The organism is Streptomyces sp. NPDC002669 (assembly GCF_042889165.1).
Lineage (GTDB): Bacteria > Actinomycetota > Actinomycetes > Streptomycetales > Streptomycetaceae > Streptomyces.
The window spans coordinates 57,524-114,536 of record NZ_JBIAQQ010000004.1 but is presented as its reverse complement, the minus strand read 5'-3'; the positions used below and the strand labels follow the sequence as shown (position 1 = coordinate 114,536).

The 57,013-nt window shown below is 70.9% G+C and carries 48 protein-coding genes, 1 tRNA gene and 1 riboswitch (1 of these 50 only partly in view); of the genes, 21 read left to right on the top strand and 28 right to left on the bottom strand.

The window, feature by feature from the left end:
- Nucleotides 1–258 precede the first annotated feature (258 nt).
- Nucleotides 259–1,437, top strand: a complete 1,179-nt coding sequence (locus ACFYW1_RS07410) for an FAD-binding oxidoreductase (protein ID WP_388988446.1) — start codon at nucleotides 259–261, stop codon at nucleotides 1,435–1,437.
- 100 nt (nucleotides 1,438–1,537) lie between these two features.
- Here ACFYW1_RS07410 and ACFYW1_RS07405 read toward each other — a convergent pair whose 3' ends face one another.
- From ACFYW1_RS07405 to ACFYW1_RS07390, 4 genes are all read right to left on the bottom strand, one after another.
- Nucleotides 1,538–2,017: an NUDIX domain-containing protein gene (locus ACFYW1_RS07405; RefSeq protein ID WP_283852813.1), complete on the bottom strand. Its 480-nt coding sequence runs from the start codon at nucleotides 2,015–2,017 to the stop codon at nucleotides 1,538–1,540.
- A 63-nt stretch (nucleotides 2,018–2,080) separates the two neighbouring features.
- Entirely contained in the window at nucleotides 2,081–2,977 is an 897-nt protein-coding gene (locus ACFYW1_RS07400; RefSeq protein ID WP_388988443.1) for a LysR family transcriptional regulator, read from the bottom strand.
- 201 nt (nucleotides 2,978–3,178) lie between these two features.
- Nucleotides 3,179–4,309, bottom strand: a complete 1,131-nt coding sequence (locus ACFYW1_RS07395) for a cystathionine gamma-lyase (protein ID WP_388988440.1) — start codon at nucleotides 4,307–4,309, stop codon at nucleotides 3,179–3,181.
- Nucleotides 4,310–4,392: 83 nt separating this feature from the next.
- On the bottom strand, nucleotides 4,393–4,770 hold the full coding sequence (locus tag ACFYW1_RS07390) for a phage holin family protein (protein ID WP_388988437.1): 378 nt from the start codon (nucleotides 4,768–4,770) through the stop codon (nucleotides 4,393–4,395).
- Between the two features lie 68 nt (nucleotides 4,771–4,838).
- Between ACFYW1_RS07390 and ACFYW1_RS07385 the strand changes: the two genes are divergently transcribed.
- The 4 genes from ACFYW1_RS07385 (at nucleotide 4,839) to ACFYW1_RS07370 (ending at nucleotide 7,106) form a co-directional block, all read left to right on the top strand.
- Nucleotides 4,839–5,156 carry a cupin domain-containing protein gene (locus tag ACFYW1_RS07385; protein WP_148836987.1) on the top strand — a complete coding sequence of 106 codons (318 nt, stop codon included), beginning with the start codon at nucleotides 4,839–4,841 and terminating at the stop codon, nucleotides 5,154–5,156.
- 188 nt (nucleotides 5,157–5,344) lie between these two features.
- Nucleotides 5,345–5,554 carry a DUF5326 family protein gene (locus ACFYW1_RS07380; protein WP_388988433.1) on the top strand — a complete coding sequence of 70 codons (210 nt, stop codon included), beginning with the start codon at nucleotides 5,345–5,347 and terminating at the stop codon, nucleotides 5,552–5,554.
- 242 nt (nucleotides 5,555–5,796) lie between these two features.
- The gene (locus ACFYW1_RS07375) at nucleotides 5,797–6,567 is read left to right on the top strand and encodes an IclR family transcriptional regulator (RefSeq protein WP_388988430.1); all 771 of its coding nucleotides are present in this window, start codon (nucleotides 5,797–5,799) and stop codon (nucleotides 6,565–6,567) included.
- A 101-nt stretch (nucleotides 6,568–6,668) separates the two neighbouring features.
- Complete coding sequence (locus ACFYW1_RS07370; RefSeq protein ID WP_148836990.1) at nucleotides 6,669–7,106, top strand: SsgA family sporulation/cell division regulator; 438 nt, start codon at nucleotides 6,669–6,671, stop codon at nucleotides 7,104–7,106.
- A gap of 80 nt (nucleotides 7,107–7,186) precedes the next feature.
- On the opposite strand, the gene ACFYW1_RS07365 is transcribed toward ACFYW1_RS07370, so the two are convergent.
- The gene (locus ACFYW1_RS07365) at nucleotides 7,187–8,509 is read right to left on the bottom strand and encodes a YibE/F family protein (protein WP_388988426.1); all 1,323 of its coding nucleotides are present in this window, start codon (nucleotides 8,507–8,509) and stop codon (nucleotides 7,187–7,189) included.
- Between the two features lie 69 nt (nucleotides 8,510–8,578).
- A riboswitch (TPP riboswitch) is annotated at nucleotides 8,579–8,712 on the top strand.
- Here ACFYW1_RS07365 and thiC point away from each other — a divergent pair.
- On the top strand, nucleotides 8,705–10,480 hold the full coding sequence (gene thiC, locus ACFYW1_RS07360) for a phosphomethylpyrimidine synthase ThiC (RefSeq protein WP_388988423.1): 1,776 nt from the start codon (nucleotides 8,705–8,707) through the stop codon (nucleotides 10,478–10,480). (Overlaps the previous riboswitch by 8 nt.)
- A gap of 110 nt (nucleotides 10,481–10,590) precedes the next feature.
- Nucleotides 10,591–11,109 (top strand): ferredoxin, encoded by a 519-nt coding sequence (locus tag ACFYW1_RS07355; protein WP_388988420.1) that lies wholly within the window; start codon nucleotides 10,591–10,593, stop codon nucleotides 11,107–11,109.
- 138 nt (nucleotides 11,110–11,247) lie between these two features.
- Here ACFYW1_RS07355 and ACFYW1_RS07350 read toward each other — a convergent pair whose 3' ends face one another.
- The 3 genes from ACFYW1_RS07350 to ACFYW1_RS07340 all read right to left on the bottom strand — a co-directional run bounded on the left by ACFYW1_RS07350 (nucleotide 11,248) and on the right by ACFYW1_RS07340 (nucleotide 14,601).
- Nucleotides 11,248–12,072, bottom strand: coding sequence for a hypothetical protein (locus tag ACFYW1_RS07350; protein ID WP_388988417.1), 825 nt, complete (start codon nucleotides 12,070–12,072; stop codon nucleotides 11,248–11,250).
- 184 nt (nucleotides 12,073–12,256) lie between these two features.
- Entirely contained in the window at nucleotides 12,257–13,312 is a 1,056-nt protein-coding gene (locus tag ACFYW1_RS07345; protein ID WP_388988414.1) for a metallophosphoesterase, read from the bottom strand.
- Between the two features lie 173 nt (nucleotides 13,313–13,485).
- Complete coding sequence (locus ACFYW1_RS07340) at nucleotides 13,486–14,601, bottom strand: LacI family DNA-binding transcriptional regulator (RefSeq protein ID WP_388988411.1); 1,116 nt, start codon at nucleotides 14,599–14,601, stop codon at nucleotides 13,486–13,488.
- A 370-nt stretch (nucleotides 14,602–14,971) separates the two neighbouring features.
- Here ACFYW1_RS07340 and hisC point away from each other — a divergent pair, with 370 nt between their 5' ends.
- From hisC to ACFYW1_RS07315, 5 genes are all read left to right on the top strand, one after another.
- Nucleotides 14,972–16,051, top strand: a complete 1,080-nt coding sequence (hisC, locus tag ACFYW1_RS07335; RefSeq protein ID WP_388988407.1) for a histidinol-phosphate transaminase — start codon at nucleotides 14,972–14,974, stop codon at nucleotides 16,049–16,051.
- Between the two features lie 327 nt (nucleotides 16,052–16,378).
- Nucleotides 16,379–17,887, top strand: coding sequence for a cytochrome ubiquinol oxidase subunit I (locus ACFYW1_RS07330; RefSeq protein ID WP_388988404.1), 1,509 nt, complete (start codon nucleotides 16,379–16,381; stop codon nucleotides 17,885–17,887).
- Nucleotides 17,888–17,905: 18 nt separating this feature from the next.
- Entirely contained in the window at nucleotides 17,906–18,907 is a 1,002-nt protein-coding gene (gene cydB, locus ACFYW1_RS07325) for a cytochrome d ubiquinol oxidase subunit II (RefSeq protein WP_388988401.1), read from the top strand.
- 106 nt (nucleotides 18,908–19,013) lie between these two features.
- On the top strand, nucleotides 19,014–22,574 hold the full coding sequence (cydD, locus tag ACFYW1_RS07320; protein WP_388988398.1) for a thiol reductant ABC exporter subunit CydD: 3,561 nt from the start codon (nucleotides 19,014–19,016) through the stop codon (nucleotides 22,572–22,574).
- Between the two features lie 148 nt (nucleotides 22,575–22,722).
- The gene (locus tag ACFYW1_RS07315; RefSeq protein WP_388988395.1) at nucleotides 22,723–24,429 is read left to right on the top strand and encodes a GAF domain-containing sensor histidine kinase; all 1,707 of its coding nucleotides are present in this window, start codon (nucleotides 22,723–22,725) and stop codon (nucleotides 24,427–24,429) included.
- 85 nt (nucleotides 24,430–24,514) lie between these two features.
- Here ACFYW1_RS07315 and ACFYW1_RS07310 read toward each other — a convergent pair whose 3' ends face one another.
- The 6 genes from ACFYW1_RS07310 to ACFYW1_RS07285 form a co-directional block, all read right to left on the bottom strand.
- Nucleotides 24,515–25,381, bottom strand: coding sequence for a Cof-type HAD-IIB family hydrolase (locus tag ACFYW1_RS07310; RefSeq protein ID WP_388988390.1), 867 nt, complete (start codon nucleotides 25,379–25,381; stop codon nucleotides 24,515–24,517).
- Between the two features lie 279 nt (nucleotides 25,382–25,660).
- Entirely contained in the window at nucleotides 25,661–26,560 is a 900-nt protein-coding gene (locus ACFYW1_RS07305; RefSeq protein ID WP_388988387.1) for an LLM class flavin-dependent oxidoreductase, read from the bottom strand.
- 60 nt (nucleotides 26,561–26,620) lie between these two features.
- Complete coding sequence (locus tag ACFYW1_RS07300; RefSeq protein WP_388988384.1) at nucleotides 26,621–27,163, bottom strand: RNA 2'-phosphotransferase; 543 nt, start codon at nucleotides 27,161–27,163, stop codon at nucleotides 26,621–26,623.
- A gap of 148 nt (nucleotides 27,164–27,311) precedes the next feature.
- Complete coding sequence (locus ACFYW1_RS07295) at nucleotides 27,312–28,262, bottom strand: MerR family transcriptional regulator (protein ID WP_388988381.1); 951 nt, start codon at nucleotides 28,260–28,262, stop codon at nucleotides 27,312–27,314.
- Between the two features lie 26 nt (nucleotides 28,263–28,288).
- A complete protein-coding gene (locus ACFYW1_RS07290; protein ID WP_388988378.1) occupies nucleotides 28,289–30,070 on the bottom strand; it encodes an SDR family oxidoreductase in 1,782 nt (593 codons plus the stop codon).
- Complete coding sequence (locus ACFYW1_RS07285; RefSeq protein ID WP_384216676.1) at nucleotides 30,067–30,918, bottom strand: M24 family metallopeptidase; 852 nt, start codon at nucleotides 30,916–30,918, stop codon at nucleotides 30,067–30,069. Before ACFYW1_RS07285 ends, ACFYW1_RS07290 begins: the two co-directional genes overlap by 4 nt.
- A 198-nt stretch (nucleotides 30,919–31,116) precedes the next feature.
- Between ACFYW1_RS07285 and ACFYW1_RS07280 the strand changes: the two genes are divergently transcribed.
- From ACFYW1_RS07280 to ACFYW1_RS07255, 6 genes are all read left to right on the top strand, one after another.
- A complete protein-coding gene (locus tag ACFYW1_RS07280) occupies nucleotides 31,117–32,184 on the top strand; it encodes an ABC transporter ATP-binding protein (protein ID WP_388988374.1) in 1,068 nt (355 codons plus the stop codon).
- Entirely contained in the window at nucleotides 32,184–33,092 is a 909-nt protein-coding gene (locus tag ACFYW1_RS07275; protein WP_388988371.1) for an ABC transporter permease, read from the top strand. Before ACFYW1_RS07280 ends, ACFYW1_RS07275 begins: the two co-directional genes overlap by 1 nt.
- Nucleotides 33,089–34,000 (top strand): ABC transporter ATP-binding protein, encoded by a 912-nt coding sequence (locus tag ACFYW1_RS07270; RefSeq protein ID WP_388988368.1) that lies wholly within the window; start codon nucleotides 33,089–33,091, stop codon nucleotides 33,998–34,000. The genes ACFYW1_RS07275 and ACFYW1_RS07270 overlap by 4 nt, the downstream gene beginning before the upstream one ends.
- A gap of 30 nt (nucleotides 34,001–34,030) precedes the next feature.
- Nucleotides 34,031–34,750, top strand: coding sequence for an ABC transporter permease (locus tag ACFYW1_RS07265; protein WP_388988365.1), 720 nt, complete (start codon nucleotides 34,031–34,033; stop codon nucleotides 34,748–34,750).
- Nucleotides 34,751–35,132: 382 nt separating this feature from the next.
- A complete protein-coding gene (locus tag ACFYW1_RS07260; protein WP_388989296.1) occupies nucleotides 35,133–35,831 on the top strand; it encodes a hypothetical protein in 699 nt (232 codons plus the stop codon).
- A gap of 300 nt (nucleotides 35,832–36,131) precedes the next feature.
- Nucleotides 36,132–36,218, top strand: a tRNA-Ser gene (locus ACFYW1_RS07255).
- Nucleotides 36,219–36,315: 97 nt separating this feature from the next.
- Here the strand turns inward: ACFYW1_RS07255 and ACFYW1_RS07250 are convergent.
- The 9 genes from ACFYW1_RS07250 to ACFYW1_RS07210 form a co-directional block, all read right to left on the bottom strand.
- A complete protein-coding gene (locus tag ACFYW1_RS07250) occupies nucleotides 36,316–37,137 on the bottom strand; it encodes an HAD family hydrolase (protein WP_388988362.1) in 822 nt (273 codons plus the stop codon).
- Nucleotides 37,134–38,423, bottom strand: coding sequence for a serine--tRNA ligase (gene serS, locus ACFYW1_RS07245; RefSeq protein WP_388988359.1), 1,290 nt, complete (start codon nucleotides 38,421–38,423; stop codon nucleotides 37,134–37,136). The genes ACFYW1_RS07250 and serS overlap by 4 nt, the downstream gene beginning before the upstream one ends.
- A gap of 605 nt (nucleotides 38,424–39,028) precedes the next feature.
- The gene (gene pheA / locus ACFYW1_RS07240) at nucleotides 39,029–39,964 is read right to left on the bottom strand and encodes a prephenate dehydratase (protein WP_388988356.1); all 936 of its coding nucleotides are present in this window, start codon (nucleotides 39,962–39,964) and stop codon (nucleotides 39,029–39,031) included.
- A gap of 26 nt (nucleotides 39,965–39,990) precedes the next feature.
- Complete coding sequence (efeB, locus tag ACFYW1_RS07235) at nucleotides 39,991–41,250, bottom strand: iron uptake transporter deferrochelatase/peroxidase subunit (protein WP_388988353.1); 1,260 nt, start codon at nucleotides 41,248–41,250, stop codon at nucleotides 39,991–39,993.
- 234 nt (nucleotides 41,251–41,484) lie between these two features.
- On the bottom strand, nucleotides 41,485–43,452 hold the full coding sequence (locus tag ACFYW1_RS07230; protein ID WP_388988350.1) for a copper resistance CopC/CopD family protein: 1,968 nt from the start codon (nucleotides 43,450–43,452) through the stop codon (nucleotides 41,485–41,487).
- Nucleotides 43,453–43,466: 14 nt separating this feature from the next.
- Nucleotides 43,467–43,916: a copper chaperone PCu(A)C gene (locus tag ACFYW1_RS07225; RefSeq protein WP_388988347.1), complete on the bottom strand. Its 450-nt coding sequence runs from the start codon at nucleotides 43,914–43,916 to the stop codon at nucleotides 43,467–43,469.
- The gene (locus ACFYW1_RS07220; protein ID WP_388988344.1) at nucleotides 43,913–44,566 is read right to left on the bottom strand and encodes an SCO family protein; all 654 of its coding nucleotides are present in this window, start codon (nucleotides 44,564–44,566) and stop codon (nucleotides 43,913–43,915) included. Before ACFYW1_RS07220 ends, ACFYW1_RS07225 begins: the two co-directional genes overlap by 4 nt.
- 221 nt (nucleotides 44,567–44,787) lie before the next feature.
- A complete protein-coding gene (locus ACFYW1_RS07215; protein ID WP_388988341.1) occupies nucleotides 44,788–45,522 on the bottom strand; it encodes a YcnI family protein in 735 nt (244 codons plus the stop codon).
- Nucleotides 45,523–45,693: 171 nt separating this feature from the next.
- On the bottom strand, nucleotides 45,694–46,497 hold the full coding sequence (locus tag ACFYW1_RS07210; RefSeq protein WP_388988338.1) for a hypothetical protein: 804 nt from the start codon (nucleotides 46,495–46,497) through the stop codon (nucleotides 45,694–45,696).
- A 313-nt stretch (nucleotides 46,498–46,810) separates the two neighbouring features.
- On the opposite strand from ACFYW1_RS07210, the gene ACFYW1_RS07205 reads away from it, so the two are divergent.
- Nucleotides 46,811–47,413, top strand: coding sequence for an ATP-binding protein (locus tag ACFYW1_RS07205; protein WP_388988335.1), 603 nt, complete (start codon nucleotides 46,811–46,813; stop codon nucleotides 47,411–47,413).
- 50 nt (nucleotides 47,414–47,463) lie between these two features.
- On the opposite strand, the gene ACFYW1_RS07200 is transcribed toward ACFYW1_RS07205, so the two are convergent.
- Nucleotides 47,464–48,927 (bottom strand): aminopeptidase P family protein, encoded by a 1,464-nt coding sequence (locus ACFYW1_RS07200; RefSeq protein WP_388988332.1) that lies wholly within the window; start codon nucleotides 48,925–48,927, stop codon nucleotides 47,464–47,466.
- A 181-nt stretch (nucleotides 48,928–49,108) separates the two neighbouring features.
- Complete coding sequence (locus tag ACFYW1_RS07195) at nucleotides 49,109–50,479, bottom strand: PP2C family protein-serine/threonine phosphatase (RefSeq protein ID WP_388988328.1); 1,371 nt, start codon at nucleotides 50,477–50,479, stop codon at nucleotides 49,109–49,111.
- A gap of 622 nt (nucleotides 50,480–51,101) precedes the next feature.
- Here ACFYW1_RS07195 and ACFYW1_RS07190 point away from each other — a divergent pair.
- Nucleotides 51,102–51,887 (top strand): bifunctional DNA primase/polymerase, encoded by a 786-nt coding sequence (locus ACFYW1_RS07190; protein WP_388988325.1) that lies wholly within the window; start codon nucleotides 51,102–51,104, stop codon nucleotides 51,885–51,887.
- A 1,138-nt stretch (nucleotides 51,888–53,025) separates the two neighbouring features.
- On the opposite strand, the gene ACFYW1_RS07185 is transcribed toward ACFYW1_RS07190, so the two are convergent.
- From ACFYW1_RS07185 to ACFYW1_RS07175, 3 genes are all read right to left on the bottom strand, one after another.
- Complete coding sequence (locus tag ACFYW1_RS07185; protein WP_388988322.1) at nucleotides 53,026–53,991, bottom strand: DUF5926 family protein; 966 nt, start codon at nucleotides 53,989–53,991, stop codon at nucleotides 53,026–53,028.
- A gap of 145 nt (nucleotides 53,992–54,136) precedes the next feature.
- Nucleotides 54,137–54,745 carry an ATP-binding protein gene (locus ACFYW1_RS07180; RefSeq protein ID WP_388989293.1) on the bottom strand — a complete coding sequence of 203 codons (609 nt, stop codon included), beginning with the start codon at nucleotides 54,743–54,745 and terminating at the stop codon, nucleotides 54,137–54,139.
- A 230-nt stretch (nucleotides 54,746–54,975) separates the two neighbouring features.
- Complete coding sequence (locus tag ACFYW1_RS07175; RefSeq protein ID WP_388988319.1) at nucleotides 54,976–55,803, bottom strand: glycerophosphodiester phosphodiesterase; 828 nt, start codon at nucleotides 55,801–55,803, stop codon at nucleotides 54,976–54,978.
- A gap of 269 nt (nucleotides 55,804–56,072) precedes the next feature.
- Here ACFYW1_RS07175 and ACFYW1_RS07170 point away from each other — a divergent pair, with 269 nt between their 5' ends.
- On the top strand, nucleotides 56,073–57,013 hold the 5' portion of the coding sequence (locus ACFYW1_RS07170) for a S1C family serine protease (RefSeq protein ID WP_388988315.1). It continues 577 nt past the right edge of the window; 941 of the gene's 1,518 nt are visible here — the first part of the coding sequence; its start codon is at nucleotides 56,073–56,075; the stop codon falls past the right edge of the window.

Sequence of the window (57,013 nt, the reverse complement as noted above, 5' to 3'; positions counted from 1 at the left end):
CCGGAACCGGAACGACCCGAGTGCGCGTGATGGATTCCGCAGGTCGGTCCCGGGGCAGAGAGCCGGACGAAGGCCGTTTCGATCAACCGGACTTCCTGCTGTTCCGTCCGGCCCGTATTCGGGGCGGGCATGCTGGACCGAGGGATGTGGCAGCGCTCACCGGGCGACTGCCGATGGGTCCCGACCGCATCCATGAACAGGGCTGCGGACCGTGTGGGTACGTAAGGCGACCATAAGACGTTTGAGGCGAGGCACAGGATGGATGCTCCGGCCACCGGGTGGACCGAGGACGCGACACACAGATCTGCCGACGCGACTCTGATCCACCGCACTCTGACCGAGATCTCACCCGTGGCCGACCAGGTGACCTCGTACTTCTACGCCTTGCTCTTCGTCCGGCGCCCGGAGCTGCGCGAGCTGTTCCCGGTCGCGATGGACACCCAGCGCGACCGTCTCCTGCGCGCGATCCTCACTGCGGCCGATCGGCTGGACGATCCCGTGGCCCTGGCCGACTACCTCGGTGAACTGGGCCGGGGACACCGCAAGTACGGCACGCTGTCCGGGCACTATCCAGCGGTGGGGGAGGCGTTGCTGGGTGCCCTGAGCCGGTACGCGACCGTCACGTGGGACGGGGAGGCGGAAGCGGCGTGGGTGCGTGCCTACACCACGATGTCGCAGATCATGATCGACGCGGCTGCCGAGGACGAGCAGTGGGCCCCCGCCTGGTGGCACGCGGAGATCGTCTCCCACGAGCTGAGAACCCGCGACATAGCGGTGCTCACGCTCCGCCCCGACCACGCCTACCCCTTTCTCGCCGGTCAGTACACGGCCATGGAGACCCCGTGGTGGCCCCGGACCTGGCGGCACTACTCCTTCGCCTCGGCGCCCCGCCCCGACGGCCTGCTCACCTTTCACGTCAAGGCGGTCCCGGCCGGCTGGGTCTCCAACGCCCTGGTGCACCGGGCCCGGCCGGGGGACATCGTGCGCCTCGGTCCGCCCACCGGCAGGATGACGGTGGACCACTCCACCCACAACGGTCTGCTCTGCCTGGGCGGGGGCACGGGCATAGCCCCCATCAAGGCACTGGTGGAGGAGGTCGCCGAGCGGGGCGACCGGCGTCCGGTGGAGGTGTTCTACGGGGCGCACAGCGATCACGACCTGTACGAGATCGACACCCTGATCGAGCTGGAGCGGACCTACCCCTGGCTGGCGGTGCGGCCGGTGGTCGCCTCCGGCCCGGGGGAGGACGGAGTCCTGCAGGGGCTGCTGCCCGAGGCCGTGCGCACGTGCGGCCCGTGGCACGAGTACGACGCCTACCTCTCCGGCCCGCCCGGCATGATCCGCAGCAGCGTGGACGTGCTGAGAGGGGTCGGCATACCGGCCGAGCGCATCCGCCACGACTACCTGGAGGAGCTGACGGGCACCGGCCACAGCTGATCCGGGCGGCCGCCCCGGGCCCGACCGGCCCCGCGCCACCGCCTTCGCGCCGGAGAACGAGGACAAGGACAGAACGAGAACGGGCCGGGGCCGTCGCCGGTCAGCCCAGGTCGGGTGCGTGCATCGCCCGTACGCCCTCGATGTTGCCGTCCAGGTAGTGCCGCAGCGACAGCGGCACGAGGTGGACGGCGGCGATCCCCATGCGGCTGAACGGCACCCGCACGACGTCGTATTCCCCGCAGGGGTCGTCGATCTCGGGGCCGTGGCGCCGGGACAGGTCCATCGACTCCAGACGGCAGACGAAGAAGTGCTGGACCTTCACGCCCTTCACCCCGCCGCCCTCGATGTGCTCCACGGTGTCGACGAAGCAGGGGACCACATCGGTGATCTTGGCGCCGAGTTCCTCGTCCACCTCGCGGTGCAGGGCGTCGACGACGGTGGCGTCCTCGGGCTCGACCCCGCCGCCCGGCGTGAGCCAGTACGGATCCACTCCGGGTTTGGTGCGTTTGATGAGGATCAGGTCGTTGCCGTCGAGCAGGATGGCGCGTGCGGTGCGCTTGACCACAGGACGTTCGGTCATGGCAAGAGCGTGGCCCGCTGAACCGATTCTGAAACACTCGTCCGGTCCCGGGCGGGTGTGCGCTCACCAGTCGGCGGCGGCACGCAGCAGCCACTCGTGCGCCCGCGCGATGTGCGGCAGCGCGAGGGTGCCGGTGCGCACCGCCAGGAAATAGGTGCGCAGCGGGGGCACGGGAGGATCCAGGAGGGCCACGAGCTCCCCCTGCTCCAACGCCCTCTCGCACAGGTAGCGCGGCAGCACGGCGAGGCCGGCGCCCGCCGCCGTGCATTCCAGGACGGCCCGCAGATCCGGCACGATGACGGTCCCGGAGACGGCGGGCGGGCTCTCGAAGACGGCGGTCCAGTAGCGGGAGACGAGCGGCAGGCTCTCGTGGACCTCCACGATCGGCAGCTGGGCCAGTACCACCGGTCCCTTGTGCCGCAGGGATCCCGGCCCGAGGCGCCCGGCCCAGCGCGGCGCGGCGACCAGCACGTGCTCCTCGTCGCAGAGCGGGGTCGCGGTGAGCAGTCCGCCGCGCGGCCGGGCCGTCGCGATGGCCAGGTCGTGGTGCCCGGCCGCGAGGCCCGCCAGCGTCTCCTCGGCGCAGGCGAAGAAGGAACTGCGCAGCGCCAGTCCCTGGGCGACGAGCGGGGTGAGCGCGGGCAGGGCGCGTACCGAGGTGAACTCGGGCGGCCCGGCCAGATGCAGGGTCCGTACGCCCGACTCCTCGTCGAGCTCCGCCTCGGTGATCTCGATCAGCGCGTCCAGATGCGGTGCCGCCCGGTGCGCGAGTTCGTCGCCGATGGTCGTCGGGGTCACCCCGCGGGCCCTGCGAAGGAAGAGCGGGCGGCCCAGCTGCCTTTCCAGCGTGCGGATCTGTGAGGTGACCGCGGGCTGGGAGAGGCCGAGCAGGGCGGCCGCCCTGGTGAAGGAACCGGCCCGGTGCACCGTGACGAACGTGCGCAACAGGGCCAGGTCCATGTCCGGTCTCTCCCACCTTCGCGATGCTTCGGACCCGTACAACTATAAATATGTCGATAGGTCGCTGTCGCCACGGTGATTGGACACTGACGGAGAGTCAACTAGCCTGGCTTGGGCGGTTCTTCGCAGGAAGAAGCAGGAGGAACCGGAGGCGGTCCGAGCCACGAGGGGGGAGGCTCGGACCGCCGTACCACCGGTCGATCAGCTGTCGGCCGCGGCCACGTCCAGGGCCCGTTCCACGTCGGCCACCAGGTCGTCCGGGTTCTCGGCGCCGACCGAGAAGCGGATGAAGCCTTCCGGTACGGCGTCGCCTCCCCACCGTCCCCGGCGCTCGGCGGTGGAACGCACGCCCCCGAAGCTCGTCGCGTCGTCGACCAGCCGAAGCGCGGACAGAAAACGCTCGGCCCGCTCGCGGTCGGACAGGACGAACGACACCACCGGGCCGAAGCGCCGCATCTGCAGGACGGCCTGCGGGTACGAGGGGTCGGAGGGCAGCCCCGGGTACCGCAGCCCGGTGACCTCGGGCCGCCGGGACAGCGCCTCGGCCAGGGTCAGCGCGGTGGCGCACTGCCGGTCGATCCGCAGCTCCAGCGTGGCCAGCGAACGGTGCGCGAGCCATGCCTCCATCGGCCCCGGGATCGCGCCGACGACCTTGCGCCAGCGCCGCACCCCCGCCATCAGCTCCGGATCGCGGCAGGTCACATGGCCGAGCAGGATGTCCCCGTGCCCGGTCAGGCCCTTGGTGTCGCTGGCCACCGAGAAGTCGGCCCCCAGCTCCAGCGGCCGCTGGCCGAGCGGGGTGGCGAGCGTGTTGTCGACGGCCACCAGGGCGCCGGCCGCGTGCGCCGCCTCGACGAGCCGGCGCACGTCGCAGACGTCGAGCCCCGGATTGGACGGGGTCTCGATCCACAGCAGCTTCGCCCCTTCGAGGACCGTCAGCTGCTTGTCGCCGCCGGTCGGCGCGGTCCGCACCTCGACGCCGTACGCCTCCAGCTGCTCCCGTACCAGGGGCAGGGCCTGGTAGCCGTCGTCGGGCAGCACGATCACGTCGCCGGTGCGCGCCCGGGACAGCAGCACGGCCGAGATGGCCGCCATCCCGGAGGCGAAGACCGCGGTCTCGACGTCCTCCCCCGGGGCCTCCAGCTCGCTGATCGCACGTTCCAGCCGGGTCCAGGTCGGGTTGGTGTCCCGGCCGTAGGTATAGGGGCCGGTCGGCTCACCGGAGAGGTGGAAGTGCGCGGCGAAGACCGGGCCGGGCAGGGTGGGCTCGAACTGTTCCGGTTCGGGCAGGCCGGCCCGTACCGCCCGGGTTCCGTCGCCCAAGGTGCTCATGGTTCATCCTCGCTGCTCTCCGGTGTACCACCGGCTCCGTGCGCACCGTTCCGGTTGCTGCCGGAGCGGTGCGCGGATGTCGTTCAGTCGTTGTCGGGCAGGATCGCGTTCAGCGCCCACGAGACGATCGAGATGATCAGTCCGCCGAGCACGGCGGTCCAGAGGCCCTCGACGTGGAAACTCAGGTCGAACAGGCCGGCCAGCCATGAGGTCAGCAGCAGCATGACCGCGTTGACCAGCAGGGTGATCAGGCCGAGCGTGAGGATGAAGAGCGGCAGCGTCAGCAGTTGTACGACCGGCTTGACCACGAAGTTCACCAGGCCGAAGAGCAGGGCGACCAGGATCAGCGTGAGCGCCTTGCGGCCGGTGCTGCCGCCGGTCAGCGTGATGTCCTGGATCAGCCAGACGGCCACGGCCAGGGCACCCGCGTTGGCGATCGTCTTGACTAGGAAATTCTTCATGTGTCTGATCGTGGCAGACATGATCGGTGGTGGACACCGGCAGTGCAGAGGCAAGGGACGGACTGGCCATGAAGGCATTCAGACTGGACGAACTGGAGGCGGAGCGGGCCGCCAACGACGGCGCGTACCTGCAGTTCGTGAAGGAACGGAACATGTCCGTCGGCCTCTACGCGCTGAACGCCGGTGAGCTCGACCCGCAGCAGCCGCACAACCAGGACGAGGTCTACCTCGTGGTCAGCGGGCGTGCGGCGATCACGGTCGGCATGGAGACCACACAGGTGGGCAGGGGCAGTGTGGTCTACGTGCCCGCCGGGGTCGCCCACAAGTTCCACCACATCACCGAGGACCTGCGGGTGATGGTGGTCTTCTCCCCGCCGGAGAGCTGACTCCCGCCGGGCCGGGAACCGCTCACTGCCGTCCGGGGAGCAGGGGTTCGGTCTCAGGGATCCCTAAGGGGTCGATCAGGGGACTTCAAGGGCCGCGGAACCCCCGCCGGCCCCTTCCGCGCCTCTAGCATCGAAGGCAGGAACTCACAGAGGCACAGAGACACAGAGACGAGGTAAGGACGATGGCCGTGCGGGAGATATTCGCGGGGATGCCCTGGTGGGTGAAGTGGATCGCGGTGCCGGTCCTCGCGATCGTGGTGTTCGGCGGTCTGATCGCCAACGTGGTCGGATTCATGATCGGACTGCTCTTCAAGGTCCTGGTATTCGTGATCCTGGTCGGCGGGCTCATTTTCGTCGTACGCAAGTTCATGTCATCCTCCTCGCGTGGTGACTGGTAGGAAGATCGGAAGCAGGCCGGGAATTAGCCCGGCTGAGCTAAGCGTCAGAACGAAACAACGCTCCGTGCGGACCCGGCCGATACAGTGACAATTCGCTGCCACCATCTGGGAATCAACCAACCGTCACCGAGCTGACCAGTGGTTTGTACGGCTTCCACTCTCCGGACCCAGTCATGCGGCAGTCGGTGGGGGCGGCCCCCACAGGCGGGCTGACCGCCCGTCACCATGCCTGGGGGTGACCGTTGACCACGGCATCGAGCACTGCTGCCCCGACGTTGATCGGTTCGGTTCAGCGAGCGCTGAGACTGCTGGAGGCCGTGGGGGCCCACCGGGACGGGGCGCCCGCGAAACAGCTGGCCAGGGAGACGGGTCTGCCCCTCCCCACCGCCTACCACCTGTTGCGCACGCTGACGCACGAGGGCTATCTGCGCCGGGAGAAGGGCGTGTTCCTCTTCGGGGCCGCTGCCGAACGCCTGGCCTGCGAAGGGGCTTTGCGGCACCGCCGCAGCAGAATGGCCGATTCGCTGAGCCGGTGGCGCGACGTCATCGGTGCACCGGTGTATTGCGCCGTCTACCGCGAGGGCGAGATCGAACTCATCGCGGTCGCCGACGCACCTGCCACCCCCGCCGTCACGGAATGGGCCTCCTTCCGGGAGACCGGGCACGCCCACGCGATCGGCCAGTGTCTGCTGAGCCAACTCGGCGAGAAGGCCCGCGAGGACCACCTCGATCGTCACCCTGTGCGTCCGCTGACCCGCTATTCGGTGCGGGATCGGGCGGCACTCCTGGAGCGATTGCGGTCGCTGGAACGGATGGAACCTGTCATCGAACGACAGGAGTACGCGCTGGGCACGGTCTGCGCCGCCATCCCGATCGCGGCCGGATTCACCGCTGCTGCGATGGCCATTTCGGTACCCCTGGAACAGGAGAGCCGGTTGCTCCCCGCAGTCGAACAACTACGTGGCGAAGTGTCCAACCTCTTGCGTTCGTTCGTGTTCTCTATCAGTATCTGAAAAATCACTCCTTGTGATCTGCTATCGCGTGCACCACGATGGCGTCAATAGGGCCATGGGGGATCATTCCTGGCCAGATTCATCTACTGCGGGGTTGAACGATGCGCGAGTCGGTTCAAGCTGAGGTCATGATGAGCTTCCTCGTCTCCGAGGAACTCTCTTTCCGGATCCCGGTGGAGCTCCGGTACGAGGTCTGCGATCCGTATGCGATCCGCATGACCTTCCATCTGCCCGGCGATGCCCCCGTCACCTGGGCATTCGGTCGTGAGTTGTTGCTCGACGGCCTCAACAGTCCCAGTGGGGACGGTGATGTGCACATCGGGCCGACGGAGCCCGAGGGGCTGTCCGATGTGCACATTCGCCTTCAGGTCGGCGAGGACCGGGCCCTCTTCCGGGCCGGTACCGCGCCGCTCGTGGCTTTTCTCGACCGGACCGACAAGCTCGTGCCGCTGGGGCAGGAGTGCACGCTCGGTGACTTCGACGGCAACCTGGAGGAGGCCCTGGGCCGGATTCTCGCCGAGGAACAGAACGCGGGCTGAAGGAACCGGTGCCGCCGACCGGATCGCCGGTCGAACACGACACCTGCCGAACGGGTGAATTGCTCACCCGGCGGAGACGTTCAGGCCCTCGTCCTGCGACGACGGCCCTTCCCGGCCCGTACGGGTGCCGAAGCTCCGGCTTCCGCGCCGAGTCCTGTGCGGTCCGCGGAGACGACCAGAGCAGCGAGCACCGTCGTCACCGGCACCGAGGCGACCAGTCCGATCGAGCCCACCAGGGTTCGTACGATCTCCTCCGCCACCAGCTCGCTGTTGGCCACCGTCCCCACGCTGCTCTGCGCGATGGAGAAGAGCAGCAGCAAAGGCAGCGCGGCGCCGGCATAGGCGAGCACGAGCGTGTTGACGACCGAGGCGATGTGGTCGCGTCCGATCCTGATCCCCGCCCGGTAGAGCCCGCGCACGCCCATCGACGGGTTCGCCCGGTGCAGTTCCCAGACCGCGGACGTCTGGGTGACGGTCACATCGTCGAGCACTCCGAGCGAACCGATGATGACACCGGCCAGTAGCAGACCGCTCATGTCGATGTGCGGATACAGGCCGTGGATGAGGCCGGTGTTGTCATCGGTGTTGCCGCTCAGGCTCGCCCAGCCGATGAAGAGTGATCCGAGCAGGCCGATCAGCAGCAGCGAGACCAGTGTGCCGATCACCGCCACCGAGGTGCGGGCGCTCGGGCCGTGGCACATGTAGAGGGCGATCAGCATGATCGCGCTGGCTCCCACCACCGCGACGACCAGCGGGTTGGAGCCCTGGAGCACGGCCGGGAGGATGAACAGGGTTAGCACGGCGAACGACACCGCGAGCGCCACCAGCGCCAGCACCCCGCGCATGCGGCCCACCGCGACCACGACCAGGGCGAAGATCCCGGCCAGCAGGGTCATCGGAAACTCCCGGGCCACGTCCGTCACCGAGTACTGGAGCTCGCGGGGCGCGTCGGGCGCGTACGACACGATCACGCCCTGGCCCTCGCGCAGTTGGCGCGGGGCGTCGGGCTGCACGATCTCGACGAACGTCCGGCCCTTGTCCGGCCCGGACGTCACCTCGACGGTGGCCTTTCGGCACAGCCCCCTGTCGTTGTCCGCCGGCGGGGCGGCCTCCTGGCCGACGGGCACCTGCACCGCGTTCACGTCCTTGCAGTTCACCTTGTCGACTTTCACCACCTTCGCCTGTTGGGTCTGCCGGTCGAATCCCACGCCGGTCCGTTCGTGCGCGGGGGCGCCGCCCGGCCAGAGCACCACCAGGCCGACGACGACAGCGGTGGCGAACGGGATCAGGACGGCCGCGATGACCTTGCGCAGATGTCTGGAGACGGGCGCCGCGGGGCCGTGGCCGTGCGAGTGGCCGTGCTGATGGCCCTGGGATTCGGTGTCGATACGGGGGGACGTCACCGGCAGATCATTGCAAGAAGGACGGGCCCTCTGTTCATCCCGCCGGAGGGGACGCTAGCGTGGAGGGACCTTTGCACACGCGGGAGCTCGGAGCACCGGGCTGAGAGGGCGCTGACATCCGTACGTCCGTACGGAGAGAGCTGCGCCGACCGCCGAACCTGTTACCGGGTAATGCCGGCGTAGGGAGTAGGTCTCATGACCACATCGGACGCACGCACGCCTGCCTCCAGTCGGAGCGACGAGGCCGGGAAGTCCATCGGCTGGCACAAGGGATACGTCCGGGGCTCGCGCCCGGACCTCCGGGTGCCGGTCCGCCAGGTGCACCTCACCAACGGCAAGGACGTGACGCTGTACGACACGTCGGGGCCGTACACCGATCCCGCCGTCGAGACCGATGTCCGTCGCGGACTCGCGCCGCTGAGGGAGAACTGGATCACTGCCCGCGGCGACACCGAGGAGTACCCGGGCCGCCCCGTCCGTCCCGAGGACGACGGACTCAGGCACACCTCGCCGCGCGGGGGGCTGCGCAACCTCGACGCGGTCTTCCCGGGCCGTCCCCGACTGCCCCGCCGTAGCCGGGACGGGCGGCCCGTGACCCAGCTCGCGTACGCCCGACGGGGCGAGATCACCCCGGAGATGGAGTACGTGGCGATCCGGGAGAACGTCGCGCCGGAGGTGGTGCGCGAGGAGATCGCGGCCGGCCGGGCCGTGCTGCCGGCCAACGTCAACCACCCCGAGATCGAGCCGATGATCATCGGGAAGCGGTTCCTGGTGAAGGTCAACGCCAACATCGGCAACTCCGCGGTGACGTCCTCCATCGAGGAGGAGGTGGAAAAGATGACGTGGGCGACGCGTTGGGGCGCCGATACCGTGATGGATCTGTCCACCGGCCGCAACATTCACACCACCCGTGAGTGGGTTTTGCGTAATTCACCCGTTCCGATCGGTACCGTCCCGCTCTACCAGGCGCTCGAAAAGGTCGACGGCCGGGCGGAGGAACTGAGCTGGGAGATCTACAAGGACACCGTCATCGAGCAGGCCGAGCAGGGCGTCGACTACATGACGGTCCACGCCGGCGTGCGCCTGCCGTACGTGCCGCTGACCGCCCGCCGCAAGACCGGCATCGTCTCGCGCGGCGGCTCGATCATGGCGGCGTGGTGCCTGGCGCACCACAAGGAGTCGTTCCTGTACGAGCACTTCGAGGAGCTCTGCGAGATCCTCGCGGCCTACGACGTGACGTACTCGCTGGGCGACGGGCTGCGGCCCGGGTCGATCGCCGACGCCAACGACGAGGCGCAGTTCGCCGAACTGCGGACGCTCGGCGAACTCAACACGGTCGCCAAGGGGTTCGGCGTCCAGACCATGATCGAGGGGCCGGGACACGTCCCGATGCACAAGATCAAGGAGAACATCGACCTCCAGCAGGAGATCTGCGAGGAGGCGCCGTTCTACACCCTCGGCCCGCTGACCACCGACGTCGCGCCGGCGTACGACCACATCACCTCCGGCATCGGAGCGGCGATGATCGCCTGGTGGGGCACGGCGATGCTCTGCTACGTCACGCCGAAGGAACACCTGGGCCTGCCCGACCGGGACGACGTGAAGACCGGCGTCATCACCTACAAGATCGCGGCCCACGCGGCGGACCTCGCCAAGGGGCACCCGGGGGCGCAGGAGTGGGACGACGCGCTCTCCGACGCCCGGTTCGAGTTCCGCTGGGAGGACCAGTTCAACCTGGCCCTCGACCCGGACACCGCGCGGCAGTACCACGACGAGACGCTGCCCGCGGAGCCGGCGAAGACGGCGCACTTCTGCTCGATGTGCGGCCCGAAGTTCTGCTCGATGAAGATCTCTCAGGACATCCGGCGCGAGCACGGCGGTTCGCAGGAGGAGATCGAGGCCGGGATGCTGGAGAAGTCCAAGGAGTTCGCGGCCTCGGGCAACCGGGTCTACCTGCCGATCGCTGACTGACGCCGGACCATTGATCACGCTGTTCCGGGAAGGGGAAGGGGCTTCCCGGAACAGCGCTCCGGGCTCCCGTGGCCTGCGGCGAGATCGCACGAGGTTCCTATGCTGAGCCGGTGACGCTCTACTACGACCCCGTTGCGAGCCTCGGCAAGGACTGCGAGGCATTCCGAGGCGGCTGGGACGACCGGCTCTGGCTCAATGTCCCGGGGCCCTTCTACGGCGGCGAGACCGATACCTGCCGAACAGGCCGGCTCTCCGCGCCTCAACACGTTCTCTACGGCGGTGAGTACCTGACGGGATACGTCTACCGCCAACCCCGAACCCCGGCAGAGACAGCTCGGTTGGTCGAAGCAGCAGACCAGGACCCCTTTCTTGGTTACGGCTGTGACGGCGACTCGCGGTGGACCCCGGAGGCGGTCCGGGAGTGGTGGCGTGGCCGGGGCCGGATCACGCGGTACCTGTCCGCCCATGACTGGGACGACATGGACTGGGCGGAGCAGGGTGTGGCCGCCGCGGTCCGGGATTTCGCGGACTACATCGCCGGCCCTCTGCCGGGGGACCTGCGGATCTACCTCTACTGGCTGGAAGAGGGACGGTCACCCGTCCCCGGTGAACGGCTGCCCGAGCTGTAGTCGACAGGGTTTCCCGTCCTGGGGCGCTGGTTCAGCCCGAAGTTCCGCTCGGTGAAGATCTCGGGGCCTCCGGCGCGAGCCCGGTGGTTCGCGGGCGGCGGCCGGGGCAGGCCGTCCCCGGCCGGTGTTCGAAGGCGGTCAGTCAGTTTCGTGCTCGGGGCCGCCGAAGTCGGGACTGGTGAAGTCCGGGCTGGTGAACGTCGGCCGGGGGCCCGCCGCAGGGCCGCCGTCGGGACTGGTGAAGTCCGGCCGGCTGTAGCCGACCTTCGGGATGCGGTTCGCCGAGCGGACCGGTGTGCGCGCGGCGCGTCCGGCGGCGGGGTCGTCGAGCGCGTCCCGCAGGAACGGCAGTATGCCGCGCTCCAGCAGGGCGTGGCGCCAGGCCTCCCGGGCCCGCGCCACCTCCTCCGGAAGCTCCTCCTCCGCCTCTTCGACGGGACGCGGCTCCGCGCCGTTGCGCAGCGCGGTGACGAGCAGTCCGACGACGGCGACCAGGATCGCGGCCGCCATGACCGCGGCGAAGAACCAGCCCGCGGAGACCATGGTCGAGGCGAAGGCGGGCGGGTCGTCGAGCAGCCGCAGCAGATAGCCGACCAGCAGGAATATGAACGCGGCGGAGCCCGCGAGCACCGGTGCCAGGGCCGTGACGACGGCCGCTGTGCCCGCGCCCGACTGGCGTTGCCCGCTCGTGCCGGGGGGCGGGCCCGCTTCCTCGTCCTCGTCCTCGGCCGGTCTGCGCAGCTCCTCGCGGGCCTGCACGTAGTGCTGGTACTCGGTGGCGGCCGTCGCGGTGATCAGCGCCGTGGCGTCCAGCGCCATGGTGCGCAGCTGCACGGCGTTGAGCCGTTCGCCGACCGCGGCCAGATCTGGTCGTTCATGGGCATGACGCAGTGCGTCATCGAGGATCCGCTCGTACTCGGGGCGGTCCTCGGCCAGCAGGTGCGGAGCGCTGTTCATGTGCATCCCCCGATGCTCCGTAGGGCCCGATCACCCGCGTTCTCACCGGGCTTTCGAGCGGAAACGGAGGAGAGCCTGCTACTGATACGCCGATGGTAGAGCGCCCACGGCACGGGGAGACAGGGGGTTTCCGGAAATAGGCCCAGCAGTCGGCGCGGTCAGGTCGTGGATGCGTCTTCCCGAAAGAGCGTCAGTCATGCAGAGGCAGCTGGACGACCAGTAGCTTTCCGGCCATGGTCACGCCGCCGTCCATGGCGATGGCGAGTCCGTCCGCGTACACGTGCGGGCCCTCGACCACGGGGCCGGAGCCGTCCTCGCCATCCTCCGAACCGACCTCTCCGAGGAGGTACGGAATGGGGCTGTGACCGTGGACGATGCGCTGTCCGCCGTAGGTCGCCATCAGTTCCCGGACGGCCTGCGGGCCCGCCTCGTCGCGGAAGGCGAACCGCTTGGTGAGCTTCCGGAAGAGGTCCCAGCACTCATCGGCGTCGTTGCGCGTGAGAATGGCGTGCACGTTGTCGTTGACGTCCTCGATGGTGGTGCCGTATTCGAGGTACGCCGTCGTGTCGGAGTGCATCAGCAGATGCCCGTCCTCCTCGACGACCGCGTCGAGCCGGGACATCCACTGGAGGTGGACGTCCTGGAGCCGCTCCATGTCGTTCTTCTGACCGCCGTTGAGCAGCCAGGCGGCCTGGAAGGTGGCGGTGCCCGCGCCGGAGTTGACCGGGGTGTCGTTGAACCGCTTGGCGCCGAGGAGCAGCAGTTCGTGGTTGCCCATCAGGGCCTTGCAGTAGCCGCCGGCGGCGGCGGCCTCGGCGGACAGCCGCATCACCAGGTCGATGACGCCGATGCCGTCGGGGCCCCGGTCGGTGAAGTCGCCGAGGAACCAGAGCCGGGCGTTGCCCGCGGACCACTTGCCGTCGGCGTCGATGAGGCCCTGCTCGGCGAGGGCGGCGCGGAGCTCGTCCAGGTAGCCATGGACGTCGCCGACGACGTACAGCGGGCCACGTCCCTGCTCCGGGGCGGGACGCGGGTCGGGGACGGTCGGCACCTGGAGGGTGTCACCGCGGTTGATCACGGGCAGGTCGCGCGCGGTGGGCGTGTACCCCTCCGGCGGCTCGTCGCCGGGCCCGGCGCTGCCCGGGTGCGACGACGGCGGCACCGGGTTCTGGGCATAGGGCGGTACGCGGAAGTCGCGCAACGTCGCAGTCCGCACCACGGGTTCCTGACCGGCCCCCTGTGTCATCGACCCCTCCACCACCGTCGCGCCGCCGTACACCTGACGGGCCCTGCTGGTCGGGGCGGTCCGCGGTGTCGTGCGCCCATCATAGGAATGCGGATCGTGCTGTGTGACGCACCAGGGGTGGTGAATCCGGACGCACATCGGGTTCACCGGTCGATTGGTCCGAAATCACCCGATCAATCCCTGGCCGGGGAACGGGGCGCACTGACCGTGGTGCGTGGAGGACGGCGCTGCGAGGACGTCCGCACGATGAGTTCCGTCGGTATGACCTGCTCCACGGGTCCGTCGTGTTCGACGCCCTCGATGGCGTCGATCAGGAGCTGGACGACCGCCGTGCCGATCCTGCGCGGCTTGAGCGAGAGCGTGGTGATGGGGGGCTCGGTCGTCGCGTACACGGTCGACTCGCTGCAGCAGACCAGCAGCAGGTCCTCGGGGACCCGCAGACCGTAGCGGCGGGCCGCCGCCAGCAGGTCGGTGCCGTTGGGGTCGAAGAGGCCGTAGACGGCGTCGGGGCGGTCGGGGCGGGCGAGCAGGCGGTCGGCGGCCACCGCGCCCGCGCACGGGTCGTGGGCGGGGTAGGACTCGTACACCGGGTCCTGGCCCACGCGCTCGCACCAGTGGAGGTACGCGGTGGTGGAGAGCCGGGTGTAGGTGTCGGTGGTGGTGCCGGTGAGCAGGCCGATGCGGCGGGCCCCGGCGGCGGCCAGGTGGTCGAGCAGGTCGAGCACGGCGGCGCGGTGGTCGTTGTCGACCCAGGCGGTGACCGGGAGCGTGCCGGCCGGGCGGCCGTCGGAGACGACGGGGAGGCCCTGGCGCACCAGCTCGGTGACGACCGGGTCCTGGTCGGAGGGGTCGATCACGACGGTGCCGTCGAGGGCGACGTTCGACCAGACGTCGTGGCGCGAGGTGGCGGGCAGGATGACGAGGGCGTACCCGCGGGCGAGCGCGGCGGAGGTGGCGGCTCTGGCCATCTCCGCGAAGTACGCGAACTCGGTGAAGGTGAAGGGTTCGTCCCCGTAGGTCGTCACGGTCAGGCCGATCAGGCCCGACTTGCCGGTACGGAGGGTGCGGGCCGCTGCGGAAGGGCGATAGCCCAGGCGCTCTGCGACCTCGCGGACATGGCGGCGGGTGGCGTCCGGGAGCCTGCCCTTGCCGTTGAGCGCGTCGGAGACGGTCGTGATGGAGACTCCGGCGGCGGCGGCCACGTCCCGGATTCCCGCTCGTCCCTGTCGGCCGCCGCCGCGCCGGGGTGTGTCCGTCCGGCTCACCTGGTGCTTCCCTGCTGCTGTCATGGCGAGCCGATAGTAGGGCTCGGACGGGCGGTTGGCCCGGTCGCATATTCATCCGTTGACAGGCACGTTTTTGCATGATCATCAACGGTCAATTGCCTTGTAAATAAAGGGCGTTGGTAAGTCTATCCATGGTGTGTCAGGTGCCTGGGCCGATGGGCCTGCCGAATGACCGATGTCTCGAAGAGGTCTCATCTCACCTCTTCGGGGGACGCGCGCCACGGCGTGAGCCACCGGCGTGCGCGGGAACGGATGGCGCTCCCCCCATTCCCGGCCGCACCGGACGATTGGTCGATCGCCCCATTCGCAGCGGCGCCCAATCCTCATAAGGTGAGCAGTATTGATGTGTACAGACGGTCGAGGAGGACCTGCGGTGAGCGAGACGAGCCCCAAGCTGCGCGCCGAGCTGGACGGCGTCCCCGCCTATGTGCCGGGAAAGCCGGCTGCTGCCGACGGACCGGTCGCGTTCAAGCTGTCCTCCAACGAGAATCCGTATCCGCCGCTGCCCGGGGTGCTGGAGTCCGCCCTGGCGGCGGCCTCGAACTTCAACCGCTACCCGGACATGGCCTGCACCGGTCTGATGAACGAGCTGTCCGACCGTTTCGGTGTGCCCCTTTCGCATCTCGCCACCGGAACCGGTTCGGTCGGTGTGGCGCAGCAGCTGCTCCAGGCCACGTCGGGCCCCGGTGACGAGGTCATCTACGCCTGGCGTTCCTTCGAGGCGTACCCGATCATCACGCAGGTCAGCGGCGCGACCTCGGTGAAGGTCCCGCTGACCGACGGCGAGGTGCACGACCTCGACGCGATGGCGGACGCGATCACGGACCGGACCCGGATGATCTTCGTCTGCAACCCGAACAACCCGACCGGCACCGTGGTGCGCCGGGCCGAGCTGGAGCGGTTCCTGGACCGGGTGCCGGGCGACGTCCTGGTGGTGCTCGACGAGGCGTACCGGGAGTTCATCCGCGACACCGAGGTGCCGGACGGCATCGAGATCTACCGGGACCGGCCCAACGTGGCGGTGCTGCGCACCTTCTCCAAGGCGTACGGCCTGGCGGGTCTTCGGGTCGGCTTCGCCGTGGCCCACGAGCCGGTGGCGGCCGCGCTGCGCAAGACGGCGGTGCCCTTCGGAGTCAGCCAGCTCGCGCAGGACGCCGCGGTGGCCTCGCTGCGCGCCGAGGACGAGCTGCTGGGGCGGGTCGGCTCCCTGGTCTGCGAGCGCGACCGGGTGCAGCGGACGCTGGCCGAGCAGGGATGGACCGTTCCGGAGTCCCAGGCGAACTTCGTCTGGCTGCGGCTCGGGGAGCGCACGGCCGACTTCGCCGCGGTGTGCGAGCGGGCCGGCGTGATGGTCCGGCCTTTCGCGGGCGAGGGCGTGCGGGTCTCGATCGGTGAGGACGAGGCGAACGACCTGTTCCTCAAGGTGACGGAGGCGTACCGCAAGGAGCTGTAGCGCGGCGCGGTCCGCCCGCGCACGACGGCAGGCGCAGGGCCCCGCACCTCGACGAACGAGGTGCGGGGCCCTGTCGCGTGGAGCCCCGGCAGGGGTCGGGCGGTGGCCCGGAAGGGCTGCCTCCGGTTGTCTGCTTCGGGGGGAATGATCGGAACGCTGCCGGAACGCCCGAAGAGGGGTACCCCGCCCGAACGTCCCGAAAGTCTGTGCGCCATAATGCTTGTGAATGTGAACGCGTTCACAAGCGTGTCCTTTTTGCTCCTCTGGTTAGTCGGGCTTAAAGGGCAAACTGCCGGAATGGATACGGCGAAGTAAGGAGAAGACGACGTGGAGCTGGCTCTGGCGCCGGAAACCATGGCGCGATGGCAGTTCGGTATCACCACCGTCTACCACTTCCTGTTCGTCCCGCTGACGATCTCTCTCGCCGCGCTCACCGCCGGCCTGCAGACCGCCTGGGTACGGACGAACAACCAGAAGTACCTCAGGGCGACGAAGTTCTGGGGCAAGCTCTTCCTGATCAACATCGCCATGGGTGTCGTCACCGGCATCGTCCAGGAGTTCCAGTTCGGCATGAACTGGTCCGACTACTCGCGGTTCGTCGGCGACATCTTCGGTGCCCCGCTCGCGTTCGAGGCGTTGATCGCGTTCTTCTTCGAGTCCACCTTCATCGGGCTGTGGATCTTCGGCTGGGACAAGCTGCCGAAGAAGATCCACCTCGCCTGCATCTGGATGGTCTCCATCGGGACCATCCTGTCCGCGTACTTCATCCTGGCCGCCAACTCCTGGATGCAGCACCCGGTCGGCTACCGGATCAACGAGGAACGCGGCCGGGCCGAGCTCACCGACTTCTGGCGCGTGCTCACCCAGAACACCGCGCTCACCCAGTTCTTCCACACCATCACCGCGGCCTTCCTGGTCGGCGGCGCGTTCATGGTCGGCATCGCCGCCTTCCACCTGGCGCGCAAGCGGCACATTCCGGTGATGCGGACCTCGCTGCGGCTCGGGCTGATCACGATCGTGATCGCCGGACTGCTCACCGCCGTCAGCGGCGACCGGCTGGGCAAGGTCATGTTCAAGCAGCAGCCGATGAAGATGGCCGCGGCCGAGGCGCTCTGGGAGGGCGAGGAGGGCGCGCCGTTCTCGATCTTCGCGGTCGGTGACGTGGCCAAGGGCCACAACACCGTGGAGATCTCCATCCCGGGGATACTGTCCTTCCTCGCCGACGACACCTTCACCTCGTACGTCCCCGGCATCAACGACATCAACAAGGCCGAGCAGGAGAAGTTCGGCCCCGGCGACTACCGGCCCAACATCCCGGTCGCGTTCTGGAGCTTCCGCTGGATGATCGGCTTCGGGATGGCCTCCTTCGGCCTCGGCCTCCTCGGGCTGTGGCTGACCCGGAAGAAGTTCATGCTGCCGCCGGCGCTGCGGACCGGTGAGGACGAAGTGCCGAACCTGGTCCTCTTCAAGAACAAGGCGCTCAGCCCGAAGCTCGCCAGGGGCTACTGGATCCTCGCGCTCTGGACCCTGCTCTTCCCGCTGATCGCCAACTCCTGGGGCTGGATCTTCACCGAGATGGGGCGTCAGCCCTGGGTCGTCTACGGCGTGCTCCAGACCCGCGACGCGGTCTCCCCCGGCGTCTCGCAGGGCGAGGTGATCACCTCGCTGGTCGGATTCACCCTGCTCTACGCCGTGCTCGCGGTCATCGAGGTCAAGCTGCTCGTGAAGTACATCAAGGCGGGCCCGCCGGAGCTCACGGAGGCCGACCTCAACCCGCCCACCAGGATCGGCGGCGACCACGAGGACGCCGACCGGCCGATGGCCTTCTCCTACTGAGAACAGCGGAGCTGAGAGATGGAACTCCACGACGTCTGGTTCGTGCTCATCGCCGTCCTCTGGACCGGCTACTTCTTCCTGGAGGGATTCGACTTCGGGGTCGGTGTCCTCACCAAGCTGCTGGCCCGTGACCGCAAGGAACGCCGGGTCCTGATCAACACGATCGGGCCCGTCTGGGACGGCAACGAGGTGTGGCTGCTCTCCGCGGGCGGCGCGACCTTCGCCGCCTTCCCCGAGTGGTACGCCACCCTGTTCTCCGGTTTCTACCTGCCGCTGCTGATCATCCTGGGCTGCCTGATCGTGCGCGGGGTCGCCTTCGAATACCGGGCCAAGCGGTCCGGCGAGAAGTGGCAGACCAACTGGGAGCACGCGATCTTCTGGACCTCGTTGATCCCCGCCCTGCTCTGGGGCGTGGCCTTCGGGAACATCGTGCGCGGCGTGAAGATCGACGCCGACATGGAGTACGTGGGCAACTTCTGGGACCTGCTCAACCCGTACGCCCTCCTCGGCGGACTGGTCACGCTCTCCCTCTTCACCTTCCACGGCGCCGTGTTCGTGGGGCTCAAGACGGTCGGGGACATCCGGGAGCGGGCGGGCAGGCTGGCGCTGAAGCTGGGCGTCGTCACCGCGGTGCTCGCGCTCGGCTTCCTGATCTGGACCCAGCTCGACCACGGCAACGGCTGGAGCCTGCTGGCGACGGTCATCGCCGCGGTGGCGCTGGTCGGCGCGATCGTCATGATCGCGGTGGGACGTGAGGGCTGGTCGTTCGCGCTCTCCGGAGTGACCATCACGGCCGCGGTGGCGATGCTCTTCCTGTCGCTCTTCCCGAACGTCATGCCGTCCTCGCTGAACGACGCCTGGAGCCTCACGGTCACCAACGCCTCGTCCACCCCGTACACGCTGAAGATCATGACCTGGTGCGCCGGGATCGCCACCCCCCTCGTCCTGCTGTACCAGGGCTGGACGTACTGGGTGTTCCGCAAGCGCATCGGTACGCAGCACATCGCCGAAGCGCACTGAACGCACACGGGGCCCGGTCGGCGGGCCGGGACCGGGGCGCGACACCGGCCCCGTCCCGCCGGCCAGGACCTCGTCCACCGACCTAGCTCGCCAGGGGCTGTTTCACGTGAAACCGATCGATCCGCGGCTGCTCCGTCACGCCCGTGCCACCCGCCTCTTCCTGGCCGCCGTGGTGGCGCTCGGCGCCCTCGGGGCGGGGCTGGTCATCGCCCAGGCCATGCTCATCGCCGAGGTGGTGGTGGGCGGCTTCGAGGACGGGCTGACCGTCTCCGGGCTGCGGACCCCGCTGATCCTGCTCGCCGCGGTCGCGCTGGGGCGGGCGCTGGTCTCCTGGCTGACCGAGCTGGCCGCGTACCGGACCGGCGCGGCGGTCAAGTCCGAACTCCGGGGTCGGCTGCTGGACCGTGCCGCGGAGCTCGGGCCGGGATGGCTCGGCGATCAGCGCACCGGCTCCCTGGTGACGCTCGCCACCCGGGGCGTCGACGCGCTCGACGACTACTTCGCGCGCTATCTGCCACAGCTCGGACTCGCGGTGATCGTGCCGGTGGCGGTCCTCGCCAGGATCGTCACCGAGGACTGGGTCTCGGCGGCGATCATCGTGGTCACCCTGCCGCTCATCCCGCTCTTCATGATCCTGATCGGCTGGGCCACCCAGACACGGATGGACCGTCAGTGGCGGCTGCTGTCCCGGCTCTCCGGACACTTCCTCGACGTGGTCGCCGGACTGCCGACGCTGAAGGTCTTCGGCCGGGCCAAGGCGCAGGCCGAGTCCATCCGCACGGTCACCGCCCAGTACCGCGGGGCCACCCTGCGGACCCTGCGCATCGCGTTCCTGTCGTCCTTCGCGCTGGAACTGCTGGCGACGCTGTCGGTGGCCCTCGTCGCCGTCACCATCGGGATGCGGCTGGTACACGGCGAACTCGACCTCCACACCGGTCTGGTCGTGCTGATCCTGGCCCCCGAGGCATATCTGCCGATCCGCCAGGTCGGTGCGCAGTACCACGCGGCGGCCGAGGGGCTCTCGGCCGCCGAGGAGATCTTCGCGGTCCTGGAGACCGAGCCCCGGACCGGCGGCACGGCACCGGTCCCCCGGTCGCTGCGGCTGGAACTGGAGGGGGTGACGGTACGGCACGAGGGCCGTACCGCGCCGTCCCTGGACCGGGCCTCGCTGGTGGTGGAGGAGGGGGAGACCGTCGCCCTGGTCGGCCCCAGCGGCGTCGGGAAGTCCACCCTGCTCGATGTGGTGCTGGGGTTCACGGCGCCCGCCGAGGGGCGGGTGCGGGTCGGCGGCGTCGAGCTGGCGGACCTCGCGCCCGAGCGGTGGCGGGAGCGGATCGCCTGGGTGCCGCAGCGCCCGTACCTCTTCGCGGGCACGATCGCGGAGAACGTACGGCTGGCCCGTCCCGACGCGGACGACGCCGCGGTGGCGGCCGCCCTGCGCGAGGCGGGGGCCCACGACTTCGTGGCGGAGCTGCCCGACGGCGCCCGGACGCTTCTCGGCGAGGACGGGGCGGGGCTCTCCGCCGGACAGCGGCAGCGGCTCGCCCTGGCCCGGGCCTTCCTCGCCGACCGGCCGCTGCTGCTGCTCGACGAGCCGACCGCGAGCCTGGACGGCGAGACGGAGGCGGGCATCGTCGAAGCGGTACGGAGGCTGGCGGCGGGCCGCACCGTCCTGCTGGTGGTGCACCGCCCGGCGCTGCTGTCGGTGGCCGACCGGGTGGTGACGCTGGCCCCGGGGACACCGCAGCGGCCGGAACGGTCCGGCGGGACCGGGGCGCCGGTCGCGGCGCCGGCGCTGCCGGAGCGGGCCGAGGGGCCCGTGGCGGCGGAAGTCACCGGGGCTATCCGGGAGACCGCGCCCCGCTCCGGAAACGTCCTGGCCCGGGTCAGGGAGGCCGCGGGGGCACAGCGCGGCCGACTGGCCCTCGCGCTGCTGCTGGGAAGCCTCGCCCTGGGCTCGGCGGTCGGGCTCATGGCGGTGTCCGGCTGGCTGATCTCCCGCGCCTCCGAGCAGCCCCCGGTGCTCTATCTGATGGTCGCGGTGACCGCGACGCGCGCCTTCGGCCTCGGGCGGGCCGTCTTCCGCTACGCCGAGCGCCTGGTGTCGCACGACGCGGTGCTCAAGATGCTCGCCGAGCTGCGGGTCTCGGTCTACCGGGGGCTGGAGCGCATCGCACCCGCCGGTCTGCGCCGGACCCGGCGCGGGGACCTGCTCTCCCGGCTCGTCGCCGATGTCGACGCCCTGCAGGACTACTGGCTGCGCTGGATGCTGCCGGTCGCGACCGCCGCGGTCGTCGGCACGGCCACCGCCGGTTTCGTCGGCTGGCTGCTCCCGGCGGCGGGCGCCGTGCTGGCCGCCGGACTCCTGCTGGCCGGGGTGGGAGTCCCCCTGGTCGCCGGGGCCTGCTCCCGCCGCACGGAACGCCGGCTGGCCCCCGCACGCGCCGAGCTGGCCACCCGGATCACCGACCTCCTCGGCGGTACCGCCGAGCTGACCGTCGCGGGCGCCCTGCCCGCCCGCTCGGCACGGGCCCGGGAGGCCGACGGCGTACTGACCCGCATCGCCGCCCGAGCGGCGGCCGCCACCGCCCTCGGCGGCGGCCTCACCGCGCTGATCGGCGGCCTCACCGTCATCGCCACCGCGCTCGTCGCCCTCCCGGCCGTGCGGGACGGCCGGCTCGCGGGCGTGGAACTCGCCGTGGTGGTGCTCACGCCGCTGGCCGCCTTCGAGGCGGTGACCGGCCTGCCGCTCGCCGTGCAGTACCGCCACCGGGTCAAGCGGAGCGCGGAGCGGGTGTTCGAGGTGCTGGACGCCCCGCTGCCCGTGCACGAACCCGACGACCCGGCCGAGGCCCCCGCCACGCCCTTCCCGCTGGAGGTGCGGGGACTGTCCGCCCGGTACGCGGGAACGGACCGGGACGCCCTCGACGCCGTGGACCTGACGCTGACGGCCGGTCGGCGCATCGCCGTCGTCGGCCCCTCCGGCTCGGGGAAGACGACCCTCGCCCAGGTCCTGCTCCGCTTCCTGGACGCACGGACGGGGACGTACCGGATCGGCGGGGTCGAGGCCCGTGCGCTGGAGGGGGACGCGGTGCGGCGGTTCGTCGGGCTGTGCGCCCAGGACGCCCATGTCTTCGACAGCTCCATCCGGGAGAACCTGCGGCTCGCCCGCCCCGACGCGACGGACGACGAACTGCGCGACGCCCTCGGCCGGGCCAGGCTGCTCGACTGGGTCGAGTCGCTGCCCGACGGGCTGGACGCCCCGGTCGGCGAGCACGGCGCACGCCTCTCCGGTGGTCAGCGCCAACGCCTCGCCCTGGGCCGGGCGCTCCTCGCCGACTTCCCGGTGCTCGTCCTGGACGAGCCGGCCGAGCACCTCGACCTGGCGACCGCGGACGCCCTGACCGCCGACCTGCTGGTCGCCACCCGCGGACGCACCACCGTCCTGATCACCCACCGCCTGCGGGGGCTCGAAGCCGTCGACGAGGTGCTGGTGCTGGACGCCGGACGGATCTTGCAGCGCGGCCCGTACGCCGGCCTCGCCGCCGTCGAGGGCCCGCTGCGCCGGATGCTGGCACGCGAACGCGAGCAGGAGGCCATGGCCGTACGGCATCCGGACGAGGCCGCGGAACCGGTGCCCGACAGGGCGGTGGACGTACGGGTGTGAGCGGCGTACGGCCGGGGCGGCACGGGGACGTGTGGGACGGGTGCACGGCCACGGGGGACGGGCACACGGACGCGGGAGACGTGCCCGTGAGGGGCCGGAGCATCGAAGCCGACTTTCCTCGCCAATCGTCCCTAATTACGCTCTGGGTATGTCTGAGCAGGTCCCGAAGGACCCACGCGAAGCCGCTGCACGGGAGCCCCACGGCCTGCAGGGTCTGTCCACCGAGATCACCACCCGCATCCCGCGCCTGCTGGAGGCCATGCGCTCCGTCGGGGCGGGCCTGGAACTGCACTCCACCCTCGACCGGATCTGCGAGACGGCCGCCGAACTGGCCCACTGCCGCTACGCGGCCATCGGCGTCGTCGACGAGGAGGGCGCGGGACTCTCCGACTTCGTCACGTACGGGGTGCCGGACGAGGTGGCGGACGAGATCGGCCACCGCCCCGACGGCCATCGGGGACTGCTCGGTGCGCTGATCCACGACCCGGTACCGCTGCGGCTGGCCGACCTGACGGCCGATCCGAGGTTCGCCGGGTTCCCGCCGGGCCACCCCCCGATGCGGACCTTTCTCGGCGTCCCCATCCGGGTGCAGGACGAGATCTTCGGCAACCTCTACCTGGCCGAGAAGGACGACGGCGCCGAGTTCAACGACTACGACCTGCACATGGTGCGGGTCCTGGCCACGGAGGCGGGCATCGCCATCGGCAACGCCCGGCTGTACGAGGCGGCGCGCCAGCGCGAGCGCTGGATCGACGGATCGGTCGCCGTGACCACCGCGCTGCTCTCCGGCGGGGACGCCGACGACGCGCTCTCCGTCGTCGCCGAACAGGCCCGCCGCCTCGCCGGCTCGGCCGCCGGCATCGTGCTGCTGCCGACCGGGGAGGGCGGCCTGGAGATCGTCGCCGTCTCCGCGGACGACCCGGCCACCTCGCTCGGGATGATCATCGGACCCGAGAGCCCGGTGGTGGCGAAGCTGCTGAGCGGCGAAGCAGTCTTCGTGGACGACTGCGCCACCGACTTCCGCATGGTCACCGAGCTGGCAAATCGTTTCGGCCCGAGCATGCTGCTGCCCCTGCACAGTGGCGGGCGGGTGCTGGGCGCGCTCGCCACCCCCCGTGCCCGCGGCGGTCGGCCGTTCACCGAGGCGGAACGGACCCTCGCCGTCCAGTTCGCCTCGCAGGCCGCGCTCGCGCTGATGATGGCCGAGGCGCAGCGGGACCGGGAACGGCTCGCGGTCTACGAGGACCGGGACCGGATCGCCCGTGACCTGCACGATCTGGTCATCCAGCGGCTGTTCGCCACCGGGATGATGCTGGAGAGCGCCCAGCGCAGATCGGCCGAGACGGACGTGCAGACCGGTGTCGGCCGGGCGGTCGACGAACTGGACGTGACCATCCAGGAGATCCGTACCGCGATCTTCGCCCTTCAGCAGGAACCCGCCGAGGCGCCGTCGGGGCTGCGCACCCGCGTCCTGCGCGAGATCAACATGGCGGCGGTCCCTCTGGGCTTCAAGCCCTCGCACCGCTTCCTCGGGCCGGTCGACTCGCTGGTCGGCGAGCTGACCGGCAAGAACCTGATCGCGGCGCTGCGCGAGGCACTGTCCAACGCCTTCCGGCACGCGGAGGCGTCGCTGATCGACGTGGTCGTCGACGCGACCGCCACCCTGCCCGACGGGACGGACGCGGTGCGGCTGTCGGTCGCCGACGACGGGGTGGGCATCCCGGAGGGCGGCCGTCGCAGCGGGCTGCGGAACCTGGCGCGCCGGGCGGAGTCGCTCGGCGGCGCGAGCTGGTTCGGCCCCGGCATCGGTCCGGACGGGGGCGGCACGACCGTGGTGTGGGAGGTGCCCCTCTGATCCGCCGGGGGCGGCCCGGACCGCCCGCCACCCGGCCGGCGGGGCACGGCGTGATGCGGCGGGACGGGACGCGACGCGGCGGGGGTCAGTGCGCCGCGTCGGCCGCGCGGCGCTCGGCGATGATCCGCTCGATGACGACGGCGACGCCGTCCTCGCCGTTGGTGGCGGTCTGCCCGGAGGCGGCGGCGATCGCGGCCGGGTGGGCGTTGCCCATCGCGTACGACGTGCCCGCCCAGCTGAGCATTTCCACGTCGTTGGGCATGTCTCCGAAGGCGACGACCTCGGCGGGCGATATGCCGCGCTCGGCGCAGCACAGCTCCAGCGTGCTGGCCTTGGAGACCCCGGGGCCGCTGATCTCCAGCAGGGCCGTGGGGCTGGACCGGGTGAAGGAGGCCCGGTCCCCGGCCGCCGCGCGGGCCAGGGCGAGGAACTCGTCCGGGGTCAGTTCGGTGTGGTGGGCGAGGAGCTTCAGCACCGGTGCGCCGGTCCCGGGCGCCTCCTCGTGCAGCAGCTTCTCGGCGACGGCGACCGTGGCGCCCGGGTCCAGGTGGAAGGGCGGGTAGGCCGGTTCGTAGTGGATGCCGGTGGACAGCTCGACGGCGAACGAGGTGCCGGGGACGGCGGCGCGCAGCGCGTGCACGATGCCGAGCGCGATGGGCCGCTCCAGCGGACGGACCTCGATCAGCCTGCCGCCGTCGTGCAGATCGGCAACCGCCGCGCCGTTCGCACAGATCGCCAGGCCGTGGCCGTGGACGTGGTCGCTGACGACGTCCATCCAGCGGGCCGGGCGGCCGGTGACGAAGAAGACCTCGATACCGGCCTCCTCGGCGGCGGCGAGCGCGGCGACCGTACGGTCCGAGACCGTCTTGTCGTCGCGCAACAGGGTGCCGTCCAGGTCGGTGGCGATCAGCCGGATGGCGGCAGGCGAAGGCGAGTCGGTAGCTGAGGTCACCCACCCATTCTCGCGTACGAGGGTGCACGGGCGTGCGGAGGGGCGCACATCTGAGGGTGCACGCCCCTGACCGGGGAACATGCCAGACGCATATGCCAAGAGGGCGGAAACGGCTTGTCGGTCCGTCGGCCCGATGACCGCGCCGCGACCGGTGACGACGGCCGCGGCGGGCGACGGGTGATGGGGGACGGACGACGGACTACGGGCGACGTGCCCCGGCCACCGGGTTGAAATGCCGACCGGGTCGAGGTGCCGAACGCGGTACGGGGCCGACTGCGGTCAGTGGCCGATCTGGGCCAGGCCCTCCGTGGCGATGCGCTCGAAGACCTTCTCGTCGGCGGCGAAGTCGGAGTCCTGGATCGGCCAGTGGATGACGATCTCCGTGAAGCCCAGCGCGAAGTGGGTGCCCGCGAAGTCCACGAAGGCGTCGAAGGATTCCAGCGGGCGGTCCGGGGTGAAACCGGTGAGCAGGATCTTGTCCAGCTCGGCGACGTCCCGGCCGATGGCCTCGCAGGCGGCGCCCAGCTTGGTGAGCTGTCCGCGGATGGCCTCCACCGACTGCTCGGGGGTGCCCGTCTCGTACAGCTTCGGGTCGCCCGTGGTCACCCACGCCTGGCCGTGCCGGGCGGCGAGCCTCATGCCGCGCGGGCCGGTGGCCGCCACCGCGAACGGCAGCCGGGGCCGCTGCACGCAGCCGGGGATGTTCCGGGCCTCGTTCGCCGCGTAGAGGGGGCCCTCGTACGTCACCGAGGGCTCGCGCAGCAGCCGGTCCAGCAGCGGGACGAAGTCGTCGAAGTGATCGGCGCGCTCGCGCGGCGTCCACGGCTCCTCACCGGCCCGCCGCAGCGTCATGGCGTCGAAGCCGTTGCCCCCGGCGCCGATGCCGAGGGTGACACGCCCGTCGGAGACGTCGTCGAGGGTGATGAGGTCCTTGGCGAGCGTGACGGGATGCCGGAAGTTGGGGGAGGTGACGAGGGTGCCCAGGCGCAGCCGTTCGGTGGCCGCAGCCGCGGCGGTGAGGGTCGGTACCGCACCGAACCACGGGCCGTCGCGGAAGGTGCGCCAGGACAGGTGGTCGTACGTGTAGGCGGCGTGGAACCCCAGTTCCTCGGCGCGCCGCCAGACCTTCCGGCCCTCGCTCCAGCGGTGGATCGGCAGAATCACAGTGCTCAGACGCATGGATACGACCATACGGACCGGTCGTGCGCACCGGAAACGACCGGGCGCGCTCTGCCCGGGTCAGTCCCGGAAGCGCAGGAACTCGGGCGGCACCGCGGCGGTGAGCCAGACGCCGTTGGCACTGACGCAGAAGGTGTGGCCCGCGCGGTGCATCGCGCCCGCGTCCACGGACAGGACGACGGGCCGGCCGCGCCGGGCACCGACTTTGGTCGCGGTCTCGCGGTCGGGGGAGAGGTGGACGTGGGTGCGGTTCATGGGCCGCAGGCCCTCGTCGCGGATCGCGTCCAGCACCCGGCCCACCGTGCCGTGGTAGAGGTACGCGGGCGGCTCGGCCGGCAGCAGACCGAGATCGACGGGAACGGTGTGGCCCTGGCTCGCACGGATGCGGTCGTTCTCGACGGCGAAGCGCTGCTTGTCGTTGGAGGCGACGACGTGGTCGAGCTCGGCCCGGGTGAGGGGGAAGTTGTTGCGGGCCGTGGCACGCAGCAGCTCGTCGATCGGCACCCACCCGTTGGCGTCGAGCGTGATCCCGATCCGCTGCGGCTGGTGCCGCAGGTGCTTCGAGAGGTACTTGGACACCTTTACGGTGCGTTTCTCGTCCATCCCGCCAGGGTGCCCGGCACCATTTTCCGGGCGCATCCGAATTTTGCGCACGGTTTGCTCAAGCGATTTCCGTCCACAGGTTTGATCCACAGTCAACTTGAGTTATCCACAGAAGAATTGGCGATCCTGTGGACAAGTCCCTTGAATATCAACCCATTTGGTCAACTTGCCCTGTTCTGGCGCCTGGTGAGGCAAGTGCATCCAATGTCCTTGACTGCACCTCGCGTTCCGCAGCGGCCGCGATGAAGGCGGAGACGTTCTGTTCCCCGACGAGCCGCCGCACCGCGCTGACGGTGCCCGGCGGCAGCTCCACCCGGTGCGCCGCCGTCGGGGGCGCACCGGGGGTCAGTGGGGTGTCCGCACTCAGGTGGTGGTGCAGATGACGTGTCGCGAACAGGCGCATCGCACGCGCCAGTTCGGCGTCCACGGTCTGCTGGGCCAGCGGACGCAGCCTGCGCACCATGGCGGCCGCCTCCGCCGCGTCCGAGTCGGTCGGCGGCCGGTGACCGAGATAGCGCGCGAAGACGTGCTCGGTGGTGAACTCCAGGAAGCGGGAGGCTATGTGCTCGACCTGGCCGCGGAGCTCCCGCAGATGGCCGGAGATCGCGCTCAGCGGAACGCCCGCCGCGTACAGCTCCACCGCCACGGCCAGCTCCTGGGGGCTCGGCACCAGGAACTCGTCGTCCTTGCCCGGGATCGGTTCGAGCACGCCGAGGTCCATCGCCTCGACGACCGCCTCGTCGTCCGGGGTCCCGCCGAACCTCTCGTTCAGCTCGGCCCGGGTGATCCGGTCGGCCCGCTCGTCCGTCCACGGGCCGTGCACCTCGGCGACGAGACCGAGCACCCCGCCCAGTCCCCGGCCCGTGTCCCAGGCGTCCAGGAGCTCCTTGATGCTGGCCAGGGTGTAGCCCCGGTCCAGCAGATCGGCGATCTGCCGGAGCCGGGCCAGGTGGGTGTCCCGGTACACATTGGCCCGGCCGCGCCGCTCGGGCGTCGGCAGCAGGCCGCGGTCCTGATAGGCGCGGATCGTTCGGACGGTGGCCCCGCTCGCGTGCGCCAGGTCCTCGATCCGGTACTCGGCGGCTGCCGACCGGTCCACCGCCGGCACCGGCTGCCCGGGGCCGCTCACAGCGGCGGCTTCAGCCGGGCGATCCCGCGCAGCGCAGCGGGACTGAACCGGGACAGGAGCCGGGCCCCGCGGGCCTCCGGCGTCACCGGCACGACGGCCTGGTTGCGCACCACCGCCTTGAGGATCGCGTCGGCGACCCGCTCCGGCGGGTAGTTGCGGAGCCCGTACAGCCGACTGGTCCGTTTCCGCAGCCGCTGCTCCTCCGCGGCGTCGGCACCGGCGAAGCGCGCGGTCGCGGTGATGTTCGTGTTGACGATGCCGGGGCAGATGGCGCTGACCCCGATCGACCGGTCGGCGAGCTCGGCCCGCAGACACTCGCTGAGCATCAGCACGGCCGCCTTGGACGTGCTGTACGCGGGCAGCGCCCGGGAGGGCTGGTAGGCGGCGGCGGAGGCGGTGTTGACGATGTGGCCGCCCTGGCCGCGCTCGGCCATCTGCCGGCCGAAGATCCGGCAGCCGTGGATGACCCCCCACAGATTGACGTCGAGGACGCTCTTCCAGTCCTCGCTCGTGGTGTCCAGGAAGGAGCCGGACAGGCCGATCCCGGCGTTGTTGACCAGGACGTCGACGACGCCGTACTCGGCGGCCACCTTCTCGGCGAGCTTCTCCATCGCCTGCTCGTCGCTGACGTCCACGGCTTCGCCCCAGGCGGCCGGGGAGCCGATCAGCCGGGCCATCTCCGCGGTCCGGGCCGCCCCCTCCGCGTCCCGGTCCACGGCCACCACCCGGGCCCCCGCCTCGGCGAACGCGAAGGCGGTGGCGCGGCCGATGCCGCCGGCCGCCCCCGTCACCAGGACCAGCTGCCCCCCGAACCTTTCCGAGTACGCCCCGGACGGCGCGGTGTCCTGCACCGGACGGCCGTCCTCCGTGGCGGACTCGTTGGCGGCGACGAACTCGTCGATCCAGGCGGCGAGCCGGTCGGGCCTGGTGCGCGGCACCCAGTGCTTGCCCTCCAGCGAACGGCGCACCAACTGCGGGGCCCACAGCTCCAGTTGGTCGTACAGTTTCTCCGAGAGGAAGACGTCCCCGGTCGGCGTGATCAGCTGGACCGGCACATGCGCGTAGGCGTCCGTGCGCGGCCGGCTCAGCCGGGCGCGCACATTGTCCCGGTAGAGCCAGGCGCCGTGTGCCGCGTCATCGGGCAGTGAGGACGTCGGGTAGTCGCCGGCGGGCACCTTCTCCAGCCGCTGGAGCATCTGCGGCCACCGCTTGCCGAGCGGGCCGTGCCAGGCCAGCTCGGGCAGCACCGGGGTGTGCAGCATGTAGACGTACCAGGACTTGGCGCCCTGGCCGAGCAGCTGGCCGACCCGGCGCGGGGTGGGCCGGGACATCCGCTGCTTGATCCAGTGCCCGAAGTGGTCCAGGGAAGGCCCGGACATCGAGGTGAACGAGGCGATCCGGCCCTCGGTGCGCTTGACCGTGACGAACTCCCACGACTGGACCGACCCCCAGTCGTGCCCCACCAGGTGCACCGGGCGGTCCGGGCTCACCGCGTCGGCGACGGCCAGGAAGTCGTCGGTGAGCTTCTCCAGGGTGAAGCCGCCGCGCAGCGGCTTCGGGGCCGTGGACCGGCCGTGCCCGCGCACGTCGTACAGCACGACGTGCCACCGGTCGGCCAGCTGCCTGGCGACCTCCGTCCAGACCTCCTTGCTGTCCGGATAGCCGTGCACCAGCACGACCGTCGGCCGCGCCGCGTCCCCCAGCTCGACCACGCACAGCTCGATGCCGCCCGTGCGCACCCGGCGCTCGCGCGCCCCCGGCAGATCCAGCAGGCTCATGCCGCCACCCTTTCCTCGGCCCAGCGCCGCACGTGCGGCAGATCGTCGTCCAGCCAGAAGGCGCTCTGCTCGGGGTCCTTGGAGTCGGTGACCACCAGGATCTCCTCGAACTTGGCCCCCGTGCCGCGGAATCCGAGATGGGGCTCGACGGCCCACAGCCCCGGCTGCGGCGGATGGTCGGAGAAGCGGTACGGGCTCCACAGCGGCGACCAGCCCTCCCGGTGCCCGTGCAGCGCGTCGCTCAGCAGCCCCTTGAGGGACTGGGTGCCGAAGCCGAACACGTGCGGGGCCCAGCGCCGCTCGACCACCCGGTCGACCTTGTGGGCGATGACGCCGAACGGATACGCGCGATGCCGGTTGGCGTACCCCTGCCGGATCATCAGGCGCTCGACGTCCTCGTAGATCTCGCGCAGCGAACGCCGCTCGCGCACCTCGCGCAGGATCAGCTCGCGATGGTCCTCCAGGTCGGCCAGGAGCCGGTCGTGCAGCGGATTCAGCCCGAGGCAGCCGGAGTAGCCGATGTCCGCCGTGAAGCCCTTGTACACCGGGGCCATGTCGAGGATGAACGGCATCCCCGGCTCCAGCCTCCGGTCGGTCGGGAAGAACTGCAGCGGCACCTTGAACCCGGCGAACGCCGTGCGGTCGCCGAACCAGGCGAAGGGGAGGTGGAACCAGTCCCGCACCCCGCGCTCGCGCAGCCAGTCGCGCTGCATGCGGGCCGCCTCGCGCTCGGTCACCCCCGGCCGCAGCCGGCCGGCGACCGCTTCCGCGCAGGCGTACGCGAGCCGCTGGACTTCTCTGAACCCATCCAGCTCCGGGGCCCGTTGGTCCTTCACTGCCGAGGCCATGCCACCGTCCGTTCCCTGCCGTGTGCGGTACGTGTCCGTAACGTGACACTGATGAATGTGACAATGCCCGGCGGCTACGTCAAGGGGTGCGCGGAGACCTGTGGACAACTTCGGGGCAACGACGGGGGCGCGGCCGGCCCCGGCCCTCGGCCTCATACCTCGCGGTGCCCCCTTACGGGTCCGTACATCTGGAGTCGGATGCCGATCCAGCCGCCAGGGCTGACGACCGATGTGGTCCGCGCCACTACCTTCGAACACGTGACTGTGATCGCGACCGAAAGCCTGAGCAAGCGGTTCCCCCGGGTGACCGCGCTTGACCGGCTCTCCTTGGACATCGGACCGGGTGTGACCGGCCTGGTGGGTTCCAACGGGGCCGGCAAGTCCACACTGATCAAGATCCTGCTGGGTCTGTCCCCCGCCACCGAGGGCCGGGCCGCGGTGCTCGGGCTCGACGTCGCCACCGATGGTGCCGCCATCCGGGAACGGGTCGGCTACATGCCCGAGCACGACTGCCTGCCGCCGGACGTCTCGGCCACCGAGTTCGTCGTCCACATGGCGCGGATGTCCGGACTGCCGCCGACGGCGGCGCGCGAGCGCACCGCCGACACGCTGCGCCACGTCGGCCTGTACGAGGAGCGCTACCGCCCCATCGGCGGCTACTCGACCGGCATGAAGCAGCGCGTCAAGCTGGCCCAGGCGCTGGTCCACGACCCGCAACTGGTCCTGCTGGACGAGCCGACCAACGGCCTGGACCCGGTCGGCCGCGACGAGATGCTCGGGCTGATCCGCCGCGTCCACAGCGACTTCGGCATCTCGGTCCTGGTCACCTCGCACCTCCTGGGCGAACTGGAACGCACCTGCGACCACGTCGTCGTCATCGACGGCGGAACCCTGCTGCGCTCCAGCTCCACCAGCGACTTCACCCAGACCACCACGACCCTCGCGGTCGAGGTCACCGACAGCGCCGCCCACCCGGACGGCACCGACGCGCTGCGCCGGGCCCTCACCGGGGCGGGCGTGAAGCTGATCGGCCACGACGGCCTCGACGACCGGGGACTGCCCGGCGCGGGCCACATCCTGCTGGTCGAGGCGACCGGCGAGGAGACGTACGACATCGTGCGCGACAGCGTCGCCGGGCTCGGCCTCGGGCTCGTGAGGATGGAGCAGCGGCGCCACCACATCGCCGAGGTCTTCAACTCCGACGAGACACCGCGGACCGCGCCCACGGCCGCCGACGCCACCCGGCAGAAGGGGGAGCGGTCGTGATGAGCACCGAGCACGGCACCACGGCCGGGAGCGAGACCTCCCGCATCCACAACATCGGCTACCGCTCCTACGACGGCCCCCGCCTGGGCCGCGGCTACGCGCGCCGCTCCCTCTACTCGCAGTCCCTGCGGGGCTCCTTCGGACTGGGCCGTTCCGCCAAGTCCAAGGTGCTGCCGATGCTGTTGCTCGGCGTGATGTGCATGGTCGCGGCGATCATCGTCGCCGTCGCCATCGCCACCCCGGGCTCGACGGCGCTGCCGATCAAGTACACGGCGTTCGCGATCTACCTCCAGGCCGTCATCGGCCTCTTCCTCGCCGCGCAGGCGCCGCAGTCGGTCTCCAGGGACCTGCGGTTCAGGAGCATTCCGTTGTACTTCTCGCGGCCGATCGAACGCGTCGACTACGTCGTCGCCAAGCTGGCGGCCATGGCGTCCGCGCTCCTCATCATCACCGGGATGCCGCTCGTCATCCTCTACGCGGGCGCTCTGCTGGGGAAGTTCGACTTCGCCGACCAGACCAAGGGGTTCGGGCAGGGGATGGTTTCGGTGGCGCTGCTCTCCGTGCTCTTCGCCGCGCTGGGACTGGTGGTGGCGGCCCTGACGCCGCGCCGCGGCTTCGGCGTCGCGGCGGTGATCGCCGTGCTGACCATCTCCTACGGAGCGGTTTCCGTGGTCCAGTCCATCGCCTGGGAGACGGGCTCCGCGGGGGCCGTCGAATGGCTGGGGCTCTTCTCCCCCATCACGCTCATCAGCGGCCTGCAGACCGCCTTCCTCGGCGCGAACTCGGCCTTCCCCGGAGGGGAAGACCTGGGAGCCGGGGTCGGCATGGTCTATCTGATCGTTGTTCTCGCGCTCGTCGCCGGCTCGTACGCCGTACTGATGCGCCGCTACCGGAAGGTCGGGCTGTGACCACCATCGAGATCGACCACACCTCGCGCTGGTTCGGCAACGTGGTCGCCGTCAACGACGTGAGCATGACGGTGGGCCCGGGCGTCACCGGGCTGCTCGGGCCCAACGGGGCGGGAAAGTCCACGCTGATCAACATGATGGGCGGATTCCTCGCCCCGTCGACCGGCGCGGTCACCCTCGACGGCAAACCGATCTGGCGCAACGAGGCGGTCTACGCCGAGATCGGGATCGTGCCGGAGCGGGAGGCGATGTACGACTTCCTGACCGGCCGCGAGTTCGTCGTCGCCAACGCGGAACTGCACGGGCTCGGCGACGCGGAGGCGCAGAAGGCGCTGGCCACGGTCGAGATGGAGTACGCGCAGGACCGCAAGATCTCGACGTACAGCAAGGGCATGCGCCAGCGCGTGAAGATGGCGTCCGCCCTGGTCCACGAACCGTCGGTGCTGCTGCTCGACGAGCCGTTCAACGGCATGGACCCGCGCCAGCGGATGCAGCTGATGGAACTGCTGCGACGCATGGGGGCCGAGGGCCGGACGGTGCTCTTCTCCTCCCACATCCTCGAAGAGGTCGAACAGCTCGCCTCGCACATCGAGGTGATCGTGGCGGGACGGCACGCGGCCTCCGGCGACTTCCGGAAGATCCGCCGTCTGATGACGGACCGCCCGCACCGCTACCTGGTGCGTTCCAGCGACGACCGTGCCCTGGCCGCCGCGCTGATCGCCGACCCGTCGACGGCCGGCATCGAGGTGGACCTGGGCGAACGGGCCCTGCGCATCCAGGCGGTCGACTTCGGACGCTTCACCGAACTGCTGCCGAAGGTCGCACGTGAGCACGGGATTCGCCTTCTGACCGTTTCGCCGTCCGACGAGTCCCTCGAATCGGTCTTTTCCTATCTCGTAGCGGCCTGAGTAGTGGCCTGAAAGGAGCTGTGAAGCGTCATGTACGACCCCACAGTCGCCCGGCTCACCTACCGGGCCCTGCTCGGCCGGCGCCGGGCCGCCATCCTGTTCGTCCTGCCGGCCCTGCTGCTGGTCATCGCCGGTGCGGTGCGGATGTTCGCCGGGGCCGACGACCAGGTCGCCTCGGACGTGCTGGGCGGCTTCGCCATCGCCACGATGGTGCCGCTGATCGGGGTGATCGCCGGGACCGGGGCGATCGGCCCCGAGATCGATGACGGATCGATCGTCTACCTGCTGGCCAAGCCGGTGAAGCGGCCGACGATCATCTGCACCAAGCTGACCGTGGCCATCGCCGTGACCATGGTCTTCTCCGCGGTGCCCACCCTGATCGCCGGACTGATTCTCAACGGCAACGGCCAGCAGGTCGCGGTGGCCTACACCATCGCGGCCCTGGTCGCCTCGATCGCGTACAGCGCGCTGTTCCTGCTGCTGGGCACCGTCAGCCGGCACGCGGTCGTCTTCGGTCTCGTCTACGCGCTGGTGTGGGAGGCGCTGTTCGGCTCCCTGGTGCCCGGCGCGCGCACGCTCAGCGTCCAGCAGTGGTCCCTCGCGGTCGCCGAGAAGGCCGGCGGCTCGGACGTGATCACCTCGGACGTCGGGCTGACGACCGGGACGGTCCTGCTGGTGGCGGTCACGGTGGTGGCCACCTGGTACGCGGGCCGGAAGCTGCGCACGCTGAAGCTGGCCGGGGAGGAGTGACCGGGGACGGCGGAACGGGGGACGGCGGTCCCCTCCGGTACGGGGCTGCGGCCACCGCGCCCCATCGACCACTCCTTCCCCACCCGTCGCCCCGCTCGTCAACCCTCGCCCTCCGGGCGGGGGTTGGTCCGTTTCGGGGCCGGTTCGTTTCGGACAGCCGTCGGGCGTACGCGTGACTGTGCGGGTGCCGGTTCGTTGGTCGGGGTGCGTGGAGGCAACTGGAATCCGTGGCGACCTGGCTTTCGTGAAACAAGGGATTGCCGATGCCGGTGCGGGAGAACCCCGCCGGGTCGGTCATTGAGTAGTGGCAACCGTGAGCGTCCTCCACCCTCGGGCCCGGGACGGGGCCGTCCACCGACGTTCACGATCGAAAGGCATGCTCATGCCAACAGAAGTCGCCCTGCTCGAATCGCGCGCACTGCGCGTCGAACAGATGGGACGCGTCGACGTCCTCGACAAGGTGAAGAGCCTTGTCATGCTCCCGGACGGAATTCACGTTCGCACAGAGGACGTGGCGCGGTACTTCGAAGTATCCACAGAGGTCGTCAAAAAGGTCACCCAGCGGCACCGGGCCGAGGTGTCGGAGAACGGGCTCAAACTTCTGCGCGGTACTGAGCTGCAGAAATTCCATAGGGACATGTTGTCCCTATGGGGTGGTGGAGGGGTCGAAAGTTATCCACAGGCAGCCACTCAGCTCACCCTCTACACCCGCCGAACCGTCCTCGACATCGCGATGCTTCTTCGCGACAGCGACATCGCCCGATGCGTGCGTACCTATCTGCTGGACGCCGAGCAGGATCTGCGCGCGGGCTACGCCTCGCTCGAACACCGTGTCACCCGGGTCGAGAGCTGCCTCGCCGGGGTGGGCAGCGCGCTGCAGGAGCTCGGGCCGGTGCTCGACCGGATGTCGCACCGGCTCGACAGCCTCGACCGGAGGCTGGACGCCACGCATCAGGTCGTCGGGGCCATGAGCGTGCGGCTGGGGCACGTCGCGGAGGACATCGTCCGTATCGACGGCAGGGTGGATGAACTGGCCCGCAACCTGAAGGAATTGAACCGTAGACACGACAAGCGCCGCTGACCGGAGGGGAGTTCGTGGTCCTTCGGCTCCGCGCGGAAAACCGGTGGCGCCGAAGGGCCGTGCGGGGCACAGTGGTCGGTACGATACGCGCCGATACGCGGACACCTGCGCATGCGCGCACGCCACGAACCGGGAGAGGAGCGCGACGATGACCAGGAGTACGAGTCCGTCGAGTTCCCGGCAGGGCGGACCCCCACCGGCACCGAAGTAGCGGAGCGGTCACCGACGGCTCCCCGCGGTGCGGTTCGGGGCGGAACGCCCGGGGCGGCACCGTTCGCGCATCGCGTCGGCCGCCCTCCCGGAGGATTGGCCGAGTGGTAAGGCAGCGGCTTGCTAAGCCGTCGTCGGGGTCTTCGCCCCGCGCGCGTTCGATCCGCGCATCCTCCGCAACAGCAAGGGCCGCCGACCGGCGGCCGACGGGTGGGAGCTGTCGCGCCCACCCGTTCGGTTTCCCCGCCCGAACCGCCCGAACCGTCCGGGCTGTTCAGGCCGCCCCGGACGGAAGACCCTGGAGCAGCCGCTCCAGGACCACGGCGATGCCGTCGTCCTCGTTGGACGCGGTGACCTCCTGGGCCACGGCCTTCAGGTCCTCGTGCGCGTTGGCCATCGCCACGCCGTGCCGCGCCCAGGCGAACATCGGGATGTCGTTCGGCATGTCGCCGAAGGCCAGGGTGTCCGCGGCCTTCGCGCCCAGCCGGCGCGCGGCCAGCGAGAGGCCGGTCGCCTTGCTCAGCCCCAGCGGGAGGATCTCCACCACGCCGGGACCGGCCATGACCACGTCCACCAGGTTGCCGACGGCCGCGCGGGCGGCCTTCGCCAGCGCGTCGTCGTCGAGGTCGGGATGCTGTATGTAGACCTTGTTCAGGGGCGCGGACCACATCTCGGCGGGGTCGTCCACGAAGACGGCCGGAAGCGGCCCATCCTGTACGCGGTAGCCGGGGCCGACCAGGACTTCGCCGTCGAGCCCGTCACGGCTCGCCGCCAGTGCCAGCGGCCCGATCTCGGCCTCGACCTTGGACAGCGCGAGACCGGCGAGCTGCCGGTCCAGCGTCAGCGAGGTCAGCAGCCTGCGCTCGCCCGCGTGGTAGACCTGGGCGCCCTGGCCGCAGACCGCGAGCCCCTCGTATCCCAGGTCCTCCAGGATGTGCCGGGTCCAGGGGACCGCCCGGCCGGTGACGACGATGTGCGCGGCACCGGCCGCGGCGACCGCGGCCAGCGCCGCGCGGGTGCGCTCGGAGACCGTCTCGTCGCCGCGCAGCAGCGTGCCGTCGAGATCGGTCGCGACGAGCTTGTACGGGAAGGTCACCGGTCGACCGGCTCCAGGACCTCGCGCCCGCCCAGGTAGGGCCGGAGCACCTCGGGAACCCGGACCGAACCGTCGGCCAGCTGGTGGTTCTCCAGGATCGCCACGATCGTGCGCGGGACGGCGCAGAGCGTGCCGTTCAGCGTGGACAGCGGCTGGAGGACCTTCTTGCCGTCCTGGGTGCTGCGCATCCGGACGGACAGGCGACGGGCCTGGAAACCGTTGCAGTTCGACGCGGACGTCAGCTCGCGGTACTTGCCCTGCGTCGGGATCCACGCCTCGCAGTCGAACTTCCGGGCGGCCGAGGCCCCCAGGTCGCCGGTGGCCACGTCGATCACCTGGAAGGGCAGCTCAAGAGCGGTGAGCCACTGCTTCTCCCACTCCAGGAGCCTGCGGTGCTCCGCCTCGGCGTCCGCCGGGTCGACGTACGAGAACATCTCGACCTTGTCGAACTGGTGGACGCGGAAGATGCCCCGGGTGTCCTTGCCGTACGTGCCGGCCTCGCGCCGGTAGCAGGGCGAGAAACCGGCGTACCGCAGCGGCAGCTTCTCGGCGTCGATGATCTCGTCCATATGGTACGCGGCGAGCGGGACCTCGGAGGTGCCGACCAGGTAGAAGTCGTCCTTCTCCAGGTGGTACACGTTCTCCGCGGCCTGACCGAGGAAGCCGGTGCCCTCCATGGCGCGCGGACGGACCAGCGCCGGGGTCAGCATCGGGACGAAGCCGGCCTCGGTGGCCTGCGCGATCGCCGCGTTGACGAGGGCGAGCTCCAGCAGCGCGCCGACACCCGTCAGGTAGTAGAAGCGCGAGCCGGAGACCTTGGCGCCCCGCTCCATGTCGATGGCGCCGAGCTTCTCGCCGAGCTCCAGGTGGTCCCTGGGCTCGAAGCCCTCGGCCCCGAAGTCACGGATCGTGCCGTGCGTCTCCAGGACGACGAAGTCCTCCTCGCCACCCACCGGCACGTCCTCGTGGACGATGTTGCCGATCTGCAGCATCAGGCTCTTGGCCTCGGCGTCGGCCTCGGCCTGGGCCGCGTCGGCGGCCTTGACCTCGGTCTTCAGCTGTTCGGCCCGCTTGAGCAGCTCGGTGCGCTCCTCGGGCGACGCCTTGGGGATGAGTTTGCCGAGCGACTTCTGCTCGGAGCGGAGTTCGTCGAAGCGGACCCCGGACGACCTGCGCAGCTCGTCGGCGGAGAGAAGGGCGTCGACGAGGCCGACGTCCTCTCCACGGGCGCGCTGGGAGGCGCGAACACGGTCGGGGTCCTCACGAAGCAGGCGAAGGTCAATCACCCCTCCAGGCTACCGGTGCGCACTTCCCCAGCTCGAACCGATATGGCCGAGCGTGTCACTTTGCCCTAATTGACCGAATTGGTAATTCTGAAAGGGATTGCGTGACTGGTGGCGATCTTGCCCGTCAATGAAAAGAGCGCATTCATCTGAATGGAGCAGAAGTCGCGTGCGGCTTGACGTACCGGCCTTGCAGGGAGGGGGAGTTGGTCGCCGGTTGTCCACAGGTGTTGAGGCTTTCGCAAGTTATCCACAGCCTGTGTAGGCAATCTGTGGAAGTCGGAATGATCTATTCCGGAAAGGTCGTGGCGGCTCGTAGATTTTCCGCTCAAACCCACCCCATACGCTCGTTCGGGTGGGAATTCTCCGCATTGGAGGGTCGATCGGCGGGGTGGGGTGGCGGCGGGAGGTGGGGGTGGAGTGTCGACCTGTGGATGGATCCGGGGCGACTGGGGCGATATGTCGACCATGTCGTATAGAGGGTGTCGACTTGTCCCCAGGTCGAGAACCGCCCCTGTGGATAACTCTGTGGATTATGAAAAGCGGCTCATAATATCGACAGTGAGGGTGTGGGGAGCCGCGATACGAGGGCCCTCGGCCCCGCCCCGTCAGCCCCGGCCGTCCATGTTCCGGGCCAGCCAGTCGGAGGCGTCCGTGAACTCCGCGTCCGACGTACCGGCACGCAGCGGCCGTACGTCTTCCGGGGCCACCCCCGCCCGCGGGTAGGACCCCAGGAACCGCACCTTCGGGCAGATCCGCTTCAGCCCCATCAGCGCCTCGCCGACCCGGCGGTCCGCGATGTGGCCCTCCGCGTCCACCGCGAAGCAGTAGTTCCCGATGCCGGCCCCCGTCGGCCGCGACTGGATCAGCATCAGGTTCACCCCGCGCACGGTGAACTCCTGGAGCAGTTCGAGGAGCGCGCCGGGGTGGTCCTCGCCCAGCCAGATGACCACCGACGTCTTGTCCGCGCCGGTCGGCGCCGCCGGCCGGGCGGGACGGCCGACCAGGACGAAGCGGGTCTGCGCGTTCGCCGCGTCGTGGATCTCCGTCACCAGCGGTTCGAGCCCGTAGGTCGCCGCCGCGAACTCACCGGCGAAGGCCGCGTCGTACCGGCCCTCCTGGACCAGCCGGGCGCCGTCCGCGTTGGAGGCCGACGACTCCCACACGGCCTCCGGGAGGTGGGCGGCCATCCAGTTGCGCACCTGCGGCTGCGCGGCCGGATGCGCGGTGACCGTCTTGACGTCGGACAGTTGGGTGCCGGGCCGCACCAGCAGCGCGAAGGTGATGGAGAGCAGCACCTCGCGGTAGATCATCAGCGGTTCGCCACTGGTCAGCTCGTCGAGCGTCGCGGTGATGCCGCCCTCGACGGAGTTCTCGATCGGTACGAGTGCCGCCGCGGCGGCACCGCTGCGCACCGCGTCCAGGGCCGCCGGAACCGAGACCATCGGGACGAGTTCGCGGGTGGCGGCTTCCGGGAGCGTACGGAGGGCGACCTCGGTGAAGGTGCCCTCGGGGCCGAGATAGGCGTAGCGCGTGGCGGACATACGGTCACCCTAATGCGCCCGTCGGCTCAGGACTCCAGGAGCCGTTGCCCCACGTACTCGCCGTCCGCCGCACCTCCCGGCACCGCGAACAGCCCGCTGGCCTCGTGCCGGATGAACGGCGAGAGGGCGTCGCCCCGGTCCAGTTTCCGCTGCACCGGGACGAACCCGCGCAGCGGATCCGCCTGCCAGCAGATGAACAGCAGCCCGGCGTCCGGAACACCGTCGGACGAGATGCCGTCGTGGTACGAGAAGGGGCGCCGCAGCATGGCCGCGCCGCTGTTCTTCTCGGGGGAGGAGATCCGGGCGTGGGCGTTGTCCGGGATCAGGAGCTTGCCGTCGGGGCCCGCCCTGTCGAGGTCCATCGGGGTGGTCTCGGTGCCGCCGCTCAGTGGGGCGCCGTCCTTCTTCCGGCGCCCTATGACCTGCTCCTGGCGTTGCACCGGGAGTTTCTCCCAGTCGTCGAGCAGCATCCTGATCCGGCGCACGACCGCGTACGAGCCGCCCGCGAGCCATTCGTACTTCGCACCGGTCCCGCCGGGGACGAAGACGCGCCGGTCGAAGTCGCTCTCGGTGGGCTTCGGATTGCCGGTGCCGTCGATCTGGCCCATCAGGTTGCGGGCGGTCATCGGCCGCGCGGTGGCGCCGGGTGCGCGGTTGAAGCCGTTCATCTGCCAGCGGACCCGGGCGGCGGGGGCGGCCTCCTTCTGCACGGCGCGCAGCGCGTGGAAGGCGACGAGCGCGTCGTCGGCGCCGATCTGGACCCAGAGGTCGCCCTCGGAGCGCCGGGCGTCGATGTGGTCGGAGGAGAAGGGCGGCAGCGGGTCGAGCCCCGGCGGCCGGCGGTCGGCCAGGTCCGTGCGCTCGAAGAAGGTCCGGCCGAAGCCGAAGGTGACGGTCAGCGAGGACGGCCCGGCGTCCAGCGCGATCCCGGTGTCATGGGTGGCGCCCTCCGCCGCGCCTCCGGAGGGCTCGCCGGCCATCAGCCGCCGGGCCGTGTCCGACCAGCGGCGCATCAGGGCAATCGCTTCCTTCCGCCCGGCCCCCGGGACCAGGTCGAAGGCGACGAGATGGCCGCGCGCCTGAAGCGGAGTGGTGATCCCCGGTTGATGTTTCCCGTGAAACATCACCTCGGTGGAGCCGACCGAGGCCAGCGCGGTCGGCTCGTCGGGCCTGGTCGCGGCGTAGCCCGTCGCACCGCCCGCCGCCCCCAGTACGAGCCCGGCCGCCCCGGCCGCGCCCGCACTGCCGAGCAGCCGCCGCCGGGAGATGGCACCGCCATCGCGCACCCCGGAGCCCCCGCTCCCGCCTCCGTCGCCGCTCCCGTTCCCGTTCCTGGGACCGGCGGCGTTCCCGTTCCTGGGACCGCTTACCTTCCCGCTGCCGCTCCTGGGACCGGCGGCGTTGCCGGTCGCGCGTCCGCCATCCGCGCGGCTGCCATCCGCGCGTTCGCCGCCCGTACGACCGGCGGGGCTCTTCCTGCTGCTTCCGCTGTTCCTGCTTTTTCCGCTCACGATCCCTGCTCAGCCGATCTTCACGTTCTTGTCGACGGTCGTCTGATCGATGTCCGACGTACGGACGGTCACCGAGACCTTCCAGTCACCCGCCATCGGGATCTGGACGCCGCTCGATGCCCAGTGCCCCTCGGCGATCCGGTCGGGAAGGACGGGGAGCGGGCCGATGTCCTTGGACTTCAGGGTGAAGGCGACCTTCAGCTCGGGGACATCCATGGGCTTCTCGTCGGCACCGTCGATCCAGATGTGGAGTTCGTTGGCGCCGGGGCGGGCGGGGTCGATGTCCATCCGCACCGTCCCCTTGCCGTTCTCGCCGCCGGTGTCGAAGGGCAGCGTCAAGTCGACCGGGCCCGCGGATGCCGGGGCCGCCGCCGTGGCCGAACGGGCCTCCTCCTCCGTACGGGCCGGCTCGGTCGAGGTCAGCACGGTCGTCACCGCCAACAGCGCCACCGCGACCCCGACTTCCGCCAGCACCGAACGCCGGAGCCCGGACCGCTCCGGGTCGGCGTCGCGGACCCGCTTCTTCCGGGCGGTGGTCACCGCGGCCCGCTGCCGGGCGAGCTGGGCCGCCCGTACGGGGTCCTCCGCACCGTCTGCCGCCGTGACGACCTCATCGGTCTCGGCCTCGGCCCCGTCGGCCTCATCGGTCTCGGGCCCGTCCGCCCCGGTCCTTTCCGTCTTGTCCGTCCCGGTCCCGCTCGTGATCAGCCGTGCCGTCCAGCGCCGCGAGAAGAAGGCGATCGCGACGAGGGCGCCGACCAGCCCCACCTTCACGAGCAGCAACTGCCCGTACGCGGTGCCGGTGAGGGCGGACCAGGTGCCTACCTGGCGCCAGGACTGGTAGATCCCGGTCGCGGTGAGCACGAGCACGCTGCCGAACGCGACGCGGGAGAAGCGCCGTACGGCCGTCGCGTCGATGTCGGGGGTCTTGTGGAGCGCCACCAGCAGGGCGACGAGACCGCCCAGCCAGGCGGCGACGGCCAGCAGGTGGAGCACGTCGACCGGCATGGCGATGCCGGGCTGGAGGCCGGCCGAGGCGTGCTCGGCGAGTGCCCAGGTCCCGGCGATGCCCGCCGCGATCACCGTGCCGCCGATGGCCAGCCCGAAGGTGAGGTCCTTCTTCTCGCGTTCGTCCTCGCGCTTCGCGTACCCCCCGAACAGCACGGCGACGAAGAGCGCGGAGGCGCCGAGCAGCAGCAGCCGGGAGACGAGCGCCGCGCCGGGCTTGGTGTCGAGCACGGCCTTCAGCCCGTCGAGGTCGAAGGCGTCCGCGAGCTTCCCGGAACCGGTGTACGGACTGCGCAGGAGCAGCATGGCCAGGGTGGCGACGGTGAGGGTCAGCCAGCCGTGCGCGACCAGACGCTGCAGGGGACGCGCGCCCGCCCCGCGCCGCCAGCAGGCGAGCACGAAGGCGGAGCCGCCGACCAGCAGGACGAAACCGGCGTACGCGGCGTAGCGCGCGATGCCGTAGAGGGCGCCGACGACGCCGCCGCCGGCCCGGTCCGTCGGAAGCGCGACGGCGGTCTGTGAGGGCGCCCCGATGGAGAAGGTGAAGGCGCCGGACACGGGGTGGCTGTCCGCGGACACGGCCTGCCAGGCGACGGTGTACGTGCCGTCGGGCAGTCCGGCGTGCAGCGGGACGCCGTACTTCACGACGGAGCCGCTTCCCAGGTCGCGCGGGGCGGTGCCGGTGTCGGCGCGCTTGCCGTCGGGGTCCAGGATCCGGACGGAGTCGTCGCCGAGGGCGACCTGCTCGGAGAAGGTGAGCGTGACCTCCTTGGGAGCGGTGGCGACCACCGCCCCGTCCTGCGGGTCGCTCCCGGTGAGCGCGGCGTGCGCGGACACCGGGCCGGCGCCGCCCAGCAGCAGGGCGAGCACCGTGCCGACGAGGGCGACGAGGAGCGCGGCCGCGGCGAGCGGGCGGCGTACGGCGGGAGCGGACGGGGAAGGCCCGAAGCGCGGGGCGGTGGCTGTCATGACGAGTCAGTCCCTCACTGCTTCTTCGGGTTGTAGGTGGTCTCCTTCACGGGAAGGTCGACCTTGATCGGGTCGGCCTTCTCGAAGTGCAGCTCTATGGACACCTTCTCGCCCTGCTCGGGCCGCTGCTTGAGCTTCATGAACATGATGTGGTTCCCGCCGCGCTCCAGGTCCAGTTCGCCGCCCGCGGGCACCTCGAAGGACGTCACCATGCGCATGGCCCGGTTCTTCGTCTCGTGGATCGTGACGTCGTCCGAGAGCGGGCTGGTGACGGAGGTGAGCCGGTCGGAGGTCCCGCCGTCGTTCTTCACGACGAGGAAGCCGGCCGCCATGTCGCCGACCGGCTGCGGCATGAACGCGCCGGTCACCTTCAGCCGGGGCGCGCCGTCCGACGTGGAGCATCCCGCCAGGGCCAGCCCGGTGGCGAGGGCGACGACGCCGGCGAGGGCGGTGCGGCGGGTCACGGGTTCTCCCCCTTGACGATCTTGGGGAGGTCCTTGGTGTAGTCGTCGGGCGAGGTGTCCTCGCTGTAGACCAGGTAGCCCTTGTCGGTCTTCGGGGAGAAGGCGATGACCTGGGAGCCGTGCATCGAGACGACGGTGCCGTCCTTCTCCTTCTTCGGCGCGTCGATGCCGATGCCGATCTGGCGGGCGCCCGCCTGGATGGCGGGGAACTCGCCGGTGAGGCCGATGAAGGAGGGGTCCTGGGCCTTGAGCCAGCTGCCGAGCGAGGACGGGGTGTCCCGCTCGGGGTCGGTGGTCACGAAGACGACCCGGAGGTTGTCCTGGTCGGCCTTGGGCAGTGCCTTCTTGGCGATGGCGATGTTGCTCATGATGAGCGGGCAGACGTCGGGGCAGTTGGTGTAGCCGAAGTAGATCAGCGTCGGCCTGCCCTTGGTCTGCTCGCGGAGGTCGTACTTCTTGCCGTGGGTGTCGGTGAGGACGAGGTCCGGCTTGGTGAACGGCTGGTCGAGGACGGTCGCGGCCTTGGTCTTCGGCTGGACCGACACGTCGGCGATGGGCTTCTCGGCACCGTCGTCGCTGCCGCCGCAGGCGGACAGGGCGAGCGCGGCAGCGGTGACGAACGCCGCGGCCAGCATCATTTTCTTACGCATGGGGCTACGCATGGAGCACTGTTTCCTGGGGGTCGGTGGGGCGGGTGGGGCTCCGGGGCGCCCGGAACCCCGGCTGATGCGGGGTTCCGGACGGGTCGGGACTCCGGACGGGACTGTGGACGGGTGGGGGCTCCGGCTGCGCGGAGCCCCGGATCAGGCGGTACGGGCCCGGACCGGGCGGTTGCGGGCCAGGGGCCGGGACCGGGCCGTACGGGCCTGGATCAGGTGGTGCGGCGACGGCCGGCGAGGACGCCGAAGGCCACCCCGGCGATACCGATGACGATGCCGACGATGCCGAGGACACGGGCCGTGGTGTCGCTGGAGGACGTGTCCGAGGCGGCCGCGGTCTCCTTGTCGGCCGCCCGGTCGGTGTTCTCGGAGCCGGCGGCCGCACCGTGCCCGCCGTCGGCCGCCTCGGTCAGCGCGAGCACGGGCGCCGGGCTCTCGGGCTCGTCCGCGCCTTCCTTCTGCTCCTCGATCCAGCGCACGACCTCCTTGTTGTCGTACGTCTGGATGGCCTTGAACACCAGCTGGTCGGAGTCCTCGGGGAGCTGGCCGAGGGAGAGCGGGAACTGCTGGAAGGCGCCGGGGCGGATGCCGCGCTCGTCCTTGGCGCCCTCGGCGGTCCAGGTGACCTTGGAGACGGCCTCGTTGATCTTCTGGCCGTGCATCTCCAGCGGCTTGGCCAGCTTGCTCCGGGTCACCTCGACGTTCCAGCCGGGCACGGCCTGCGGCATGACGGAGGCCAGCGGGTGGTCGCTCGGGAAGTTGACCTCGACCTTGATCGTCGAGGCGTCGTCGCGCTCGTTGGGGACCTTGAAGTTGACGGTGGCGTAGCCGCCCTTGGCGGCCTCGCCCTGCGGCTGCACGCTGACGTGCGCGGAGGCCGTACCGGCGAGGACGAGGACGGCGGAGGCGGCGATGCCGCCGGCGAGGGCGATGCGGGAAACGTTCATGACAGGGATCACTCCACGGAAGCACAGGGAAAGGTGGCCCGGCGCGCGGGTGCGCGCCGGCATCGCGACACCTCTTCCCCGGGTACCGGGTACGGCGTGCGCACTGATGACCGGTACGGCACGGAGAGGTCCGCGCCCCGGGGCGTGCGTACGCCGGGGTTGGGTGTCGCGTCAGGCTGCGAGCGCGTACGCGGAGGGCGGCCCGCGCCTGATCACCAGGTGCTGGAGGGGGTCCCCGGCGGCGGGAGCCGGGGTGTCGGCCTCGGTACGGGCGATGCGCGGTCCGGTCGTCGGGCCTCCGGGAAGCCCGGCGCGCAGGGCGTTGACCAGGGCCAGCGCGGTGCGCAGGGCACGCAGCCGGGCCCCGGCCGCGAGCTGCTGGGCGCCGTGCGCGGACAGCCGGACCAGCCGGAACAGGGCGATCTCGCCGCGTCGCAGCAGCCAGCCCGTGACGGTGGCGGCCAGCAGGTGGCCGAGCAGCATGGGCAGGCTGGGCAGCAGTGCGGCGAGACCGGCCGCCTGCGCACCGGACACGGAGGCCAGGTGCTGCTGGCCGTCGCCCGCCACCGCCGCCGGGTCGATGCCCGCGGTGGTGACGATGCGGTGGGCATCGGCGGCGTTCAGCCGGTCCGGGCCCGCGCCGCACACGAGGCTCGCCGCGAACCGGATCAACGCGTCGTCGCCCGCCGCGGTGTGCGCCGGGGCGCCGTGTGTGCCCATGCCGAAGAGGGTGTGCAGGGCGATCTGCCCCCCGGCCAGTGCGGCGGCGATGGCTGGCAGCGAACGCTCGCGTCCGGCGAGCGGCACCGTCAGTGCGAGGATTCCCAGGAACCCGGCGAGCAGGGTCCACCAGGGGACCGCCGTGTACGAGGCGAGGGAGTGGCCTGCCGCGGACAGCGCGACACAGACCGCGGTGAACACCGCGGCCCTCAGGAGCCGCAGACCGGCTCCGGCGCGTGCGACAGGCATAGACATGGCGGAGCCATCATCGCACCGGGTCCCGCGCCCGGGAACGGCAGGTCCGGAAGGTCGCCCCGGTTCGGCCGGATCCGTACCGGCCGCGCGCACGACCGCACCGGCCTCGCGCACGACCGCGCCGGAACCCCGGACGGGCATGCCGGGTCGGCGGTGCGTGGTTCGTCGGCGGGGGCACCGGCCCGGCATACACGGGCGCGCGGAGCACGGCCATCCGCCGAATGAGCGGTCTCACATCCGGTCCGTGCTTACGAACGGTGCGGTGCGGCAATACAGCTATCGGTATGTCGAGCCGTGGCCAGGAGGCTGGAGCATGAGCATCTGGTGGTCCCTCCATCTGCGGCGTGAGGCCGCGAGCGTTCCGCTCGCCCGCCGCTTCCTGTTGGGGACGATGGAGACCGCGGGTGTGGACCCGGACATCTCCTTCGATCTGTCGCTCGCGCTCAGCGAGGCATGCGCGAACGCCGTCGAGCACGGCGGCGACCACCGGGACGCGGAGGACCGGGAGAGCCGGGAGGACCGGGGCGTCGCCCTCGACCCGTGGGACGTATGGGACGAGCTGCCCGGATCGGCCTCCGGGCAGTACCGGGTCACCGCTTATCTGGACGGCGAGAAGTGCCGCATCGAGGTCGCCGACTCGGGCCCCGGCTTCCCCGCCCGGCAGCCGTCCGGCACGTCCGCGGAGCGACACGGGCCCCCACCGTACGAGGCGCAGCCGGCTGATTCGTACGAGGCGCAGCCGTGCGCGTTCTCCCCGCAGTACCCGTCGCTCAGCGCCGAGGACGGCCGGGGCCTGTGCCTGATCGAGCAGCTCGCCGACCACGTCCACTTCGGCAACCGCCCCGGCCGCGGCGCCGTCGTCAGCTTCGACAAGGTCCTGAAATGGCGGAAGGACGCCCTGCTCATGGTGTCCTGAGCAGAGCGTCCCTCCCGGGGCTCCCCGGTCCTCGCCGGACCGGGCCGGGATCAGCCCTTCAGAGCGGCCATCCACGCCTCGACCTCGTCGGCCCGGCGGGGCAGCTTGTCGGAGAGGTTCCGGTTGCCGTCCTCGGTGACGAGGATGTCGTCCTCGATCCGGACGCCGATGCCCCGGTACTCCTCCGGCACGGTCAGGTCGTCGGCCTGGAAGTACAGACCGGGCTCGACGGTGAGGCAGACGCCGGGCTCCAGCGTGCCGTTCACGTACGTCTCGGTGCGGGCGGCGGCGCAGTCGTGGACGTCCATGCCGAGCATGTGACCGGTGCCGTGCAGCGTCCAGCGGCGCTGGAGGCCCAGCTCCAGGACCTTCTCCACGGACAGGTCGCCCAGCAGGCCCCACTCGACGAGCTTCTCGGCGAGGACCCGCTGCGCGGCGTCGTGGAAGTCGCGGAAGCCGGCGCCCGGCTTCACGGCGGCGATGCCCGCCTCCTGGGCCTCGTACACCGCGTCGTAGATCTTCCGCTGGAGCGGGGTGAACGTGCCGTTGATCGGGAGGGTGCGGGTCACGTCGGCGGTGTAGAGGTCGTTGGTCTCCACACCGGCGTCGAGCAGCAGCAGCTCGCCGGAGCGCACCGGGCCGTCGTTGCGCACCCAGTGCAGGGTGGTGGCGTGCGGCCCGGCGGCGCAGATCGAGCCGTAGCCGATGTCGTTGCCCTCGATGCGGGCGCGCAGGAAGAAGGTGCCCTCGATGTAGCGCTCGCTCGTCGCCTCTGCCCTGTCGAGGACCTTCACGACGTCCTCGAAGCCGCGCGCGGTGGCGTCGCACGCCTTCTGCAGCTCGGCGATCTCGAACTCGTCCTTGACCAGCCGGGCCTCGGAGAGGAAGACGCGCAGCTCCTCGTCGCGCTCCGCGGTGACCTTGTCGGTCAGCGCGGCCTCGATGCCGGCGTCGTGGCCGCGGACGTTGCGGACCGGGCCGGTGGCCTCGGCCAGCGCGGCCGGGAGCTCGCGCACGTCCTTCGCCGGGATGCCCAGCAGCTGCTCGGCCTCGGTGAGGGAGTGGCGACGGCCGACCCACAGTTCGCCCTGGCCGTCGAGCCAGAACTCGCCGTTCTCGCGGTTGGAGCGCGGCAGCAGGTGGATGGTGGCCTCGTGGCCGTCCGCGGTCGGCTCCAGGACGAGGACGCCGTCCTGGGTCTGGTCGCCGGTGAGGTACGCGTACTCGGTGGAGGCGCGGAAGGCGTACTCGGTGTCATTGGAGCGGGTCTTCAGGTTGCCCGCGGGGATGACCAGACGCTCGCCGGGGAAGCGCGCGGAGAGCGCGGCGCGGCGGGCGGCCGTGTGGGCGGCCTGGGGGATCGGTTCGAGGCCGTGGAGTTCGGTGTCGGCCCAACCGGACTTCATGTTCGCGGCGAGTTCGTCGGAGACGCCCGGGTACAGGCCGTTCTTCCGCTGCTTGACAGCCTGCTCTTCTTCGGTCTCCGGGTTCTCCGGGGTGAGCTCCTCAGCCACGACTTGTCTCTCCTTGATACGACACTGGACCCCGTCCATCGTACGGGCGTGCGGAAGGGGGCACAGGGCCGGAAGACCTGTTACACGGCCGGGACGGGTGCCTCGGGGCGAGGATCGGGGAAGACGCGGGAGCGTTCCGGAAGGGGCCGGGGAGGACGCGCGGAGGGCCGGGCGCGCGGGCTCAGTCGAAGCGCGCGGCCAGCAGGGCCACGTCCTCCGTGCCGCCGGACCGGTCGAGCCCGTCCGGCAGTACGGCGCGCAGCACGTGGTCGGCGACGGAACCGGGGTCGTGGCGCAGCGCCTTCGGTACGGAGGCCGCCGCGGAGTGGAGCCGCGCGAACGCCCGGTCCGTGGAGTCGCCGGCGCGGCGCAGCAGCCCGTCGGTGTAGAGCAGAACGGTTTCGCCTTCTGCGGGGGCGATCTCCACGCTGGGCGCCTCCCAGCAGGCGAGCATGCCCAGCGGCGCGGAGACCGAGGTCTCCACGAACTCGGTGCGCCGCTCACCGACGACGAGCGGAGGGGCGTGCCCGGCACCGGCGAGCAGGATCTTGCGCCGGGCCGGTTCGCAGTAGGCGAACAGGGCGGTCGCGGAGCGGGCCGGTTCGGTGAGCCGCAGCAGCAGTTCCAGGTCGGAGAGCACGGCGACCGGGTCCTCGCCCTCCATCACCGCGTACGCCCGGAGCCCGGCCCGCAGCCGTCCCGAGGCGGCGAGGGCGCCGGGCCCGGAGCCGCTCACCGAACCCACGGCGAGGCCGAGCGCGCCCTCGGGCAGGGCCAGCGCGTCGTACCAGTCGCCGCCGCCCTGGGGTGCCCTGCGGTGGCGGGCGGCCAGCTGCACGCCGGGCACCCGGGGCATCCGGGTGGGCAGCAGCTCCTCCGAGATGGTCGCGATGTCGGCCCTGGCCCGCTCCAGCTCCAGCAGCCTGGCCAGGTGCTCGCCCGCGTACGCGGCGTAGAGGCCGATGAGGTGGCGTTGGCGTTCCAGGGGTTCGGCGGGTTCGTCGTACAGCCAGACGGCCGCGCCGAGCCTGCCGGTCGCCCCGGCGGTGAGCGGCAGGGCGTAGCTGGCGGCGTATCCGAGGCGGGCGGCGACCTCGCGGCGGCGCGGGTCCAGGCTGGTGTCGCCGAGCAGGTCGGGGGTGGTCAGCGCGCCCTCGGCGTCCGGGAACCCTTCCAGGATCCGGCCGTAGGAGGTGGCGCTGCGCGGCACCGTCTCGATGTGCCCGAGCTCGGCGTGGGCGAGACCGAGGCCGATGGTGCTGACGGGGCCGCGGCGGTCGGAGGGTTCGAGGACGACCAGGCCGCGGCGGGCGCCGACCAGGGCGGCTCCGGCCTCCAGCAGTTCGTGGAGCGCGTCGTCGAGCGTGCCGGTACCGGCCAGCCGCTCGGTGAGTTCGTGAAGGGTGGTGAGGTCGGAGACCCAGCCGGCGAGGCGGTCCTGGATGAAGGCACCCGGAGCGGCCGGCACATCGGGCGAAGACCCGGCAGTGTGCGTTGAAACCGGAACTGTGGGATCGATTCCAGCCACTTTTGGCAGGTGGGGGGTACTCATGGCTGTCGGCTTTCCGACCGGCGCGTTTCATGGAATAGCATCGCGAACCCCCATGTCATTCTGCGCCGTTATCAGTGCATCCGCATGTACACGTAGCACCAGATGTACACGCAGAAGTGAGGCGATGTCCAGCATTGTCCCTACGGGTTTTGTGGTGTCCGATCGCCTGCTAAGTTGGCCAAAAAACGCACCTTGCGACAGGCATTTGAGGTCGACTGGGTCCGCTCGACAAGGGGGTGTTCTCGGGGTGAAGTCCCGGAGAGAGCGTCATTTCGGGCATGCTGGGTACGTAATCAATGATGGTCGGGGGCAGTTCTGATCGCCCCGGAACCCGGCAGTGGGCCCGGACGTCCTCTCATGTGACGGTCATGTCCCCACCCCCGAGTGGCGGGGTTTGCACCCTGGGACAGCAGGCGCGAGCATGCGCCGCTCCCCCGCCATGTTCCGCGTCCCGACCCGTATCGCCCCTGCACGAATCGGCTCGGCCCGTGCCCGGTACGACGAACCTTCCGTACCGCGGACACGAGAAGCATGTACGCACGGTGAAGTGATGCACACGTACGGCAACGCACCCGTGGTGTGATGTGGACCCTCGGCGTTCAACGGAAAGGAACGAGCGCTCATGCGCGAGATCCTCGGAAGGCGACGCAGGCTCCGGTTCCGGCGCGGGGGAAGGCCCGCCCGGCTCGACGCGGCCCTGACCTGTGCCACGACATGGCAGTGGCCCGTGCTTCCCGGAGTGGGACTCGCCGCGGCCGGTGGCCGCGGCGACCGCGGCCGGGGCTGCGCCTGCCCCGATCCCGAGTGCGCCGTGCCCGGCGCGCACCCCTTCGACCCCGGCCTCCTCGCGGCGACCACCGATGAGCGCATGGTGCGCTGGTGGTGGACCAACCGGCCCGCCGCACCGATCGTCCTGGCCACCGGCGGGCGCGCCCCGTGCGCGCTGAGCCTGCCGGCCGTGGCCGGTGCCCGCGCGCTGGCCGAGCTGGACCGGATGGGGGTGCGGCTCGGACCGGTGGTGGCGACGCCGACCCGGTGGTCGCTGCTGGTCGCCCCCTACACCCTCGAACGGCTCGGCGAGCTGCTGTACGCCCAGGACCGGGTGCCCAGTTCGCTGCGGTTCCACAGCGAGGGCGGCTATCTCGTCCTGCCGCCGTCCGAGGCGGGGACGGGGCCGGTGCGCTGGGAGCGGGCCCCGGCCGCCGACCCCCCGGCGCCGTCGCGCGCCTCCCGGTCGTCCTCGGACAACTCCCGGTCTTCCTCGCGGGGCCTCCGGTCGTCCTCGCGCGGGGAGGGTTCCGCCTCCGGGGCCGTAGCGCCGTGGCTGCCGGACGTGGGGACGGTGCTCGAAGCGCTGGTCGAGGCGAGCAGCAGCGCCCCGGGCGGTGGAAGCCGGCTCGCGTACTGACGGAAAGAGCTTTGCAGTCGGGGGGGCGCGGGGTGCCCCGCGCCCCCCGACGGGATCGTGTCCCGTCGGCACCGGCACGCGGACGGGACCGGCCCCGGCCGGGTCCCGTCACGACAGGACCCGGCGGGCCCCGGCGGACCGGAGCCCCGAGGGGCCGGACCCCGGAACCGGCGGTCCGGGAGGACCCGAAGGTCTGAATCCCGGTTTTCCCGCTGGGTCCGATACGAAAGGGCGAGCCGCCCCGAACCTCCGGGGCCGTGTATTCGGTCGATATGCCGGGCGGCCCGTCAGGAATTCGGCCGAAGCCGGCAGGTGACGCCGAGTGATTCCCCGCGAGGGCCGATATCGCGGACGGCGGGCGGTCCTCCGGTCGGATCTCGGACAATGCAAACTCTGCCGTTGCAAAGTCTTCCGCCCGAGGGCTTTCTGATGGCCTTTCCGAACCCCCCGAAAAGTATTTCGAATATCTATTCGAAATACCTCGTGCGGGTGTGCTCCGGAGGGGGTCGTCCGGCGTTCGGTATCTGTCCGAGACCGATCGGTTCGCCCCTGCGGTCCGCCGGTGCCGGGAGTCCTGTGGGTCCCGGGTGTTACGGTCTCCGGCCTTCTGCGCCCCGGTGCCCCGCGGGCGCGGAGCCGGCCCCGCTCGTGGGGCAAGTCGGGGGCGGGGGCGGGGGAATGCGGGCCCGGATCGTCGTGCGAGGGACGCCGTACGGGCCCCGGTACGGAGACTGCCTGGCCGGGCGGGCTCCGAGGGCGGGTCGCACCGGCGGGCGGTTCGTTCCCGCCGGTGAGGGTGCCGGGCGTCAAACCGGTTGCCGGTACGCGGGGTTGGCGGGTGCGGTGAGGGCACGGCAACGCCGGGGACGTTCGAGCGCGGGGAAGGGGCTACGGGCCCGGGGTGGATCGGTGCGGGCTCGTGCGCCGGTACATGCGCCGCGTCGCGCGCTGTGCGCCGTATCCGGAAATGAGGATGCCCGGTCGCTGGCGACGGGGGATGCACCAGCGACCGGGCTTCCAGAACCGTAACAAGAGATCTGCCGTTCGCAAATTCGATCTCGCGTATTAGGACAGGGATTTACCTGCCGGTACGGCTAGTTGTGACGCGTGTCACCATGAGGTGGGGTGCTCGTCGCTGTCAGCTGAGGGTCACTTGGCGGTTGGTGAGCCCGCCGCGGGCCCGGCGCTCCTCGGCGGTGAGGGGCGCGTCCGTGGCGAGGGCCGCGGTCAGTCGTTCCGCGAACTCGGCCGCGGGCTTCTCGCACTCCTCGGCGCCCATCGTGGTCGGCAGGTCCCAGACCGGGACCATCAGGCCGTGCGCCCTGAAGGAGCCGACCAGCCTGGTCCCTTCGCCCAGCGAGGAGTTGCCGGCGGCGTGCAGCCGGGCGAGCGCGTCGAGGAGCTGCTCCTCGGCGTGCGGCATGACCCAGCGGAGGTGGTTCTTCTCCGGGGTCTCGCACCAGTAGGCGGCGTCCACACCGGCGAGCCGCGTCGTCGGGATCGCCGCCCCGTTCGCGCGCTCCAGGGAAGCGGCCACCTCGGGCGTGGCGTTCTCCGCGTCCGGCACCCAGAACTCGAAGCCGGCGTGGACCGTGGGCTCGAACGCCGCCCCGGGGTCGAGCAGGTCCTGCAGGCGCGGACCGTCGGCCGCCACGCGCTGCGCCGCCACGGGCGAACCGGGCTCGGCGGCCAGGGCCCGCAGCAGGGTGTCCGCGAGGTCGCGGCTGAGGTCGCCGGACGGGGTGTCGTTCTGCAGGGCGAGCAGCACCGAACCGTCGTCGCGGCGCAGGGCCGGCCATGCCATCGGCAGGACGGTCGCGAGCGTCACGGAGGGAACGCCCTCGGGCAGCCCGTCCTTCAGCTTCAGCTCGACCGTGGCGGCGGGCACCAGTTCGCGCAGGGCGACCCAGTCGCACTCGCCGGGCAGCCCCTCGAAGGGACGGTGGACGAGCTCGGTCACGGCCTGGGCGGCGGCGCGGCCGTGGCATGCCTTGTAGCGGCGGCCCGAACCGCACGGGCAGGGTTCGCGAGCCCCGACCACCGGGATCTCGCCGTCCTTGAGCTGCTGCTTCCCGGCCTTGGTCTGAGGGCGCTTCTTGGCCATGGTGGGCTTTCTCCCGATTGCGACAGTGCGGTCTGGGCCGCGAGCCTAGCCGCCCGTGTGGAGTCGGGGACACATCTGCCCGGACGTCCGCCGGTTCCGGTGCGCGGAATGCGGTCCGACGCCGGGGCCGCCCGGTACGGCGACGTCAGCCCACGTCGTCGAAGATGTCCGCGAAGCCCAGCTCGTCGAGGTCCGCACCCCCCGGCATGCCGCTGCCCGACACCCCGGACGCACCCGCCCCATGAGGCGCACGGGAGACACGGGGCGCGTGCGACGCGTGCGACGTACGAGACACCCCGGGAACCCCGGACGCACCGTGGGCAACCGGCGTACCGGAGACGCCCTGGATCCCCCGGGCGCCCGGAGCCCCCGGTTCGCCCGGCAGCCCGGACGGCGCCCGGTCGTGTCCCTCGTTGACGAGGACCCAGACCGTGACCTCTCCCGACGAGCTGTCGCGTACGCCCCACTCGTCGGCGAGCGCGCTGATGATGTTGAGCCCGCGGCCGCCGCGCGCCGTCACCGAGGGCGTGGCCGGGACGGGTCTGGTCGGGCCGCCCCCGTCCGTGACCTCGACGGTCAGCCCGCCGGCCCTGTCGACGCGCCATGCGGCGCGGACGTCGCCGTCCCCCACATCCGTGTGCCGCCCCAGCGGCCTCCCGTGCCGGCAGGCATTGCTGAGCAGTTCGGAAAGAATCAGTACAGCATCGTCGACGACCGAATCCGACACCCCGTGGCTGCGCAACTGCTCGCGCATCCGGTGCCGCGCCTGGCCCACGCCCGCAGGGCCATGGGGTACGGCCATGCTCGACGACGCGGGCACTTCCTGTGCCACCACCAACGCCACCCCCGAGACCTCCTTTGCCCCACGCCACGGAGTGGATGCCCCCTTGGACTGGACCGGAAACCGGCCAATGGTCTGCCAATGACGCACTCGTAACGATCGAATACGTTTCGAATGCGCCGGTGTACTCCGCGTAACTGTCGTCAGGAGCGTCCCAGTTGTGCCAGAACCTGCTTCGGGCGGTTGGTGATGATGGCCTCGACGCCCAGGTCGAGGCAGAGCTGGACGTCCTCCGGCTCGTTCACCGTCCATACGTGCACGCGGTGTCCCGCGCGGTGCAGCCGCTCGACGTAACCGGGGTGGCTGCGCACGATCCGCATGCCCGGACCCGCGATCCGGGCCCCGGCCGGCAGCCGTCCGTCGCGCAGGCGCGGCGAGAGGAACTGCATCAGATAGACGGTGGGCAGGGTGGGGGCGGCGGCCCGGACGCGGTGCAGCGAGCGCGCCGAGAAGCTCATGACGCGCACCGGCGACGGACCGTCGGCCGGCGGGGCGTCGAGCTCGAAGCGCTTCAGCAGGTGCAGCAGCCGTTCCTCGACCTGGCCCGCCCAGCGGGTGGGGTGCTTGGTCTCGACGGCCAGCTGGAGCGGGCGGCCGGCGGCCCGGGTCTCGACGACGAGTTCGAGCAGCCGCTCCAGGGTGAGCACGGAGGTGAGCTCGCCGGGCACCGGGTCCCAGTCGGGGGACTCCTCGCGGTCCTTCCAGGACCCGAAGTCGAGGGCGGCGAGCTCGGCGAGCTCCAGCGCGGAGACGGCGCCGCGGCCGTTGGACGTACGGTTCACCCGGCGGTCGTGCACGCACACGAGATGGCCGTCGGAGGTGAGCCGTACATCGCACTCCAGGGCGTCGGCGCCGTCCTCGATCGCCTTCCGGTATGCGGCCAGGGTGTGCTCGGGCGCGTCCTCGGACGCGCCCCGGTGCGCGACGACCTGGGTGGTCTGGGGCGTGGTCTGCTGTCGTGCGTGGGTCACCGCGTCATGGTGTCACCGGGAGACGGCCGCTGTGCACACGTCGCGCGAGCCCGGGTGCGGCCGGGGCGGGTGCGACGCGTCGCGAGGGGGCCCGGGCGCTCCGGTGCGCGGCTTGCGGCGGGTAGTCGTTTTGCCCGATGTAAAGATTGATGTGCGGATGCACAGGTCCTGCTTACAGTGGCCTGACGGGTCTTGGGAAAAGCTGGCTCAGGACACGTACACAGCGGATCTCTTGCCGAACATGATGTGGAACCGAGGAGTAAAGAGCTGTGAGCACAGAGAACGAGGACAACGAGGGCACCGCGGCCGGGGCCGTCCAGCCGCCCGTTCCGTCCGCACCTCCCGTGCCGGCCGACGCTCCTCGGGAGACGCCCGGGAGCACGCCCGGGCCCGCCCCGGCGGGAGCGGCCCCCGCCTCCGCCCCGGCTCCGGAGTACCCGCAGCCGCAGGACGTGCAGTCGCCCGCCCCGGCGGACGGGACGACCGCCACCACTCCCATGGCCCCCGTTCCGGCGACGCCTCCTCCTCATACGCCCCACACGCCCCCGGCCTTCCAGTCGGCGGCCGAGGCGAACTGGCCGCCGCCCCCCGCCGTTCCCGCGTACGCGCAGCACGGCGCCGGTGGGAGCGGTCCGGTCTGGGGCGCCCCACCCTCTTCCCCCGAACAGCCGCGCCGGCGCGGCGCGGGCGGCCTGGTCGCGGCGGTGGCGGTCGCGGCCCTGGTCGCGGGCGGCCTCGGCGGGGCCCTCGGCTTCTGGGCGGCCGACCGCAACGGCTCCTCGGGCTCGACCACGGTCGCCGCGTCGTCCACCCCGCAGGACCTCAAGCGCGACCCCGGCACGGTCGCGGGCGTGGCGGCCAAGGCGCTGCCCAGCGTGGTCACCATCGACGCGCAGGGCGGTGACGGCGAGGGCGGCACGGGCACCGGCTTCGTGTACGACAAGGAAGGCCACATCCTCACGAACAACCACGTGGTGGCCTCCGCGGCGGACAGCGGGCAGCTCACGGCGATCTTCTCCAACGGCAGGAAGTACGACGCGGAAGTGGTCGGCCGGGCTCAGGGCTACGACGTCGCCGTCCTGAAGCTGAAGAACCCGCCCGCGGGCCTCGCCCCGCTGTCGCTCGGCGACTCGGACAAGGTCGCGGTCGGCGATTCCACGATCGCGATCGGTGCGCCGTTCGGCCTGTCCAACACGGTCACCACCGGCAT

Bases quoted from the DNA above. Each gene is read 5' to 3' on its own strand.
- ACFYW1_RS07410 (WP_388988446.1), top strand. From the start codon at position 259: ATGGATGCTCCGGCCACCGGGTGGACCGAGGACGCGACACACAGATCT.
- ACFYW1_RS07405 (WP_283852813.1), bottom strand. From the start codon at position 2,017: ATGACCGAACGTCCTGTGGTCAAGCGCACCGCACGCGCCATCCTGCTC.
- ACFYW1_RS07400 (WP_388988443.1), bottom strand. From the start codon at position 2,977: ATGGACCTGGCCCTGTTGCGCACGTTCGTCACGGTGCACCGGGCCGGT.
- ACFYW1_RS07395 (WP_388988440.1), bottom strand. From the start codon at position 4,309: ATGAGCACCTTGGGCGACGGAACCCGGGCGGTACGGGCCGGCCTGCCC.
- ACFYW1_RS07390 (WP_388988437.1), bottom strand. From the start codon at position 4,770: ATGAAGAATTTCCTAGTCAAGACGATCGCCAACGCGGGTGCCCTGGCC.
- ACFYW1_RS07385 (WP_148836987.1), top strand. From the start codon at position 4,839: ATGAAGGCATTCAGACTGGACGAACTGGAGGCGGAGCGGGCCGCCAAC.
- ACFYW1_RS07370 (WP_148836990.1), top strand. From the start codon at position 6,669: ATGCGCGAGTCGGTTCAAGCTGAGGTCATGATGAGCTTCCTCGTCTCC.
- thiC (WP_388988423.1), top strand. From the start codon at position 8,705: ATGACCACATCGGACGCACGCACGCCTGCCTCCAGTCGGAGCGACGAG.
- ACFYW1_RS07350 (WP_388988417.1), bottom strand. From the start codon at position 12,072: ATGCACATGAACAGCGCTCCGCACCTGCTGGCCGAGGACCGCCCCGAG.
- ACFYW1_RS07345 (WP_388988414.1), bottom strand. From the start codon at position 13,312: ATGACACAGGGGGCCGGTCAGGAACCCGTGGTGCGGACTGCGACGTTG.
- ACFYW1_RS07340 (WP_388988411.1), bottom strand. From the start codon at position 14,601: ATGACAGCAGCAGGGAAGCACCAGGTGAGCCGGACGGACACACCCCGG.
- cydB (WP_388988401.1), top strand. From the start codon at position 17,906: ATGGAACTCCACGACGTCTGGTTCGTGCTCATCGCCGTCCTCTGGACC.
- ACFYW1_RS07315 (WP_388988395.1), top strand. From the start codon at position 22,723: ATGTCTGAGCAGGTCCCGAAGGACCCACGCGAAGCCGCTGCACGGGAG.
- ACFYW1_RS07305 (WP_388988387.1), bottom strand. From the start codon at position 26,560: ATGCGTCTGAGCACTGTGATTCTGCCGATCCACCGCTGGAGCGAGGGC.
- ACFYW1_RS07300 (WP_388988384.1), bottom strand. From the start codon at position 27,163: ATGGACGAGAAACGCACCGTAAAGGTGTCCAAGTACCTCTCGAAGCAC.
- ACFYW1_RS07290 (WP_388988378.1), bottom strand. From the start codon at position 30,070: ATGAGCCTGCTGGATCTGCCGGGGGCGCGCGAGCGCCGGGTGCGCACG.
- ACFYW1_RS07285 (WP_384216676.1), bottom strand. From the start codon at position 30,918: ATGGCCTCGGCAGTGAAGGACCAACGGGCCCCGGAGCTGGATGGGTTC.
- ACFYW1_RS07280 (WP_388988374.1), top strand. From the start codon at position 31,117: ATGCCGATCCAGCCGCCAGGGCTGACGACCGATGTGGTCCGCGCCACT.
- ACFYW1_RS07275 (WP_388988371.1), top strand. From the start codon at position 32,184: ATGAGCACCGAGCACGGCACCACGGCCGGGAGCGAGACCTCCCGCATC.
- ACFYW1_RS07265 (WP_388988365.1), top strand. From the start codon at position 34,031: ATGTACGACCCCACAGTCGCCCGGCTCACCTACCGGGCCCTGCTCGGC.
- ACFYW1_RS07260 (WP_388989296.1), top strand. From the start codon at position 35,133: ATGCCAACAGAAGTCGCCCTGCTCGAATCGCGCGCACTGCGCGTCGAA.
- pheA (WP_388988356.1), bottom strand. From the start codon at position 39,964: ATGTCCGCCACGCGCTACGCCTATCTCGGCCCCGAGGGCACCTTCACC.
- ACFYW1_RS07230 (WP_388988350.1), bottom strand. From the start codon at position 43,452: ATGACAGCCACCGCCCCGCGCTTCGGGCCTTCCCCGTCCGCTCCCGCC.
- ACFYW1_RS07220 (WP_388988344.1), bottom strand. From the start codon at position 44,566: ATGCGTAAGAAAATGATGCTGGCCGCGGCGTTCGTCACCGCTGCCGCG.
- ACFYW1_RS07215 (WP_388988341.1), bottom strand. From the start codon at position 45,522: ATGAACGTTTCCCGCATCGCCCTCGCCGGCGGCATCGCCGCCTCCGCC.
- ACFYW1_RS07210 (WP_388988338.1), bottom strand. From the start codon at position 46,497: ATGTCTATGCCTGTCGCACGCGCCGGAGCCGGTCTGCGGCTCCTGAGG.
- ACFYW1_RS07205 (WP_388988335.1), top strand. From the start codon at position 46,811: ATGAGCATCTGGTGGTCCCTCCATCTGCGGCGTGAGGCCGCGAGCGTT.
- ACFYW1_RS07195 (WP_388988328.1), bottom strand. From the start codon at position 50,479: ATGAGTACCCCCCACCTGCCAAAAGTGGCTGGAATCGATCCCACAGTT.
- ACFYW1_RS07190 (WP_388988325.1), top strand. From the start codon at position 51,102: ATGCGCGAGATCCTCGGAAGGCGACGCAGGCTCCGGTTCCGGCGCGGG.
- ACFYW1_RS07185 (WP_388988322.1), bottom strand. From the start codon at position 53,991: ATGGCCAAGAAGCGCCCTCAGACCAAGGCCGGGAAGCAGCAGCTCAAG.
- ACFYW1_RS07180 (WP_388989293.1), bottom strand. From the start codon at position 54,745: ATGCGCGAGCAGTTGCGCAGCCACGGGGTGTCGGATTCGGTCGTCGAC.